Here is a 56,274-nt window from a genome sequence, read left to right on the forward strand (position 1 = left end):
GGTCCGTCGTCGAGAGGGAAACAGCCCAGACCGCCAGCTAAGGTCCCTAAGTCATGGCTAAGTGGGAAAGGATGTGGGAATTCCATAACAACCAGGAGGTTGGCTTAGAAGCAGCCATCCTTTAAAGAAAGCGTAATAGCTCACTGGTCTAATTAAGAAATCCTGCGCCGAAGATGTACCGGGGCTCAAGCCATGCACCGAAGCTGCGGACTCGAAAGAGTGGTAGCGGAGCGTTCCGTAAGCCTGCGAAGGGAGACCCGTGAGGGCTCCTGGAGGTATCGGAAGTGAGAATGCTGACATAAGTAGCGATAAAAAGCGTGAGAGACGCTTTCGCCGTAAGTCCAAGGGTTCCTGCGCAAGGTCAATCCGCGCAGGGTTAGCCGGCCCCTAAGTCGAGGGCGACAGCCGTAGACGATGGGAACCACGTCAATATTCGTGGGCCTGCTGGTGGTGACGGATCCGAAAAGTGGCCCGAGCTCGTTGGCGAATGCTCGGGCGGCCCAAGGGTTCCAGGAAATAGCCCCAGCGTATAGACCGTACCCTAAACCGACACAGGTGGACTGGTAGAGTATACCAAGGCGCTTGAGGGAACCATGTTGAAGGAACTAGGCAATTTACCCCCGTAACTTCGGGATAAGGGGGCCTCTGACGGTCTCGTCAGAGGGGCACAGACTAGGGGGTGGCGACTGTTTACCAAAAACACAGGGCTCTGCTAAGCCGTGAGGCGAAGTATAGGGTCTGACGCCTGCCCGGTGCCGGAAGGTTAAGAGGAGAGGTGCAAGCCTTGAATTGAAGCCCCGGTAAACGGCGGCCGTAACTATAACGGTCCTAAGGTAGCGAAATTCCTTGTCGGGTAAGTTCCGACCTGCACGAATGGCGTAACGACTTCCCCGCTGTCTCCAACATGGGCTCGGCGAAATTGAATTCCCCGTGAAGATGCGGGGTACCCGCAGTTAGACGGAAAGACCCCGTGCACCTTTACTACAACTTTGCAGTGGCATTAGAGAATGGATGTGTAGGATAGGCGGGAGCCTTTGAAACCGGGGCGCTAGCTCTGGTGGAGGCAACCTTGAAATACCGCCCTTTTGTTCTTTGATGTCTAACCGCGGTCTGTCATCCAGATCCGGGACCCTGCATGGTGGGTAGTTTGACTGGGGCGGTCGCCTCCCAAAGAGTAACGGAGGCGCGCGATGGTGGGCTCAGGCCGGTCGGAAATCGGCTGCTGAGTGCAATGGCACAAGCCCGCCTGACTGCGAGACTGACAAGTCGAGCAGGGACGAAAGTCGGCCATAGTGATCCGGTGGTTCCGCGTGAGTGGGCCATCGCTCAACGGATAAAAGGTACGCCGGGGATAACAGGCTGATACCACCCAAGCGTCCACAGCGACGGTGGTGTTTGGCACCTCGATGTCGACTCATCACATCCTGGGGCTGGAGCAGGTCCCAAGGGTTCGGCTGTTCGCCGATTAAAGTGGTACGTGAGTTGGGTTCAAAACGTCGTGAGACAGTTTGGTCCCTATCTGCTGTGGGTGTTCGAGACTTGAGAGGAGCCGTCCTTAGTACGAGAGGACCGGGATGGACTTACCTCTGGTGTACCGGTTATGGCGCCAGCCGTAGCGCCGGGTAGCTATGTAGTGAAGGGATAAACGCTGAAAGCATCTAAGCGTGAAACCCGCCTCAAAACTAGGTCTCGCTGAGAGTCGTGGTAGACCACCACGTTGATAGGCCGCATGTGCAAGTGCAGTGATGCATTCAGCTTAGCGGTACTAATAGCTCGATCGGCTTGACTTCATTCGTTCCGTGCAGCGGTCGACATCCGCCGCATGGCCTTGTGCACGACTTTAAGACCTCAATCCTTTGCGTTCGGACGATCCGGTGGCTCTAGCGAGAGGTGTACACCCGATCCCATTCCGAACTCGGACGTGAAAACTCTCAGCGCCAATGGTACTGTGTCTCAAGGCACGGGAGAGTAGGTCGCTGCCGGATCTTCCGAACGCTAAGGAAATACATTCCGGATAAACACGCGCTCAGCGCGATCGATTTGACGCGGGGTGGAGCAGCCCGGTAGCTCGTCAGGCTCATAACCTGAAGGTCGTAGGTTCAAATCCTGCCCCCGCAACCATAGAAACCGACATTCCAACGGCTCCGGCCGAAGGGATGTCGGTTTTTCTGTTTCTGCGCGAAGCGTCAGGTGTCGAGCGCGCGGCTGACGCCGTCGAAGACCTGGTGGAACATCTCGGTCGTGAGGCGGCCGGTGTTCGTGTTGTAGCGCGAGCAGTGATAGCTGTCGGCGAGCATCAGGCCGGTGGGAAGCTCGTGCAGGCGGCCATGGATGAACGGGTAGGCGCCGGCCGGCCGCACGGTCAGGGCGCGCAGGATCTGGTCGTGGGCTCCCTTGCCCAGGGCCACGAGGATCCGCAGCTTCGGCATGACGGCGAGTTCGGACTGCAGGAACGGCCGGCAGGCGGTGAACTCGAGGGGCAGGGGCTTGTTCTCCGGCGGCAGGCAGCGCACGGCGTTGGCGATGCGGCAGTCGACGAGCCGCAGCCCGTCGGTCGGATCGGCCCGGTAGGTGCCCTGGGCGAAACCGAACTTCAGCAAGGTCGAGTAGAGGAGGTCACCGGCATAGTCGCCGGTGAAGGGGCGGCCGGTGCGGTTGGCGCCCTTCATGCCGGGCGCCAGGCCGACGATCAGCAGGCGGGCGTCGAGCTTGCCAAACGACCGGACCGGCGCATTCTTCCAATCCGGAAACTTGCCCTGCAGCTCGTGACGGAACGCCACGAGCCTCGGACAGAGTGGGCAGTCGAGCGGCGGCTCTTCGAAGGCTTGCGCAGGCACGGGGTGAGGCGGCCTTAGGCCGATCGCATCATCGACTCAGGCGGCGCCTCGTCGAATTCCCCTTCGGCCTCGCGCGGTGTACCCGGCGCGGCGGCCGGACGCGGCGCGCGCTCCGACGGATTGCGGGCGATCAGCGGCGCCAGCTCGGACAGCTCGATGAAGTCGTCGGCCTGACGGCGCAGCTCATCCGCCACCATCGGCGGGGCGGACTTGATGGTGCTGACGACCGAGACCCGGATGCCGCGGCGCTGAACCGCTTCCACCAGCCGGCGGAAGTCGCCGTCGCCCGAGAACAGGATCACATGGTCGAGATGGTCGGCCATTTCGAGCACGTCGATGGCCAGCTCGATGTCCATGTTGCCCTTGATCTTGCGGCGACCCATGGCATCGGTGAACTCCTTGGCCGGCTTGGTGACCATGGTGTAGCCGTTGTAGTCGAGCCAATCGATCAGCGGCCGGATCGGCGAATATTCCTGATCCTCGACCAGCGCGGTGTAATAATAGGCGCGGACCAGCCGGCCCTTTTCGCGGAACACCTTCAACAGCCGGCGATAGTCGATGTCGAAGCCGAGGGAGCGGGCGGCCGAGTAGAGATTCGCACCGTCGATGAACAGCGCAACGCGCTCGTTCTCGTAAAAATTGCCTTTCATGGCGATCAAGCCCTTATGAATAATATGCGCAGGTCGAGCGTAAAATATGCGTGGCCACCGAAGGCTGGTAACTCCCAGCGCTCGGAAAGTATATTAAGAGTAGGTATTTCATCCATAGATCACAAGGGGTTGGGGGCGCTTGCTGGTGGACAATAGAGACCGCCGACCGATTTTCATTGGCGCCGGAGCCAATCTGCCCCACCCGTCCTATGCCTCGCCCCAGGAGACGCTCCAGGCCGCGCTGCTGGAACTGGACCGGCGGCAGGTGCGCGTACTGCGCTATTCCCGCTGGTACAGGACGGCGCCGGTGCCGGCGTCCGATCAGCCCTGGTACGTCAATCTGGTGGCCGAAATCGCCACGTCCCTGTCGCCCGACGAGCTGCTGGCCACCCTGCACGAGATCGAGGACCTGTTCGGCCGTGTCCGGAGCGTGCCGAATGCGGCCCGCCTGATCGACCTGGATTTGCTCGATTATCGGGGGCACATCGCGGCTCCCGGCCCTTCGAAGGCGACCCTGCCGCATCCCCGGATGACGGGGCGGGCCTTCGTATTGCGCCCGCTGGCCGATCTGGCCCCCGCCTGGCGCCACCCGGTCTCGGGAGCTTCGATTCGCGAATTCCTGGACGCCTTGCCAGCGGACCAGATCGCCCAGCCCTTCGAACCTCCCGGCTTGCCTTTTGGGCAGGGGCTTGTATAACCCGCGACTTCCAAGAAATTTGAGGTCCCCGCCATGGCGCGTGTCACCGTCGAAGACTGCATCGTGCAGGTTCCCAACCGTTTCGAACTGGTCATGTTTGCATCGCAGCGCGCTCGCGATATCTCCGCCGGCGCCCAGATCACGCTCGACCGCGACCGCGACAAGAACCCCGTGGTGGCGCTGCGCGAGATCGCCGAGATGAAGCTCGACCAGGTGGTCCTGAAGGACTCCCTGATCTCCGGCATGCAGAAGCACGCCGACGTCGACAAGCCCGAGGAAGTCAACGAGATGGCCGAGCTCGAGCAGGAGCTGGCCGCGGCGCTGGCGCAGGGCGGTGCGGAAGCCGCCCAGCCCAAGGCGCTGCCGATGGCCGAGGAAGACGACGTCGCCGAATAGCCGGACGGCGGGCTGAGCCCTAACAGGGTTCAGCCTGCTATTCGCGCAATCGTCGTGGAGTGATCGCAATCGTCCCCATATAGTGGGCGACTGCCATGATTCGCCAATTTGAACTCGTCGAACGCGTACAGTCCTACGATCCGGATGCGGACGAGGACGTTCTGAACCGTGCCTACGTCTATGGGCTGAAGAAGCACGGCAACCAGCTTCGCGCCTCGGGCGACCCCTATTTCTCCCATCCCGTCGAGGTCGCCGGCCTCCTGGCCGAGATGCGGCTCGACACCGACTCGATCGTCACCGGCCTGCTGCACGACACGCTGGAGGATACCGACGCCACGCGCGACGAGATCGCCAGCCTGTTCGGCGAGGACATCGCGCGCCTGGTCGACGGCGTCACCAAGCTCTCGCGCCTGGAGATCCAGTCGGAGAGCACCAAGGAAGCCGAGAACCTGCGGAAGCTGGTGCTGGCGATGTCGTCGGACATCCGCGTGCTGCTGGTGAAGCTCGCCGACCGCCTGCACAACATGCGCACGCTCCATCACATCAAGGAGCCGGCGCGCCGCCGCCGCATCGCACGCGAAACCATGGACCTCTATGCGCCGCTCGCCTCGCGCATCGGCATGGAGAAGGTGAAGCGCGAGTTGGAAGAGCTGGCGTTCGCCGAACTCAATCCCGATGGCCGCGCGTCGGTGCTGGCGCGCCAGGGTTACCTGCGCGAGCGCGGCGACAAGCTGGTGCCCCAGATCGAGGTCGAGCTGGTCCGCACGCTGAAGGAGGGCGGGCTCGAGGCCCAGGTTTCGGGCCGCGAGAAGACGCCCTATTCGATCTGGCGGAAGATGCAGAAGAAGAACGTATCCTTCGAGCAGCTCTCCGACATCATGGCGTTCCGCATCATCGTCGCGGACGTGGCGCAGTGTTATCAGGCACTCGGCCTGTTGCACGGCCGCTACCAGGTGCTGCCGCAGCGCTTCAAGGACTACATTTCGGTTCCCAAGCCGAACGGCTACCGCTCGCTCCATACCGGCGTCATCGGCCCGCTCGGCCAGCGCATCGAGATACAGATCCGCACCGGCGAGATGCAGGACCAGGCGGAGCGCGGCGTGGCCGCCCACTGGATCTACAAGCAGGGGGAGCCATCGACCGACGCGCCGCAATATGCCTGGCTGCGCAGTCTCATGGACATCCTCGACAAGGCGCCCAACGCCGAGGAGTTCCTCGAGCACACCAAGCTCGAGATGTTTCAGGACCAGGTCTTCTGCTTTACGCCCAAGGGCAAGCTGATCGCGCTGCCGCGCGGCGCAACCCCGATCGACTTCGCCTATGCCGTGCACAGCCAGGTGGGCGACACCTGCGTCGGCGCCAAGATCAACGGCCGCATGTTGCCCCTGCGTACGCAGCTCACCAACGGCGACCAGGTCGATATCATCACATCGAAGGCCCAGACCCCGTCGCCGACCTGGGAGCGCTTCGTCGTCACCGGCAAGGCCAAGGCCGCGATCCGCCGCTTCATTCGCACGCGCCAGCGCGAGCAGTACATCCAGCTCGGCAAGTCGCTGCTCGACAAGGCCTTTCACGAGGAGGGCTACGAGGTCACCGAGAAGGGCCTCGAGGGCGTGCGCCTCAACTTCAAGCAGGCCTCGACGGACGATCTCGTCGCCACGGTCGGCGCCGGGCTTTTGGGCGCCCGCGAGGTCCTGACGGCGGTCTATCCGGGGCTGAAGCAGCCGCGGAAGGGGGGCGCCGACGTGGTGCCGATCACGCGCGCGCGTACCGGCAAGTCGGGCAAGGCGGGCGAGGGCGCGCGAGGGGGCAAGCTGGACGGCGAGCAGATCGCCATTCGCGGGCTGATCCCGGGCATGGCGGTGCACTTTGCGCGCTGCTGCCACCCGCTGCCCGGCGATCGAATCGTGGGCATCATCACCACCGGCAAGGGCGTCACCATCCACACGATCGACTGCGCCACGCTGGAGAGCTTCTCGGAGTCGCCGGAGCGCTGGATCGACGTCGGCTGGGATTCGGTGAGCGAGGGGGGAGGTGGCGTCTACACCGGCCGCCTCAAGATCACCGTCGCGAACCAGCCTGGCAGCCTGTCGAGCCTGTCCACGGTGATCGCCCGCCACGAGGGAAACATCTCCAACCTGCGCATCGTCAACCGGTCGATGGATTTCTTCGACATGGTGATCGACGTCGAGGTGTCCGATGTGAAGCATCTGGCCGACATCACCGCGGCGCTGCGCGCCACCCCCGCCATCAACGCCGTCGAACGCGCCCGCAATTGACGGCTTCCTCGACCTCTCTCCGCGAAAGTTGCGTATGACTGCGCCCCATCCCCTGCGTCTCGGCATCAACATCGATCACGTCGCCACGGTACGGAACGCCCGTGGCGGGCATCTGCCCGATCCGCTGCGCGCCGCGCGCCTGGCCGAGGCGGCCGGTGCCGACGGCATCACGGCGCATCTGCGCGAAGACCGGCGCCACATCGTCGACGCCGACATCGACGGGCTGATGCGGGAGCTCAAGGTGCCGCTCAATTTCGAGATGGCGGCGACCGAGGAGATGATCGACATCGCCTTGCGCCATCGCCCGCACGCCGCCTGTATCGTGCCGGAGAAGCGCGAGGAGCGCACGACCGAAGGCGGGCTCGACGCCGCCGGTCAGCACAATCACCTCAAGCCGATGATTGCCCGCCTGCGCGATGCCGGCATCCGCGTCTCGCTGTTCATCGAGGCCGATCCCCGGCAACTCGAGGCGGCCGTCACGCTGGGGGCGCCGGTCGTGGAATTGCACACCGGGCGCTATTGCGAGATCGAGGGCCCGCCTAAGCAGGCGGAATTGCAGCGCATCGCCTCGGCGGCGGCGCTGTGCGCCAGACTCGGCCTGGAGTGCCATGCCGGCCATGGGCTGAGCTACGCCGACGTCGGGCCGATTGCCGCCATTCCCGAAGTGCGCGAACTCAACATCGGCCATTTCCTGATCGGCGAGGCGATCTTCGTCGGTCTGGAACCGGCGATCCGCGAAATGCGGCGTATCATGGACGCCGCGCGCGCCGCGGGAGCCGCGGCGTGATCATCGGCCTGGGCAACGATCTCTGCGACATCCGGCGCATCGAGAAATCGCTGGAGCGCTTTGGTCAGCGGTTCATTCAGCGCGTCTTCACGGAAACCGAGCAGAAGCGCTCGGAAGGCCGGGCGACCCGGGCCGCCAGCTACGCCAAGCGCTTCGCCGCCAAGGAGGCCTGCGCCAAGGCGCTGGGGACGGGGCTGCGGGCGGGCGTCTTCTGGCGTGACATGGGTGTGATCAATCAGAAGAGCGGCAAGCCCACCCTGGCCCTGACGGGCGGGGCGTTGGCCCGGCTTCAAAAGATCACGCCGGCCGGCATGACGGCACAAATCGACTTGAGCATCACCGACGAATACCCGCTGGCTCAGGCGGTCGTGATCATCTCCGCGGTGCCCGGCCCATGATCCGACGGGTGCTTTCGGCAGTCGGCACGGCTCCCATGCCGCGGTTGGGGCGGGAGACAGGGGCGCCGGGCCCTGCTATAGCCCCGGCTTGTTCAAACTGGTACGGCGATGACGGACGTGGCTGAGCGTCGCAAGAGAGCACAAGAGAAGACCGGCGGGTGGGGCGAAACCGTCCGGACGGTGGTCTATGCCGTCCTGATCGCACTGGTCGTGCGGACCTTTGCCATCGAGCCTTTCAACATCCCCAGCGGCTCGATGATCCCGACCTTGCTGGTCGGCGACTACCTGTTCGTGTCCAAGTATTCGTACGGATACAGCAAGCATTCCTTCCCGTTTTCGCTCGGTGTCTTTTCCGGACGGATCTTCGGCTCGCCCCCGGAGCGCGGTGACGTCGCCGTGTTCAAGTATCCCGGCGACCAGGGCCAGGGCGTCAATCGCACCGATTACATCAAGCGCATCGTCGGCATGCCGGGCGACCGTATCCAGGTGACGAACGGCCTGCTGCACATAAACGGCGTGGCGGTCGACCGGCTGAAGATCGGCGATCATGTGAAGGGCAATAACGGGCACTATCAGAAGGGCACGCTCTACAGCGAAACCCTGCCGAACGGCCGCCGCTACACGGTTCTCGAATATCGCGACGATGGCATGGCCGACAACACCCCGGAATTCCTGGTGCCGGCCGGCAGTTACTTCGTCATGGGCGACAATCGCGACGATTCGCTCGACAGTCGAACGCGGCTGATGCTGCGCGACTTCACGGGCTCGACACGCGATCGCGACCAGCTCGGCTGGTATGTGCCGGCCGAGAACCTGGTGGGCCGGGCGGAATTCATATTCTTCTCGCACGATCCATCAGCCGCAGGGTGGCTGGAGCCGTGGAAATGGCCCGAGGCGATACGCTGGAACCGCTTCTTCATGGCAATCCACTGAATTCGACAGACGTCGATCTCGCGGCGCTGTCGAAGGGTGTGGGTCATGTTTTCGCGCATCCAGAATTGGCTTCGGAAGCGCTGACCCATCGCAGCGCGCTCGACCGCCGGCCCGAGCTCAAGGCGGCCTTCCCGAACGGCAACGAGCGGCTGGAATTCCTGGGCGACCGCGTCCTGTCGCTCGCCATGGCCGATCTTCTGTTGCGCCACTTCCCGCACGAGCGCGAAGGCGAGCTGGCGCGCCGCCACGCCGCTCTGGTGCGCGCCGAAACGCTGGTCGAGATCGCGACGGAAATCGGCCTCGGCGTCCATTTGCGGCTCGGCGATTCGGAGCGGACGCAGGGCAGTAGCGTGCGGCCCAACATCCTGGCCGATGCGCTGGAAGCGCTCCTCGGTGCCATCTTCCTGGATGCCGGCCTCGAAGCCGCGGCGGCCAGCGTGGCCGTGCTGTGGGGCGACCGCCTGAGCAGTCGGGTGGCGGTGCCCCGCGATCCCAAGACGGCCCTGCAGGAATGGGCCCAGGCGCGCCGCCTGCCCCTTCCGGTCTATCTCGAGGTTGATCGCGAGGGGCCGCCGCACGCGCCGGTCTTCGTGGTCGATGCGATTCTCAAGGGACACGAACCCGCCCGTGGCCGCGGCGGCAGCAAGCGCGAGGCCGAGCGGCTGGCTGCCATGACATTGCTGGAAAGGTTGAACGAGGCATGAGCACACCTGCAACGCGGGCCGGCTTCGTCGCCGTCGTCGGCGCGCCGAACGCCGGCAAATCGACCCTGGTGAACGGGCTGGTCGGGTCCAAGGTGAGCATCGTGTCACCCAAGGTGCAGACCACGCGCATGCGCGTGATCGGCATCGCGATGGCGGACATTCCCGACACGGGCGACGGTTCCTCGCGGGCGCAGGTCGTGCTGGTCGATACGCCCGGCATTTTCCGCGTCGCCAAGCGACGCCTGGAGCGCGCCATGGTCGCCGCCGCCTGGCAGGGCGCCAACGATGCCGACCTGGTGGCGCTGGTGGTCGATGCCGAGCGCGGTATTGGCCAGGAGACCAAGGCGATCGCCGAGCGGCTCAAGGATTCGAAGACGCCGCGCATCCTTGTCCTGAACAAGATCGACCTGGTGGCGCGCGAGACGTTGCTCGCGCTCACCGCCGAACTCAACGCGATCGTGCCGTTCGAGCGCACCTTCATGGTGAGCGCGCTCAAGGCTGACGGCATCGGCGACCTGCTCGCCGCTTTCGCGCTCGCCGTCCCGCCGGGGCCGTTCCTCTACCCGGAGGATCAGGCCGCCGACCTGCCGCTGCGCTTGCTGGCGGCGGAGGTGACGCGCGAGCAGGTGTTCATGCAGCTTCACCAGGAACTGCCCTACGAGGCGGCGGTCGAGACCGAGAAGTGGGAGGATCGTCCCGACGGCAGCGTCAGGGTCGAGCAGATCATCTATGTCCAGCGCGAGGGCCAGCGCGCGATCTTCCTCGGCAAGGGCGGGGCCCGCATCAAGCAGATCGGCGCGCGCGCGCGTCACGAGCTTTCGCAGATGCTCGAGCGTCCGGTGCATCTCTTCCTGCACGTCAAGGTGAGCGAGCGCTGGGCCGAAGATCCCTCGCATTACCGAACGATCGGGCTGGATTATCAGTCCTGAAGTGACGGCCTCAGGCCGCGTTCACAACTGTCGTCCTGAGCGAAGCGAAGGACCTGGCGGAGCGACCAGCGGACTCCTTATCAGCCGTTAGATCTTTCGCTGCGCTCAGGATGACAGAGTTGTTGTTTCTAGGACGGCGCCAGTTCCAGCGAATGGATGACCTTGCCGCTCGCGTCGCGATGGCTGACCGTCATTGCGCCTGAGCGGCCATCGATCTTCACGTGGCCGAAGTGGCACGATCCTTCGAGCGGCGAGAGATCGAAGCGGCCGGGCGGCGGCACCTTCTGGAAGATCACCTGAGGTCCAAACGTGCCGTCGAGTGCGTTCGGTCCGAAGCCGCCGGCGCAGAGCGGCCCCGACACGAATTCGTAGAACGGCGTGAAGTCCTGGAAGGCGGCCCGGGCGGGATCGTAGCGATGGGTGGCGGGATAGTGCACGTCGGCGGTGATCCAGTGCACGTTGCGGATGTCCTCGCGCCTGATGAAGGACAGCAAGCCGGCGATCTCCAACTCGCGCCCGAGCGGCGGCCCGTCGTCGCTATTGGCCACCGCCTCGAAGCCGGATTTGCGGCGCCAGTCGTCAAAAACGACGAGCCCGAGCGGCATGTCGGCCGCGATGATCTTCCAGGTCGCCGTTGAGGATTTGAGCGCCTGTTTCAGCCATCCGACCTGTTCGAGGCCGAGAAAGGCCGTGTCCTTGTCCGCCCCCTCCTGCCGGTTGGGACCGTTGGCGGCGCGGAAGCTCCGCATGTCGAGGCGGAAGAGATCGAGACGCGGACCGAACGAGAACTTGCGATAGAGGCGCATCGGTCCGTCCAGTCCGCCGGCCAGCGGCATGAACTCGCGAAAGGCGCGTTCGGCGCGCTGCGCCAGCACGCCCACGCTCTTCTCGCGATAACGCGGGTCCTCGTCGAGGCGCTTTTCCCGGTACCAGTTGTCGACGACGTCGTGATCGTCCCACAGGGCGATCATCGGGACCTCGGCGTTGAAGTGGCGCAGGTTGGCGTCGAGGAAATTGTAGAGATGATTGCCGCGGAACTCGTCGAGCGTCTCGGCGACCTTCGACTTCGCGTCCGTAACGAGGTTCTTCCAGAGGCGCCCGTCCGGCAGCTTCTTCTCCGACGCGAGCGGATCGTCGGCATAGATCGTGTCGCCGCAATGAACGAAGAAGTCCGGCGCCAGCGACCTCATCGTCTCGTAGATCGTCATGCCGCCGATGTCGGGATTGATGCCCCAGCCCTGGCCGACCGTGTCGGCAGACCACACGAAGCTCACATCTGCCGCGGCAGCCAGGGGCGTGCGGAAGCGGCCCTGCACCCAATCGCTCGTCGCGCCTGCGATGGCCGGATCGGCATAGGCGACGCGATAGAAGATCGTCTGCCCCGGCGGCAGCTCGCCCAGACGCAGGCGTGACGTGAAACCGGCCGCTTCGAGCGCGAGCGGCCCTTCGATCCGCCGAGCGTCCGTAAAACGCTCTGTCGTTGCATATTCGACGATCATGCGGGCCGCCCGGTCCGAACGGCTCCACAGGGTCACGCCGTCGATGCTGATGTCGCCTGACTGGACGCCCTGCATCAGACGTGGCCGCGCGGCGGCGGACGTCTGGGCGAAGACACGAGAGGGCAGGGCGGCGAGCGCGCCTGCGCCCTTCAAGGCTCGCCGTCTCGATATCGGCCCCGGTCGTTTCGCCATGGCGCAACCTAGCGCGATTTGCCCCGGCGGGGCATACACGAGCATGGAATGGACGGACGAAGGCATCGTGCTGACAGCACGGTCTCACGGCGAGACCGGCCTCGTCGTGTCGCTGCTGACGCGCGATCATGGGCGACATTCGGGTTTCGTCCCGGGCGGCGTCTCGCGGCGCGCCCGTCCGGTCTGGCAATCCGGGAACGTGGTTGAGGTGGCCTGGCGGGGCCGGCTTCCCGAGCAGCTGGGCAATTACTCGGGCGAACTGCGCGAGGCGAATGCCGCCCGCGCCATGGACGATGCCTCGGAGCTGGCGGGGCTTGCCTCGGCGTGCGCCGTCATCGACGCCGCCCTGCCCGAGCGGGAGCCGCATCCGGCGATGTTCGACGGGTTCCGGGCGTTCCTGGGCTCGATCGGTCATCCCGGTTGGCCCACGATCTATGTCCGCCTCGAACTGGGCCTGCTGCAGGAGCTGGGCTTCGGCCTCGATCTCGAGAAATGCGCCGCCACGGGGTCGACCGAGGAACTGGCCTATGTCTCGCCGAAGACGGGCCGTGCCGTCTCCCGCGCGGCCGCCGGGCCCTACAAGGAGAAGCTGCTGCCGCTGCCGGGCTTTCTATCCACCGGTGGGTTGTCCTCGGATGACGTGGAGCTGAGCCAGGGCCTCGATCTGACGGGCTTTTTCCTCGAACGGCACGTTTTTTGGCCGCACAACAAGCCCTTGCCTCCCGCACGGTCGAGATTTATGGAATCGCTCCAACGCTAGAATAATCACGGCCGCGGCTGGAACTGCGGCTCTTCCCCCTCGTCACGCTGGTCCATGGCAAAGCGCAATAACGTCGTCCAACTGGCCGAAGTGAAGCCGGTGCAATTCGGAGACGCGCTCCGCGAGCGCTATCTGTCGTATGCGCTGTCGACCATCATGTCGCGGTCGCTGCCGGACGTGCGCGACGGGCTGAAGCCCGTGCATCGCCGGTTGATGTACGCGATGCGCCAGCTGCGGCTCGATCCGACCAGCGCCTTCAAGAAGAGCGCCCGCGTGGTCGGCGACGTGATCGGCCAGTATCACCCGCACGGTGACCAGTCGATCTACGACGCTCTGGTGCGCCTCGCGCAGGAATTCGCCGCGCGCTATCCGCTGATCGAGGGCCAGGGCAATTTCGGCAACATCGACGGCGATAACCCCGCCGCGATGCGTTACACCGAGGCGCGCCTCACCGAGGTGGCCGAGGCGCTGCTGGGCGGCATCGACGAAAACGCCGTCGACTTCCGGCCCAACTACGACGGCTCGACCGAGGAGCCGATCGTCCTGCCGGGCGGCTTTCCCAACCTGCTGGCCAATGGGGCTGCGGGCATCGCCGTCGGCATGGCGACCTCGATCCCGCCGCACAATGTCGGCGAGCTCTGCGACGCGCTGCTGCATGTCATCAAGACGCCCAACTCGCGCATCGAGACCCTGGTCGACTTGGTGAAGGGGCCGGATTTCCCGACCGGCGGCATCCTGGTCGAGCCGCGCGAGGCCATCGTCGAGGCCTACAGGACCGGCCGTGGTGCCTTCCGCCTGCGCGCCAAATGGGAAGTCGAGCAGCTCCCGCGCGGCCAGTACCGCATCGTCGTCACGCAGATCCCCTATCAGGTGCAGAAGGGAAAGCTGATCGAGCGGATCGCTGAGATCATCAACGCCAAGAAGCTGCCGATCCTCGAGGACGTGCGCGACGAGTCGGCCGACGATGTGCGCATCGTGCTGGAGCCGAAGACCGGCAACGTGCCGGCCGAGCTGCTGATGGAGCAGCTCTTCAAGCTCAGCGACCTCGAGACGCGTTTCCCGCTGAACCTCAATGTCCTCGACAAGGACAACACGCCGCGCGTCATGGACCTGCGCGAGGCGCTGCAGGCCTTCCTCGACCACCGCCGCGAGGTGCTGGTCCGCCGTTCGACCTTCCGGCTGGCTGCGATCGAGCGGCGCCTGGAGATCCTCGAAGGCTACCTGATCGCCTATCTGAACCTCGACAAGCTGATCAAGATCATCCGCGAGGAAGACGAGCCCAAGCCCAAGATGATCGCGGCATTCGGGCTCACCGACATGCAGGCCGAAGCGATCCTGAACATGCGCCTGCGCGCCCTGCGCCGGCTCGAGGAATTCGAGATCCGCGGCGAGCACAAGAAGCTCAGCGCCGAGCGCAAGGATCTCAAGGCCCTGCTCAAGGACGAAGGTCTCCAGTGGGAGGCCATCGCCGACGAGGTGCGCGAAACCAAGAAGAAGTTCGGCGGCAAGACCGAGCTGGGGCGGCGCCGTACCGAACTTGCCGACGCGCCGGCCGAGATCGAGCATACGATCGAGGATTTCGTCGAGCGCGAGCCGGTCACGGTCATCCTGTCCGAAAAGGGATGGATCCGCGCTGCCAAGGGCCATCTCGACGACAAGGCTGCCGGCGAACTGAAGTACAAGGAAGGCGATACGGCACGCTTCGCCATTCACGCCCAGTCCACGGACAAGATCCTGCTCTTCGGCAGCAATGGCCGTTTCTACACGGTAGGGTGCGATCGCCTCCCGAGTGCGCGCGGCCATGGCGAGCCGATCCGGCTGATGATCGAGCTGGGCAACGACCAGGACATCGTCCAGCTCGACGTGTTCAGAGGCGGCCGCAAGTTCCTGGTCGCGTCGGACGCCGCCCGCGGCTTCATCGTGCCGGAAGACGAGGTCGTGGCGCAGACCAAGAACGGCAAGCAGGTCCTGAATCTTGCCGACAAGGAAAAGGCCCAGGTCCTCGGCATCGTCCCCGACGGTGCGAACTCGATTGCCGTGTTGAGCGAAGGCCGCAAGCTGCTGATCTTCCCGCTCGACCAGGTTCCCGAGATGGGGCGGGGCAGGGGCGTGCTGCTGCAGAAGTCGAAGGGCGACCAGCTCTCGGATGCGCAGGCCTTCGTGCTTTCGGCAGGGTTGCCATGGGGCAATCGGACCATCCCGGCAGCCGAGTTGAAGTTCTGGCGGGGCGAGCGTGCGCAGGCGGGGCGCATGCCGGAGAAGGGCTGGCCGCGGGCCAAACGCTTCAAGGATTGAGAATGGACCTGACGCTGATCTGGAAGGCGCTGCTGATCGGCGTTATCGAAGGTCTCACCGAGTTCCTCCCTGTCTCGTCGACGGGCCACATCATCCTCGCCGAGGAACTGCTCCATTTCGAGGGGCCGCCGGGCAAGGTGTTCGAGATCGTGATCCAGCTCGGCGCGATCCTCGCCGTCTGCCTTCTTTATCGCGCGAAGATCTGGACGACCGCGATGGGCGTGCTGGAGCGCGACAAGCAGGCGACCCGGTTCACGGTGGCCATCCTGGTGGCTTTCCTGCCGGCGGTGATCATCGGCGTGGCGGCTCATAAATACATCAAGTCGGTGTTGTTCAGCCCGTGGGTTGTCGCCATCGCCCTGATCGTGGGCGGCATCGCGATCCTGCTGATCGAGCGCTTTGCGCAGAGGCCGCGCATCAAGAGCCTCGATGAAGTCGACCTGAAGACTGCCCTCTACATCGGTCTCTGCCAGTGTGTGGCGATGATCCCCGGCGTCTCGCGCTCGGGCGCCACGATCATGGGCGCTCGCATATTCCGCGTGGACCGTGCAACGGCTGCCGAGTTCTCTTTTTTCCTCGCCATGCCCACAATGTTGGGGGCGACAGTCTACGATCTCTACAAGAACTGGTCGTCGTTGAGCTGGGACCATGGCGGCGTGATCGCCCTTGGGTTCGCCGCCGCCTTCGTGTCGGCGATGATCGTGGTCCGCGCCTTCGTGCGTTTCATCAGCCGCCACGGGTTTACCGTTTTTGCCTGGTACCGCATTGCAGTGGGCGCATTGGCGCTCACGCTATTGCTCATGCGTTGAGCCTTTCTTCCGATGCAGCGCGCGTGTCATAAGCCGCGCAAATCAGGCGGCATCCGGTGTCGTCCTGCAACACGAGCTGGGAGTCCTAGTTTCATGCAACGTCGCAAGTTCATCCGTACGGCCGGTGTCGGCACCGCCGCCGTCGCCGCCACCGGCGCGCTGGCCGCGCCGGCCATTGCCCAGTCGTCGCCCGAGCTGAAGTGGCGCATGGCGTCGAGCTTCCCGAAGTCGCTCGACACGATCTTCGGCTCCGGCGAGCTCTTCACGAAGTACGTGTCCGATGCCACCGACGGAAAGTTCCAGATCCGTCTGTTCGCCGCGGGTGAGATCGTCCCCGGCCTCCAGGTCGCCGACGCCGTCCAGAACGGCACTGTCGAGATGGGCCATACCGCGTCTTACTATTACGTCGGGAAGGACCTGACCTTCGCGCTCGATTGCGCGGTGCCGTTCGGCCTGAACGCGCGCCAGCAGGACGCCTGGTGGAACTGGGGCAACGGCCGCCAGCTGATGAACGAGTTCTTCAAGGACTACAACATCCACTCGATCCCGTGCGGCAACACCGGCGCCCAGATGGGCGGCTGGTTCCGCAAGGAGATCAAGACCGTCGATGACCTCAAGGGCCTGAAGTTCCGCGTCAGCGGCTTTGCCGGCGAAGTCCTGACGAAGCTCGGCGTGGTGCCGCAGCAGATCGCCGGCGGCGACATCTACCCGGCACTGGAGAAGGGCACGATCGATGCCGCCGAGTGGGTCGGCCCGTACGATGACCAGAAGCTCGGCTTCAACAAGGTCGCGCCGAACTACTACTATCCCGGCTGGTGGGAAGCCGGTCCGCAGCTCTCGGCCTACGTGAATCTGGCCAAGTGGGCGGAGCTGCCGAAGTCGTACCAGGCGATCGTCGAGGCTGCCGCCGCCAAGGCGCACACTTCGATGCTGTCGAAGTACGATGCGCAGAACCCGAAGGCTGTGCGCGAGCTCGTTGCCTCCGGCACCAAGCTGCTGCCGTTCTCGGCACCCGTACTCGAGGCCTGCTACAACGCGACCAACGAGGTGTTCGCCTCGCTCAACGAGAAGAACCCGAAGTGGAAGAAGATCTTCGAATCGTGGAAGCCCTTCCGCGCCGAAGAGGTGCTGTGGTTCCGCGTTGCCGAAAACACGATGGACAACTTCATGGCGCGACAGTCGGCCGCCAACAAGCTCTAGGGTTTACTCCCCGGAGACACGTGAAAACCCCGCTTCGGCGGGGTTTTCTTTTGTCTGCCGCCCGCCTGCACATGCTTTTCATCGCCGTTGCGCTATGCGATAAACCGCCACCAACAAGGTAGTTCGCCCTGCAGAAGAGGCGATCATAAGCAAGAGACTTTAGGGGGATATTCCATATGCAACGTCGCAAATTCATTCGCACGGCCGGCGTCGGCGGTGCGACGGTCGCCGCAGCCGGCGTCCTGGCCGCTCCGGCGGTTGCCCAGTCGATGCCGGAGGTGAAGTGGCGCATGGCGTCGAGCTTCCCCAAGTCACTCGACACGATCTACGGCGCCGGCGAGTACTTCGCCAAGCGGGTCGCGGCCCTGACCGACAATAAGTTCCAGATTCGTGTCTTCGCGGCCGGCGAAATCGTCCCGGGCCTGCAGGTCGTCGACGCCGTCCAGAACGAGACCGTCGAGTGCGGCCACACGGCGGCCTACTACTATGTCGGCAAGGATCCGACCTTCGCCTTCGATACGGCACTGCCGTTCGGCCTCAACACCCGCCAGCACAATGCGTGGGTCTACTTCGGCGGCGGCCTCGAGCTGATGCGGGAGTTCTACAAGGAATACAAGATGACCTCGTTCCTGATGAGCCATACCGGCGCTCAGATGGGCGGATGGTGGCGCAAGGAGATCAAGACGCCCGAGGACATGAAGGGCGTGAAGATGCGCATCGGCGGCTTTGCCGGCCAGGTGATGGCGAAGCTCGGCGTGGTGCCGCAGCAGATCGCCGGCGGCGACATCTACCCGGCGCTGGAGAAGGGCACGATCGATGCCGCCGAATGGGTCGGCCCGTACGACGACCAGAAGCTCGGCTTCAACAAGGTCGCGCCGTATTACTACTACCCTGGCTGGTGGGAAGGTTGCGCCGCCCTGTCGCTCTACTGCGGCGATAAGGCGTTCGATGCGCTGCCGCCGATGTACAAGGAGGCGATCGCGGTGGCTTCGGGCGACACGGTGAGCTGGTCGGTCGCCAAGTACGACGCCCAGAACCCGCGCGCGCTGCGCGAGCTCGTGGCCGCAGGAACGAAGTTCCTGCCGTTCCCGCAATCGGTCATGGAAGCGTGCTTCGGCGCCGCCAACGAACTCTACGCCGAGACCATTTCCAAGAATCCGAAATTCAAGAAGGTCTACGATTCCTGGAAGCCCTTCCGGAACGAAGAAGTTCTCTGGTTCCGTGTGGCCGAAAACACGTTCGACAACTTCATGGCGCGCCAGTCGGCCGCTAACAAGCTTTAGGACCAGCCGGTCTGCCGCTCGAAAGCCCCGCTTCGGCGGGGCTTTTTATTGCCCGGACAGACTCAATTCACGGCTGAAGATTGCATATTTTTAAGGAATTTCCGGCATCCGGACGCTTTTCAAATCCAATTTCGCATGCCAGTGTTGCAATCACTGAAGGGGGCCATGAAGGCAACCGCGGGAGGAAACAGAAAAATGCAGCGCAGGAAATTCATCAGGACGGCGGGCGTTGGTGCCGCGGGAGTTGCAGCGGCGACGACGATTGCCGCACCGGCGATTGCCCAGAGCATGCCGGAAGTGAAGTGGCGTCTGACGTCGAGCTTCCCCAAGTCGCTCGACACGCTGTACGGCGGCTCCGAGCTGTTCGCCAAGGTCATCGGCGAGATGTCCGACGGCAAGTTCCAGGTCCGCGCCTTCGCCGCCGGCGAAATCGTCCCCGGCCTGCAGGTGGCGGATGCGGTGCAGAACGGCACCGTCGAGGCCGGACAGACCGCGGCCTACTACTATTTCGGCAAGCACCCGAACTTCGTGTTCGAGACCGGCCTGCCGTTCTCGGTCAACCAGCGCCAGCTCTATGCTTGGTTGTACTTCGGTGGCGGCCATCAGCTGATCAACGAATTCTACAAGGAGTATAATTTCCGCTCCTTCGTCTTCGGCGGCACGGGCTGCCAGATGGGCGGCTGGTTCCGCAAGGAAATCAAGTCGATGGACGACATGAAGGGCCTGAAGTTCCGCGTCGGCGGCTTCGCGGGCCTGATCCTGGAGCGTCTCGGCGTCGTGCCGCAGCAGATCGCCGGCGGCGACATCTATCCCGCGCTGGAGAAGGGCACGATCGACGCCTGCGAATGGGTCGGTCCGTACGACGACGAGAAACTCGGCTTCAACAAGGTCGCCAAGTACTACTATTACCCCGGCTGGTGGGAAGGCTGCTCCGGCGGCTCGCTCTACATCAACAACCAGGCCTGGGAGAAGCTGCCCAAGAACTACCAGAGCATGGTCGAGGTCGCGTCCGGCCTGGTGACGTCCTGGATGGTGCCCAAGTACGATGCCAGCAATCCGGCGGCGCTGCGCCGGCTGGTGGCGGGTGGTGCGGAGCTGCGGCCGTTCCCGCGCTCGGTCCTCGAGCCCTGCTTCAACGAAGCCTACAAGTTCTACGACGAGCTGGCGGCAAAGGATCCGAAGTTCAAGAAGATCTACGAGAGCCTGAAGGCGTTCCGCTCCGACGAGAACCTGTGGTTCCGCGTGGCCGAGAACACGTTCGACAATTTCAACTTCGCGATGTCGGCACAAGGCCGCTGAGCGAAGCGAAGCGCCACAAGAGAAAAGCCCCGCCGGTTGGCGGGGCTTTTTTTGTGTCTTCGATCTACTTGAAGACGGGTGGAGCGGAGTCTTCCGACGGCGGTGCCTGGATCTCGATCGTCACCTTGCTGGGATCGATGCCGTGCGGCTTGTCGAGGAAGTAGGTCACCGATTGCGGGATCGCGATCACGATCGCCACCATGATGAGCTGCAGCAGCACCCACGGGATCGAGCCCCAGTAGATGTCCGAACTCTTCACTTCCTTGGGGGCCACGCTGCGCAGGTAGAACAGCGCGAAACCGAAGGGCGGGTGCATGAACGACGTCTGCATGTTCACGCAGAGCATGACGCCGAACCAGATGAGGGCGGCATCGGCTCCCACGACCGGTGCGAGCAGCTTCTGCGCGACCGGCGCCAGCATCGGGATGATGATGAAGGCGATCTCGAAGAAGTCGAGGAAGAAGGCCAGGAAGAAGACGAACAGGTTGACGACGATCAGGAAGCCCCAGACGCCGCCCGGCAGGTTCGACATCAGATGTTCGACCCACTGGTTGCCGTCGACACCCTGGAAGGTGATCGAGAAGCAGGTCGCGCCGACCAGGATGAAGGCCACCATCGCGGTGATGCGCATCGTCGCCTGGAACGCCTGAACGATCAGGTCCCGCAGCTCCTTGTGCTGCCAGGCCCGCCAGCACAGCCAGATGATCGCCGCGAACATGACCGTGAAGGCGACCTTGAAGGCGAAGGACTTGAAGGCGACCGTGCCGATCAGGGCGCCGATGATGGCGGCGGCGCAGCCGCCGAAGAACATGAGCCGGTCGAACTTGGTGAGCGGTGCGTTGCGCACCACCGCCAGGACGATGGCGCCGATCGTGCCCATCGCACCCGCCTCGGTGGGCGTCGCCAAGCCCATCATGATGGTGCCCAGCACGAGGAAGATGAGCACGGCGGCGGGGATGATGCCCCAGGCGCACTTGACCAGGAGGTCCTTGCCGAACAGCGTCCGCGGCACCGGCGGCAGGGCCTCCGGCTTCACGATCGTCAGATAGAAGGTGTAGCCGGCGAACAGGGCGATCTGCAGCAGCGAGGGGCCCCAGGCGCCGAGATACATGTCGCCCACCGACTTGCCGAGCTGGTCGGCCAGCACGATCAGCACCAGCGACGGCGGCACGAGCTGCGTGATCGTGCCCGACGCGGCCAGCACGCCGGTCGCGTAGCGCATGTCGTACTTGTAACGCATCATCACCGGCAGGGTGATCAGTGCCATGGCGATGACCTGCGCGGCCACGGTCCCGGTGATGGCGCCGAGGACGAAGCCCACGATGATCGTCGAATAGCCCAGTCCGCCCTTGATGGGGCCGAACAGCTGGCCCATCGATTCGAGCATGTCCTCTGCCAGCCCGCATTTTTCCAGGATGGCGCCCATGAAGGTGAAGAACGGGATGGCGAGCAGCAGCTCGTTCGACAGGATGCTGCCGAACACGCGACCCGGGATGGCCTGCATGAAGGCCATCGTGAAGTAGCCCATCTCGATCGACAGGAACCCGAAGAAGAAGCCGACGGCGCAGAGCGAGAAGGCGACCGGGTAGCCGATGATCATGAAGACGACGAGGCCGCCAAACATCAGCGGCGGCATATAATCGAGAGGGATCATTGGGTGGGCCTCTCGTAGTGAGCTTCGAGGCTATCCACGGCATATCCGTTGAGGAAGGCCACCCGCTTGATGAGTTCGGAAATGCCCTGCAGGGCGACCAGGCCGAAGCCCAGGGGAAGCACCAGCTTGATCGGCCAGCGCAGCAGCCCGCCGGCATTCGAGGAATGCTCGTTGACGTTGAACGACTGCATGAAGAACGGCCAGCTCAGCCAGGCCAGGATGCTGCAGGTCGGCAGGAGGAAGATCAGCGTGCCGAGAATGTCGACCCAGAGCTGCCCGCGGCGGCTCAAGGTCATGTAGAAGAGGTCGACCCGGACATGCTCGTTCCGCTTCATCGTGTAGGATGCCCCGAACATCACGATGACGGCGAACATGTACCACTGGATTTCGAGCCAGCCGTTCGAACTCGTGTCATAGGCGTAGCGCACCATGGCGTTGCCGGCACTGACGACGCAGGCCAGCAACACGAGCCAGTTGCAGATATTGCCTATCTTTTCGTTTAACGCGTCGATCAGCGCGCTGAATCCCAGCAATGAGCGCATCCCGTCTCCCCTGATTGCGAGTTATTATTTGCCGCCCATCCGTTCTCGCCGACGGATAGGCTTTCTTAACTTGGTCCGCTGCGCGATGCCAGAGCTTGCATTGATCCGCAATGCGGACGAGGTGCGTCAAGACGCTCCACCGTCACGACATTGCCTACGCCGTAGGCAGCTCCGTCCATCCATCGGGACCGAAGGATTCCAAAGGGCGGAACAAGCGCTTGTAGGACATCTTGCTCGAATCGGCGATCCAGTAGCCGAGATAGACATAGGGCAGGCCGCGTTTGGCGGCGGCTGCCGCAAGCCACAGAATCATGTGCGTGCCGAGCCCGCGCCGCGGGTCCTGCGGATCGAAGAAGCTGTAGACCGCCGACACGCCGCTCGACAGCCAGTCGACGAGGCAGGCGCCGACCAGCCGACCATCGGCCGAATCGTCCCGGAACTCGATGATCGCCGTTTCGACCGGGCTCTCCTCGACCATGGCGCGATAGTCGTCGAAATCCATGTCGGCCATGTCGCCGTCGCGATGGCGCGTCAGGACATAGCGCGAGAACAACGAGAACTGCTCGCCGGTCGCTAGGGCCTGCGTCTCGACGGCATGGACATGCTCGTTCCGGCGCTGGATGCGGCGCTGCGCCCGGCTGGGCTCGAAGTCCCGCACGCGAATGCGCACCGGAACACAGGCTCTGCAACCGTCGCACAGCGGTTTGTAGACGAAGTGGTGCGAGCGGCGGAAGCCGGCGTCGGTCAGCGTGTCGTGCTGGGAGATGGCGTCCGGCCCGCTCAGTTCGGTGACGAGTTTGGTCTCCAGACGATGCGGCAGATACGGACAGCGCATCGCCGGCGTCGTGCGGAAGAACCGAAGGGACTGGATGTTCTGGCGGATGAACATGTGCTTGCGATTGTGAGTGTACGCTTCGGGCGGGCGAAGGAAAGCGTCAGTTGTTCCGCCAAAGGTCGATGGAGGGGCCTGCGGTCAGGGCCCCTGTTGCAGGCCCCGGGTTAGCCGGCGAAACGGTATCAGGGCCAATCGTATGAGCTTGGGCAGGAGCCATATCAGGAGCACCACGAACACGGCCAGGAGGCACAAAAAAGTGATCGGATGGGCGATCGCCAACGTGAGCCCGCCGAGGACGGTGACGTCCTCGCCCAGCGAAGCGAACACGTTGGAGAACGGCTCCGGCGAGGTGTTGATCAGGGCGCGCGATCCGGTCTTGGCGAGGTGGGTCCCGGCCGCGAGCGTCCCGCCGAGCAGGCCGGCGATGATCGAAAACTCCGGACTGAGGCCGGCGGCGGCGCCATAAGCCAGGAGCATGCCCGCGGGGATGCGCACAAAGGTCTGAAGCACGTCGTTGATGCTGTCGACGTAGGGGATCTTGTCGGCCAGGAAATTGAGCGCGAACAGGATCGCCGCCACACCGAGCACCCAGGGCGATTCCAGGACCTGCAGATCCTGCGGCAGGGCGACCACGCCGAGACGTTGCGCGATCCCGAGGACCAGCACGGCGGCGTAGGCGTTCAGGCCGCTGGCCCAACCGGCGCCCAGGGCGATGGCGATGGCGGTAAGGGTTTCGGCGCTCATGCGGGCAAAACTACAGCGCGCGCCGCGCCTTGAAGGCGGTGGCGAGCGTCCCGTCGTCGAGCCAGTCGAGTTCGCCGCCGACCGGCACGCCGTGCGCCAGCCGCGTCAGCGGCACATCGTGGTCGGACAGCCGCTCGGCGAGGTAGTGCGCCGTGGTCTGGCCGTCGACGGTGGCATTGGTCGCCATGATCACTTCGCGGACGCCGCCGGCGGAGACGCGCTCGACCAGGGTGCCGATGTTGAGCTCCTCGGGGCCGATCCCGTCGAGCGCCGACAGCGAGCCGCCCAGCACGTGATAGCGGCCCGAAAAGATGCGCCCACGCTCCATGGCCCACAGGTCGCCGACATCCTCGACCACGCAGATCAGTCCGGTATCCCGGCGGGGATCGGCGCAGATCGAGCAGGGATCGATCGTATCGAGGTTGCCGCAGACGCTGCAGGACCGGATCGCCCGCGCCGCATCGGCCAGCGCCGCGCCGAGCGGCTGCATCAGCGTCTCGCGCTTCTTCAGGAGATGCAGCGCCGCGCGTCGGGCCGAGCGCGGCCCCAGGCCCGGCAGGCGGCCGAGGAGCTGGATCAGCCGCTCGATCTCCGGGCCGTTCATCTTTGCAGCTAGAGCTTGAAGCCCGGCGGCAACGGCAGGCCGCCGGTGATGCCGCGCATATGCTCCTGCACGGTCTGCTCGACCTTGGCTCGGGCGTCGTTGGCGGCGGCCACGATCAGATCCTCGACGACGCCCTTGTCCTCGGGCTTGAACAGCGAGGCGTCGATGTCGATCTTGCGGGTCTCGTTCTTGCCGTTGACCGTGACCTTCACCAGGCCGGCGCCGGACGAGCCGACGATCTCCAGGCGCTCGAGCGCCACCTGCAGCTCCTGCATCTTCTGCTGCATCTGCTGGGCCTGCTGCATCAGGCCGCCAAGGTCCTTGAGCTTGTCGAACATTCAGAACTCGCTTTCCGGGATATCGTCGTCGGCCGGGTATTCCTCGGCGGGAGGTGGTTCTTCGGTGATGAACTCGCCCAGCATGGATGTCTGCTCGCCCTTGCGTTTGACGGCCTCGAGCTTGGCGCCGGGGAATGTCTTCAGTATGGCCATCACCAGCTCGTTGTTCTCGGCGGAGCTGCGCAGGTCGTCGGCTTTGGCCGCCTTCTGCTGGATGAGCGTCGGCTTGCCCTCGGCGCTCGAGACCGAGGCGATCCAGCGACGCCCGGTCCACAGGCTCAGCAGTTCGCTGAGGCGCGGGGCGAGGTCGGCCGGGGCCTTGGGCTCGGGCCGGAACTCGATCAGGCCCGGCTCGCAGCGCACCTCGTGCACATGGTGCATCAGGCTATGGACCATACGCGGCTCGCGGCGGGTCTCGAACAGCGCCACGACCTCGGTGAAATTGCGCGGGGCCGGCATCGCCGGTGCGGGCTGGGCGGCGACCGCCGTGGCCGGCTGGACCGCGAGACGCGCCGCCGCCCCGCCGCCACCGCCATTGCCTCTCGGCATCGCCGGGGCGGAGGCACCCGCCGTAACACCGCCGCCATTCTGCAGCATCTTGATCGCGTCGCCGGGCGCGGGGAGGTCGGCCACATAGCAGAGCCGGATCAGCGCCATCTCGGCGGCGCGCAACGGCGAGGGCGCGGCGAGGGTTTCCTGCAGGCCCTTGAGCAGCAGCGTCCAGGCCCGCGTGAGCGAGGCCATGGAAAGCTTGCCGGCCATGGCGAGCCCCTGCGCGCGATCGCTGTCGGCCGTGGAGGCGGCGGCTTCCGGCGCCACCTTGAGGCGCGTCACCCAGTGCGTGAGTTCAAGCAGGTCCTGCAGCACGACCACGGGATCGGCGCCGGAATCGTGCATCTCTCCGAGCGAGGCGATCATCGCCGGCGCATCGCCGCGCATCGTCTTCTCGAAGAGTTCGAGCACGCGGCTGCGGTCGGCCAGGCCCAGCATGTCGCGGACCTGCGCGGCATCGACCACGCCGCCGCCATGGGCGATCGCCTGGTCGAGCATGGAGAGACCGTCGCGCACCGACCCGTCGGCGGCGCGCGCCAGCAGGGTCAGGGCCTCGGGCGAAATCTCGACCTTCTCGGCCTGCGCGATCTTGCCGAAATGCTCGGTCAGCGTCTCGTGCGGCACCCGCTTCAGGTCGAACCGCTGGCAGCGCGACAGCACCGTCACCGGCACCTTGCGGATCTCGGTGGTGGCGAACAGGAACTTCACGTGCGGCGGCGGCTCTTCCAGCGTCTTCAGCAACGCGTTGAAGGCCTTCTCCGACAGCATGTGCACTTCGTCGATGATGTAGACCTTGTAGCGGGCGGAGACCGGGCGATAGCGCACGCCCTCGATCAGCTCGCGGACGTCGTCGATGCCGGTCCGCGAGGCCGCGTCCATCTCGATCACGTCGACATGGCGGTCCTCGGTGATGGCCTTGCAGTTGTCGCAGACGCCGCAGGGATCGACCGTGGGCCCGCCGGTGCCGTCGGGCCCGACACAGTTCAGGGCACGGGCGATGATGCGGGCCGTCGTCGTCTTGCCGACGCCACGCACCCCGGTGAGCATGAAGGCATGGGCGATGCGGCCGGTGGCGATGGCGTTGCGCAGGGTGCGCACCATTGCCTCCTGGCCAACCAGGGTCGTGAAATCGACGGGGCGGTATTTGCGGGCGAGAACGCGATAGGGGACTGCCGGGTCTTCCGAGCCCGTGGTGGCCTGAGCCATGGCGATCACCCGCTATCCTGCGCCGTGGCCACATTGGGCCCGGCGGTCATCGCGCCTGGGCCACCCGCCCTCCGCGTCGGCGCGCGCAGGGGAACAGGGTGAGAGACCGGCATGACCCGAAGCGAATTCGTTACGGCTGCTTCCTTCCGGATCTGACCGGGTTGGCGACTGCTCCGCCCACACCGGCCCCTCGAGGCGGTTATATCAGGAGTCCGGGCGTCTGGCGCAAGGGCCGAATGAAGTCGATGTGATCTACTTTCGGAAGATGCTTCAAGTTGTTGATATTAAAAGACTATCGGCGGTGGCGACAATCGGAGGGCCGCTCCAGCCCGAGATGATCGCGCAAAGTCGTGCCGGTGTAATCGGCGCGGAACAGGCCACGCTCCTGCAGGATCGGCACGACACCTTGCGCGAAGGCGTCGAACTGGCCCGGGAAGAAGGGCGGCATGACGTTGAAGCCGTCTGCCGCGCCCTGTCGGAACCAGGTCTCCAGCGTGTCGGCGACCTGCAGCGGCGTGCCGATGGGTAGCAGGTGCCCGCGCGCCGCCGCCACGCGATGGAAGAGCTCGCGCAGCGTGAGGTTTTCGCGACGCGCCATCTGGATCAGCAACGCCGCCCTGCTCTTGAGATGCTCGGTCTCGGGCACCTCGGGGACCGGCCCGTCGAGCGGATGGACCGACATGTCGGCGCCCAGCCGCTCCGACAGTACCGTGAAGGCCTGCGCCGCGTCGATGTTGCGATTGAGTTCGGCGAAGATCTCCTGGGCCTCGCGCTCGGTCCGGCCCACCACCGGCATCACGCCCGGCATGACCAGGGCGGCGCTCGCGGGCCGGCCGTACGTCGCAAGCTGCGCCTTCACGCTCCTGTAGAAGGCCTGCGCTTCGCCAAGGTCGTTTTGCGCGGTGAACACCACATCGGCGATACGGGCGGCCAGCGCCTGGCCGGGGCCCGAGGAGCCGGCCTGGATCAGCACCGGATGGCCCTGAGGCGAGCGCGGCACGTTGAGCGCGCCCTGCACCGAGAAATACTTCCCCTCGAAGGCGGGGACGTGGAGGCTGCCCGGCCGTACGAAGACTCCGGCCTTCTTGTCGGCGATGAAGGCGTCGTCGTCCCAGCTATCCCAGAGCAGGCGGCAGGCCTCGACGAATTCCTCCGCCATGGCATAGCGCTCGGCATGCGGCGGATGCGGACGGCCGAACACGGCGCTCGACTTGGCGTAGGCCGTCGTGACCACGTTCCAGCCGGCGCGCCCGACGGAGAGATGGTCGAGCGAGGCAAAGCCGCGGGCCACGTGATAGGGCTCGGCATAGGTTGTCGATGCCGTCGCCGCCAGCCCCAGTCGCGTGGTGCCCATGGCGAGGGCGGAGAGCAGGCTGAGCGGCTCGAACTTGCCGATCGTCGAGGGATGCTCGCCGTAGCCGGTAGCGAAGCCGTCGCCCAGAAAGAACATGTCGAACTTGGCCGCCTCGGCGGTGGCCGCGATGTGGCGCATCAGCGCCAGATTGGGCGTGCGCGCGTCGGCTTCGGGATGGCGCCATCCGCCCACATGATGGCCGGGCGTCTGAACGAAGACGCCGAGACGCATCTGGCGGGCCGGTGGGCCCATTACGCGGAGCTGAGAGACGCGGGTCCTACGGCACCGGGCGATTCAACGGCAAAGTCCACGGTGACGCTGCCGGCCTTCTCGAAGACGAGCGTGACCGGCAGTTTGCTGCCGGCCACCAGCGGCGCGGCGAGGCCGCTCATCAGCAGGTGATAGCCGCGCGGCTTGAGGACCTGCTGATTGGCCGGCGGAATGACGAGACCGCCGTCCATCTTCCGCATCTCGAGGCCAGGTCCCTTGACCCGGATGGCGTGAATGTCGACCGTCGGGGCTGCCGTGCAGGAAGCGGAGACAAGCCGGTCCGCTTCGCCCTCGTTGATCACCGTCATGTAGCCGCCGGCGATGGCGGGATCGGACGATGAGGAGCGAGCCCAGGGCTTGACGATCTGCAACTGGCCGAGGGTCGCGGCCGGAACTTCCTTGGGCTCAGAACGACGAAGCCACTTCAGCAAGATCCATCCTCCGCCCGGCGCTGTCAGTGCGCGAAATAGTGCATGCCGCCATCCACCGGAATGACCGCGCCCGTAATGTAGCGCGCCGCCGAGGAGGCAAGAAAGGCGACGAGGTTTGCCACATCCTCCGGCTCCCCGAAATACCCGATGGGGATGTTTTGCTCGATGAAGCTGCGGCGGGCCGCCTCGGTCGGGTGGAGTTTCTGCAGGATCTGCTCGCTGTTGATGCGGCCTGGCTGAATCGTGTTCACCGTGACGCCGTCGGCCGCCACGTCGCACGACAGGCCCTTTGCCCAGAGATGCAATGCGGCTTTGGCCGCGATGGCGGCGTTCAGGCCGCGCGGCTCCATGGAGCCGCTGATGTTGACGACCCGGCCCCATTTGCGCGCCCGCATGGCCGGCAGCAGCGCCTTGGTCAGCAGGCGCGCCGCCGTGAAATTGAGCGCAAAGGCTTCCTCCCAGACGTCCTCGCCGGCATCCGGTCCGGTCGGCCGCGAGCCGCCGGCGCAGTTCACCAGAATGTCGATCGGGCCCAGCACCTCGTGGGCCTTGGCCGCGATGCGCGCGAGATCGGCCGTGTCGGTGACGTCGCCCGCAATGGCGGTCACACCGGCGAGGCGCTCGATCTTCTGGGCGCGCCGCGCCGTGGCGACGACCCGCGCGCCTTGCTGCGCGAGGAGCCTGACGACGCCGGCACCGATGCCCGAACTGGCGCCGGACACCAGGCAGGTCCGGTCCTTGAGCTGATAGTCCATCGCGCCTTGATGGCGGAGAAAGCGGGACCTGCCAAGAGACGGCGGGGCGTGGCGAGAGGTCAGCCGCCTCGCACCTTCCGTGTCGCCTCGGCGTCGACGACGCCCTTGCCCGAGATCACGACGCCATAGTCGCGGAGCGCCGTTTCGACCGAGATCACTTCGTCGAGCACGTCGTCGGCCACATTGGCCGGATCGCGCTCCATCGGGTTGCCATAGCCACCACCGGCCGGTCCGTAGCAGACGAAGCGGCCGTCCTTGGCGATGTTCATGTGCGGCACCTTCGAGGGCAGCGCGCGGTCGGCGTGGCCGGGCACCATCAGGTCGAGCTTGGCCGGCATTCCCTCGCTGCCGCCCAAGAAGCCCCACGGCCGATAGCGATGGCCTTCGCCCTCGACCGAGGCGCCGCCGTCGCTCAGGAATGCGAACTCGCGCACCGAGCCCAGGCCGCCGCGCCATTTGCCGGCGCCGGCCACGTCCTCGCGCAGTTCGTAGCGCAGCACCCTCAGCGGCAGATGGGTTTCGATGTCCTCGATCGGGTTGTTGCGGGTGTTGGCGTAGAGCGTGTCGACGGCGTCCATGCCGTCCTTGCCCAGCCGCCCGCCATAGGAGCCTTCGAAGATCTCCATGTGCACCCAATGTGTCTCGTCCTTGAGGCCGGAGAAGGCGATGACCTTGAGATTGCCGATGCCGGCCGAGACATTGCCGGGCATCGCCTGCGACAGCGCCTTCATCACAGTGTCGGCAAGCTGGTTGCCAGGACAGAAGCGCGCGATGGTCGGAGCGGGGAAGGTCGGGTTGGCGAGGCAGCCCTTGGGCGCCACGATGGTGATGGGCCGGATGAGTCCCGCGTTGACCGGGATGTGGCCGTGCACCTCGGTGTCGAGCAGGACCGAGCGGATGGTGAGCCAGATCGCGATGTCGGCGGTGCCTTCGAGCGGCATGTTAATGGGCCGGTCGGGCACCTGCGGCGCTGTTCCCGTTAGGTCGACCACCAGGGAATCGTCCTTCTTGGTGATGGTAACGACGATGGGCAATTCCTTCTTGGTGGGATCGTCGCTGTCGAGATAGCCGTCGATCGCCGTCTCGGCGCGATAGACGCCGTCGGGCAGCTTGGCGATCGCCTGCCGCATCAAGCGTTCGGCGTGATCCATCAGCGCGCCGCACGCCTGCTCGAAGGTCTCCAGCCCGTAGCGTTCGACCAGCTCGACCATGCGCTCCGCGCCGATTCGCGCCGCCGCCACCTGGGCATCCATGTCGCCGACCACGAGGTCCGAGGCGCGGATATTGTCGCGCACGATCTGCCATACGGCGTCGTTCCGGACGCCGCGGTCGTAGACCTTGATCGCCTTGAACTGCAGGCCCTCGGCATAGGCGTCGATCGCTTCGACGATGCCGCAGGAGCCGGGCGACAGCGCGCCGATGTCGAGATGATGCGCGGTGGTGGCGGCAAACGCGATCAGGCGGCCCTGGACGAAGACCGGCACGATGAAGGCCACGTCGGGGCCATGGCTTGCGCCGGAATAGGCGTCGTTGTGCATGATGACGTCGCCCGGCCGGATCGTGTCGCCGCGCTGCTTCAGGATGCGCTGGATGCCGCGCACGTAACCAGGGATCGGGCCCGACTGCAGCGGCGTCGACTGGGCCGATTCAGCCAGGCCACGGCCTTCCGCATCGACGAGGGCCGCTCCGAAATCCTCCGACTCGCGGATGATCGAGGAGTAGCTCATGCGCATCAGCTTGTAGCCCATCTCGATGGCGATGTTCTCCAGCGCGCCCTGGATCACGCTGCTGGTGATAGGGTCGATGCGGTCAGGCTTGGTCGCGGGCTGCCGGGCGGTGGCGGGGCTCATTGCTTGGCCTCCTTGCGAATCACTAGATTGCCGGCCGCGTCGGCCTCGAAGCTGAAGTGCGGCGGCACGACGGTGGTGGTGTCCATCTGCAGGACGATGGCAGGACCGTAGATACGCTCGCCGATCGGCAGCAGGTCGCGGCGGTAGAAGGTCGTCGGGTAGTCGCCGAGCTTGCCCTCGACCCGGAAGGTCCCGTTGCCGGAGCGCACCGTCGCACTGCTTAGAGAGCGGGCGCCGTCCGGTGCGGGCTTCGCGATGGTCGCGGCGCTGGCCGCTCCCACGAGGCGCAGGTTCACGATCTCAATGGCCGAGTCGGCGAAATGATGACCGTACTCGCGCTTGTGGACCTCATGGAAGGCCTCGAAGGCCTTGGCGAGGGCCGCCTCGTCGAGAACTCCGTCAGGGAAGATGACCCGGAGTTCGTAGCCCTGGCCGACGTACCGAAGATCGCCGCGGCGCTCAAACGTCACCTTCGAGAGATCGATGCCGTCGGCGGTGAAACGTCCGGCGAGTTCCTTGGCCATGGCGTCGAAATCGGCGTTGATGCGCAAGAGGTCGGCGGCGCCCGACACCTGGAACGAGGTGCGGATCGCGTCGTAGCGCAGGTCGCTGATCAGCAGGCCGACCGCCGAGGTGATGCCGGGATGCGGCGGCACGATCACCTCCGTGACGCCCAGCATGTCGGCCACTTCTGCGCCATGAAGCGGGCCGGCCCCGCCGAACGCCACCAGCGCATAGTTGCGCGGATCGATGCCCTTCTGGACGGTGCGGGAGCGGATGGCGTTGGCCATGTTGGCGTTGATCAGGGTGATCACGCCCTCGGCGGCTTCAAGATCCGAGAGTTCGAGCTCGCGCGCCAGCTCGCCGATCACGCGCCGCGCCGCGACCTCGTCGAGCGACATGCCGCCGCCCAGGAAGTTGCCGCCATCGAGCCGCCCCAGCACGACGTTGGCGTCGGTCACCGTGGCCCGCGTGCCGCCGCGTCCATAGGCGGCGGGACCGGGCACGGCGCCCGCCGAGCGCGGGCCCACCTTGAAGGCGCCGGCCTGATCGACGAAGGCGATGGAGCCGCCGCCGGCACCGATCGTGTGCACGTCGATCATCGGCACCAGCACGGGAAAGCCCGCGATCCAGGTGTCGCGCGCCGTGGCCTCGCCGAAGCCGCCCTCGGTGACGATGCCGATATCGGCCGAGGTGCCGCCGACATCGAAGGTGATGAGGTTGCGCTTGTCCGAGAGCGCGCCCGCCCAGTCGCCGCCGATCACGCCGGCGGCCGGTCCCGAGAGGAGGGTCAGCACCGGCCGCTCGGCCACCATGCCGGGCGTCGCGACGCCGCCGTTGGAAGCCATGATGCGCAGGTCGGCCTTGAAGCCCGAGGCCTCGATCTCCGATTCGAGGCGGGTCACGTAGTTGCGCACCTTCGGGCCGACGAACGCATTCATCGCCGTGGTCGTGAAGCGCTCGAACTCGCGGAACTGCGGCGACACCGACGAGGAGGTGGTGGCGAAGCACTCCGGATATTCCTCGCGCACGATCGCGAGGGCGCGCGCCTCGTGGCTCGCGTCGAGATAGGAAAAGAGGAAGCAGATCGCGATGGCCTGGACGCCGGCCTCCTTCAGCTCACGAACGGCCTGGCGCACGCCCTCCTCGTCGAGCGGCTCCAGCACCTCGCCGCGCGGCGGCACCAGCCGCTCCGTCACCGTCTTGCGATGGCGCCGCTTCACCAGCGGCCGGTCCTGCCAGGGAATGTCCTGCATGATGGAGTAGTGCTGCGGCCGCTGGTGGCGGCCGATGTGCAGGATATCGCGATAGCCGCCGGTGGTGATCATGCCGGTGACGGCACCGTCGTGCTCGAGGATCGCATTGGTTGCGATGGTCGTGCCGTGGAACACCGTGTCGATGGTCTCGCGCGGGATCGAATACTTGTCGCAGAGCGCCATCAGCCCCTGCACGACGCCGCGGGACGGATCGTCCGGCGTGGTCGAGACCTTGTGCACGGCGGTGCGGCCGGCCTCGGTATCGGCATAGACCAGGTCAGTGAAAGTGCCGCCCACGTCCACGCCGATCAACCGCATCGCCGCCTCCCTCTGCCTCGCATTGGTCCGGATCGAGCAAGGACCGCGCCAACGCCGTGCCGGTTGAACTTCCGTCCCCAGGGAATTTTACAGCGCTGGCATACAGCTTGCTTGCCACGGTTGCATGGCCAAGCAGCCGGACATTGAACTCGTTTCCCTGACCAAGCGCTACGGCGACACGGTGGCGGTCGATTCGATCGGCCTGCGTATCCCGGCCGGGTCCTATTGCTGCCTCCTGGGTCCCAGTGGCTGCGGCAAGACAACGACGCTCCGCATGGTCGCCGGGCACGAGGAGGCGTCCGAGGGCGACATCATCCTGGGCAACGAGAACATAACGGATCTGCCGCCGGCGGCGCGCGGTACGGCGATGATGTTCCAGTCCTATGCGCTCTTTCCGCACCTCGATTGCACCGACAATGTCGCTTTCAGCCTCAAGATGCGCGGAATCGACAAGGACACGCGCCGGGCGCGTGCCCTGGAGATGTTGAAGCGGGTCCACATGGAGGCCTATGCCGGCCGCCTGCCGGCGCAGCTTTCCGGCGGCCAGCAACAGAGGGTCGCTCTCGCGCGCGCGCTGATCACCGACCCGCAGGTCCTGTTGCTCGACGAGCCGCTGTCGGCGCTCGATCCCTTCCTGCGCATCAAGATGCGGGAGGAGCTGAAGAGCCTGCAGACGCGTCTCGGCATCAGCTTCATTCACGTGACGCACAGCCAGGACGAGGCGATGGCGCTGGCCGATCTCGTCGTGGTGATGAACGGCGGTAGGATCGAGCAGGCGGCGCCGCCACGCGAGGTCTTCAACCGCCCGGCGTCGGCTTTCGTCGCCAAGTTCATCGGCGGCCACAACGTGCTGCCGGCGGCCGTTGCTCGCGCCGGGGCGGGCGAGGGGCCATTCGTCGCCATTCGCGCCGACCGCATGTCGGTGCAGGCCGGCACGTCCGGGGAAGCCGGCGTGACCTCCCTGCAGGGCGTCACCCGCTCCGTCGAGTATCTCGGCTCGACCGTCCAGGTCGGGATCGACGTGGTCGGCCTCGAGACTTTGTCGGCGACCCTGTCGGAGGCGCGCTTCGATGCCTCGCCGGTGCGGCCCGGCGAGCCCGTCATTCTGTCGTGGAAGGCCGAGGACGTTCACGTGCTCGGCCGTTGAGTAAGGGAGACGGCCCCGCGCCGTCGTGGCTGTAGGAGGGAAGACGAGATGGCTCGGAAATCGAATGGCGGCATCGGCCGCCGCAGGATGCTCAAGGGCGCAGCCGGCATTGCGGGCGCGGCCGTCGGCAGCGGCGCGATCACCGGCTTCCCGGTGATCTGGGCGCAGAACAACAAGAACATCGTGCTGCGCCAGTGCGGCACCGGCGTGTCGGCAATCAACGAGATCGCCGAGAAGTGCAAGGCCGACCTCGGCATCACGCTGCAGATGACGGCGCTCGATTCGGATGCGGTGGTGCAGCGCGTCGTGACGCAGCCCAACTCCTTCGACATCGGCGACATCGAATACTGGATGATCAAGAAGGTCTTTGGCGCCAACACGCTGCAGGCGATGGACGTCAAGAAGATCAAGCTTTTCGACAAGATCGTGCCGATCTTCACTACCGGCAAGCTCAAGGCCGACAGCGTCATCGCCCAGGGCACGGCGCCCAGCACCGTGAGCTTCGTCGAGGGCGCGGGCTCGACCAAGTTCGCCAAGGGCCAGACCCAGTGGTTCACGATCGTGCCCACGATCTACAACGCCGACACGCTCGGCATCCGGCCCGATCTGGTCGGCCGCAAGATCGATTCGTGGAAGGACATCCTCGATCCGAAGTTCAAGGGCAAGACGTCGATCCTGAACATTCCGTCGATCGGCATCATGGACGCCGCGATGATCTGCGAGGCCGCCGGCATCGTGAAGTACGGCGACAAGGGCAACATGACCAAGGCGGAGATCGACAAGACCATCGATTTCCTGATCAAGACGAAGAAAGACGGCCAGTTCCGCGCCTTCTGGAAGACCTTCGACGAGTCGGTGAACCTCATGACCTCGGGCGAGGTGGTGATCCAGTCGATGTGGTCGCCGGCGGTCTCGGCGGTGCGCGGCAAGGGCGTGCCCTGTACCTACCAGCCCCTCAAGGAAGGCTATCGCGCCTGGGGCGGCGGCCTGGCGCTTGCCAAGCACCTACAGGGCGCGCAGCTCGATGCGGCCTACGATTACATCAACTGGTACCTGTCCGGCTGGGTCGGCGCCTTCCTCAACCGCCAGGGCTACTACTCGGCGGTGCTGGAAACGGCCAAGGCCAACATGTCGGCCGACGAGTGGGGCTTCTGGATGGAAGGCAAGCCGGCCCAGGGCGACATCAAGAACCCGCAGGGCCAGATCGTCGAGAAGGCCGGCGCCGTACGCGACGGCGGCTCGTTCTACGACCGCATGGGCGCCGTCGCCTGCTGGAACGCGGTGATGGATGAGGACCGCTACATGGTCCAGAAGTGGAACCAGTTCATCGCCGCCTGACCGTTTCGAGTATTTCGAATATTGAGTTTAACTTCCTCAAACTGCCTCTCCCCCACAGGCGCTTAGACAGTGCCGAAGCGGGGGAGAGGGTATGAATTGATGAACCGCGTAAAGTCCTGGGTCACCTATCTGCAGGTCGCGCCGCTCGCGCTGGTGTTCCTGCTGTTCCTGATTGTCCCGATCGCCACGATCGTGGTGGTGAGTTTCTTCGACTACAACACGACCCAGATCATCCCGGCCTTCCTGCTGCAGAACTACGAGGAGCTGTTGCTCTCGCCGGTGACGTGGCGGACCTACCAGCAGACGATCCAGTTCGCGCTGATCACCTGGGCGCTGACCCTCCTGATCGGCTTCACCGTCGCCTACTTCGTGGCCTTCCACGTGCGCTCGCCCACGATGCAGACGGTGCTGTTCCTGCTCTGCACCATCCCGTTCTGGACCTCCAACGTCATCCGCATGATCTCGTGGATCCCGTTCCTCGGGCGACACGGTCTCGCCAACACGACGCTGATGAACCTCGGCCTGATCAAGGAGCCGCTGGAGTTCCTGCTCTATTCCGACTTCTCGGTCGTGCTGGCCTATGTGCACCTCTACACGCTGTTCATGGTAGTGCCGATCTTCAACTCGATGATGCGCATCGACCGCAGCCTGCTCGAAGCGGCACGCGACGCCGGTGCGACCGGCTGGCAGACGCTGGTCAACGTCATCCTGCCGCTGTGCAAGCCCGGCATCGCCATCGGCTCGATCTTCGTCGTCACCATCGTGATGGGCGACTTCGTCACGGTGCGGATGATGAGCGGGGGCCTCAGCGCCTCTGTGGGCCTGATGATGGCGAACGCCATGTCGCTGCTGCAGTATCCCGCCGCCGCAGCCAATGCGGTCGTGCTGCTCCTGCTGGTCCTGTTCATCGTCGCGGCCATGATGCGCCTCGTCGACATCCGCAAGGAGCTGTGACGTGCAGCACGGCAAGCGCGGCCCCGCCTTCTGGCTCCTCGGTGCCTTCTTCTGCCTGTTCGTGCTGTTTCTCTACGGCCCGACCCTGACCATCCTCATCCTGTCGTTCCAGGGGCCGGGGGGCGGACTGACCTTCCCGATGAACGGCGTTTCGCTGCATTGGTTCAAAAACCTGTTCGAGAAGCAGATGGTGGGCGACTTCGCGGGCTCGCTGCAGCGCTCATTGATCCTCGGTGCCGCTGTCATGCTGGTGACGGTCGCGGCCTCCTTCTCGGCGGGGCTTGCCTTCCGCTCGCGTTTCCGCGGCTCGGGCATCCTCTTCTATCTCGCCATCGCCAGCCTGATCGTGCCCTCGATCCTGATCAGCCTGGGCATTGGCCTCCTGTACCGTGTGCTGGGATGGGATCCTGCCTGGTACAGTTCGGCCTTCGGCGCGCACCTCACCTGGACCCTGCCGTTCGGCCTGCTCATCATGTTCGCCGTCTTCAACCGCTTCGACCGGCGCTACGAGGAGGCCGCGCGCGACCTCGGCGCTACCTCGTGGCAGACGATCCGGCATGTCGTGGTGCCGATCCTGTTGCCGAGCCTGATCGGCGTCGGCCTGTTCGGCTTCACGCTGTCCTACGACGAGTTCGCCCGGAGCCTCTACACCGCCGGCACCTTCAACACGCTACCCCTCGAGATTTACGGAATGACCACCAACGTGACGACGCCGGTGCTCTATGCACTTGGTACGGTGACTACGGGCGTCTCGTTCCTTGTCATCGCGCTGTCGCTGCTGTCGGTCACCTGGCTGCGTCGCCGTCGGGCGCGGCATGGCAGCGATGCCGGAAAGGCCGCCTGAGATGAGTCGCCAGACAAAGGTGCTGCGCCTGCCGACCGCGGGCCCGCAGGATACGTCTCCGCTCGTCGCCGCCATCGAGGCGGGCGAGCTCGACCCCGCAACCATCGTGGCCATCGTCGGCAAGACCGAGGGCAATGGCTGCGTCAACGATTTCACCCGCGGCTATGCCACCCTGGCCTTGAAGCTGGTGCTGGCAAGCGCGCTCGGCTGCCCGCTGGCGGAGATCGAGAAGCGGGTCGCCATCGTGATGTCTGGGGGCACGGAAGGCGGGCTGTCGCCGCATCTGCTCGTCTTCTGTCGCGAGACCGCGCCGCCACCGGCCTCTTCGGGGCCGCGGCTGGCCATCGGTGTCGGTTTGACGCGGTCCTTCAAGCCCGAGGAGATCGGCCGCACGGTGCAGATCCAAGAGACGGCGGCGGCCGTGACTTCGGCCATGAAGGATGCCGGCATCACCACGCCGCATGATGTGCATTTCGTGCAGATCAAATGCCCGCTGCTGACAAAGGAGCGCATCGAGGAGGCGGCAAAGCGCGGCGCCGCAACCGCCACCGACGACACCTACCATTCGATGGCCCTGTCACGCGGCGCTTCGGCACTGGGTGTGGCGCTGGCACTGGGCGAGGTCAGGGACGCACCGGAGGAGGCGGTCTGTCGCGACTGGTCGCTCTACTCGCGCGTGGCCAGCACCTCGGCGGGCGTCGAGCTGCTCCGCAACGAGATTGTGGTGCTGGGCAATGCGCACGGCTGGTCCGGCGACCTGCTGATCGATCACGACGTGATGCGCGACGCGATCGATGCCGGGGCGGCGCATCGCATCCTGGGGCGGCTTGGCGTGACCGGCGAGGACGTTGCGGCGGTGCTCGCCAAGGCGGAGGCCGCGCCGTCGGGCGCGATTCGTGGACGACGCCACACGATGCTGGACGACAGCGATATCCATTCGACCCGCCATGCCCGGGCGCTGGTGGGCGGCGTGCTGGCCGGCGTGATCGGTGACACGATGCTCTATGTTTCCGGTGGCGCCGAGCACCAGGGGCCGGCCGGTGGCGGCCCGATCGCGATCATTGGGCGGGTCTAAGCGGCTGGGCTAAGCTCGCCGCATGAATCAGGCAGACCCTTACGACCGTCTCGGCGTACGTCGCCGCATCAATGCAGCCGGCGCGCTCACTCGCCTTGGAGGCGCGGTGATGGCGCCCGAGGTCGTGGCCGCGATGGCGGCGGCCTCACGCGGGTCGGTCGACATCGGCGAACTCCAGGACGCCGCCAGCGGCCGCATCGCCGCGGCGACGGGCGCGGAGGCGGGGCTGGTCACGACGGGCGCGGCCGCGGCCCTCACGCTCGCGGCCGCGGCTGCCATCGCGCGCTGGGACATTGCGAAGATGGCGGCCCTTCCGCATGCAGGCGCCTTTCCGCACGACATCCTGATCCCGCGCACCCAGCGCACCGGCTACGCCCATGCACTGGCCGCCTCGGGCGCACGGCTGGTCGACATCGGCCACAACGACCGGGGCACCGGCGCCGGCGTGCGCGGGCTCGAAGCCTGGGAGATCGAGACGGCGCTGTCCCCGTCAGTGGTGGCGATGGCCTTCTCGGTCAATGCGACCAGCATCGTCGATCTGCCGACCGCGATCGCTGCCTGTCGCGCCAACGGCATTCCGCTGATCGTCGATGCGGCGGCGCAGTTGCCGCCCAAGGAGAACCTGCGGCGGTTCATCGACATGGGCGTCGACCTCGTGGCCTTTTCCGGCGGCAAGGCGCTGGGCGGCCCGCAGGCGTCGGGCATCCTCGCCGGCCGGCGCGATCTCGTGGCCTCGGCGCTGCTGCAGCAACTCGACATGGATGTGGCCCCCGACACCTGGACGCCGCCGCGCCTCGTCGATCGCGCAAATCTGCGCGGCGTCCCGCATCACGGGATCGGACGCGGCTTCAAGGCGGGCAAGGAGGAGATCGTGGGTCTGCTCGTGGCGCTGGAGCGCTTCATCGAGGCCGACGATTCAGCCGCCAATGCCGCGCTGCAGACGCGGCTGGAGGCCATCGCCGCGTCGCTGGACGGTCTCGACGTCAAACTGATGCCGGCGGCGCAGACCGGGCGCGTCCCCGTTCTGGAGATCACCGTGTCGGACGCGCTCGCCGCCAGTGCGAGGCTGCAGAAAGCGGATCCGCCGGTTCATCTGTCGGAGCGGCACGCCGCGCGCGGCGTGCTCACGCTCGATCCGCAGGTCCTCTTGCCCGAGCACGATGCGCCGCTCGCGGCGGCGCTTCGTGCCGTGCTTCAGTCCACGGTCGCCTGACCCTCGTCGCGATAGGCCCAGCAGGTGTCGGGCGGCATGGTGATCGCGACCTCGCCGTCGGTGTGCCGGGCCGCGGTGCCGAGTTCCAGCACCTCGAGCTTGTGGCCGCCGAACTCGACGTCGTAGACGGTCTGCATGCCCTGGTAGCGCCGTTCGATGACGCGGCCGGTGAAGCTGTTGGCGGGGCCGCGTTCGCCCAGGCGGATGTTCTCCGCCCGCAGCGCCACGCGGGCCTTGTCTCCGACCGCGAGCGGTTGCGGCGTCCAGGCCTCGATGCGGCCGGCAGCGCCGAGATCGATGACGGCCTGCTCGCCCTTGCGCTCCAGGACCTTGCCCAGCAGCACGTTCGACGCGCCGGTGAAGTTGGCGACGAAGGAATCGGCCGGCCTGTTGTAGATCTCGCCCGGCGGCGCCATCTGCAGCAGCTTGCCGTTGCGCATGACGCCGATGCGGTCACCCAGCACCACGGCCTCGGACTGGTCGTGGGTCACGTAGAGGCCGGTCATGCCGGTCATCTTCAGGATGCGGCGCAGCTCGTCCCGGAGGCGGATTCGCAGCTTGGAATCGAGATTGGACAGCGGCTCGTCGAGCAGAAGGAGCTGTGGCCGGTAGACCAGGCTGCGCGCCAGTGCGACGCGCTGCATCTGTCCGCCCGAGAGGGATGTGACCGGCCGTTCCGCGTATTCGCCGAGACCGACCAGTTCGAGCGTCTCGCGGACCTTGGCGTTGATGTCGCCTCCGCTGCCCTTGCTGTTGCGGCGATACTTCAGCGGATAGGCGACGTTCTGGTGCACCGTCATGTGCGGCCACACCGCATAGGACTGGAACACCATGCCGATGTCGCGCTCGCGCGGGCTGACCAGCGTGCCGCGCTCGGGTTCCGAGACGATTCGGCCGCCGATCGAGATGCGGCCGCCGGTCGGATGTTCGAGGCCGGCCACGCAGCGCAGCGTCGTGGTCTTGCCGCAGCCCGAAGGCCCCAGCAGCACCACGATCTCGCCTGCCGGCACGTCGAAGTTCACGCCATCGACGGCCGCCTTGCCGGTCCCGAACTTCTTGACCAGATCCTCGACGAGAAGCGCAGCGCTCACTGGCGATACCCGTAGGTCTTGTTCCACTCCTCGATCCAGGTCGCGCGGAGCTTGTCGAACTCCTCGAACTTGGGCACCCAGACCTTGATGACCTTGGGATCCCAGCCCTTCGGATAAGCCGGCGGCTCCTTGAGGGAGGTGATGTTGCCCAGCTTGTTGATCATGAAGGTCTGGCCTTCCTTGGACAGGCGCCAGTTCATGAACAGGCGGGCGGCGTTGGGATTCTTCGACGCCTTGGTGATGCCGTCGGCATAGGGGACGATCGGCACGCCCTCGGGCGCGAAGATCGCCTCGGCCGGGGCGCCTTCGACGATCTTGGTGTAGATGATGTTGTAGAGCAGCGGCGCGATCGAGACCTCGCCGCGCACCACGGCGTCGGAGCAGGGTGCGCCCGACGGGTAGAGGGCGATGCCGAGCTCGGCCTGCTTCTTCCAGTAGTCCTCGCCCAGCACCTGGCGCTCGAACATGATGCGCGTCCAGGTCGTGCCGCCCGACGGTCCGATCACCTGGCCGATCTGCTTGTTCTTGTACTCGGGCTTGGTGAGATCCATCCAGGTCTTGGGCGGGTTCTTCACGAGCTGCGTGTTGTAGGCGATCGCCCAGCCCAGGGTGACGCCCGGCCACAGCTTCGGCGAGACCAGCACGTCGGTGCGATAATCGGCGGCGTTCGGCGGCGCGTAATCCTGGAAGAGGTCGGCGATCTCCAGCATCAGGCCGCGGTCGGAATGATTGACCACGTCGGCGCCCAGCTTGTCGGCCGCGGCTTCGGTCTTGATGCGGGTGATCAGCTGGCCACCCGGGGCGCGCACCATCGCGACCTTGATCTTGGGGAAGCGCTTGTTGAATTCCTTGATCACTTCCTGCTGCGTCTCGGCGAAGTCGGCCGTGTACAGGGTGAGCCCGCCTTCCTTCTCGGCGGCGGCGATCAGCTCCTTGGAGCCGAACTGATCCTGCTGGGCGCGGGCGGGAAGGGCGGCCGTTGCCGCGGCGCCGGCGATGCCGGCCAGTATCGTTCTGCGCTTCATCTTATTTCCTCCAATTGGTTGGTTTGTTAGCCGGCGCGTCCGGCGCTCTCGGCCGAGCCGCGGGAAAGCCAGGTGGTGATGCCGAGGAGAACTCCGAGGATCACGGTCTGCACCAGGCTGAAGGCGGCGGTCTTTCCGACGTTTCCGCCTTCGTAATAGTCGAGCAGCAGCACGGCCATCACGGTCGTGTCGCTGGTGTAGAGGAACAACGACGAGCCCAGCTCGCGCACCGCCAGGACGAACAGCAGCGTCATCGACGCCACGATGCCGGGCCGCGCCAGCGGCACCATGATGGTGGCGATGGTGCTGAGCAGGCCGCGGCCGCAGATCCAGGCGGCTTCCTCGAGCTCCTTGTGAATCTGCATGAAGGACGTCGACAGCGACTTCACCGTGTCGGGGATGAAGCGCGCCACGAAGGCCAACGCCAGGATCCAGATCGTGCCGTAGAGCCCGCCGGGCAGGCCGATCCAGGCCCAGAGATAGGCGACGCCGACGACCAGTCCGGGAATGGCGACCGGGATGGTCGACAGCAGGTCGATCGACTTGCGGCCAGAGACCTGCGTGCGGTTGATCGTGTAGCCGATGGCAAAGGCCAGGACGCCGCCGATGACGGCGGTGATCACGCCGACCTTCATCGTGTTCCAGATCGAGATCATGGTCAGCGGATTGTCGAAGATCGAATTGAAGTGAACCCAGCTATAGGCCTTCATGTCGAACACGGCCTCGAAGTCCTTGAAGAACAGGAAGCGGCGGAAGGCGGCGATCACCAGGGCGATCGTGGGCAGCACGACGACGACGAAGAGATAGGCGAGGGCGAGGCTGAAGGTGAGCCAGCGCCACGGCCCGAGGTTCAGGCTGCGCGGGCGGAACGCCTTGCCGGCGACGGTGGCGAAGCTGCGGCCCGACAGCACGCGCTGCTGCGCCCAGACGAGGATGGCGGTCACCATCATCAGCAGGATCGCGACGGCGGCGGCCGTGTTGTAGAGCGGCGGACTCCAGGCGGTCAGCTTGAAGATGTAGGTCGTGAGCACGTTGATGTTGGCCGGCGCACCCAGCGCGGCCGGCACGCCGTAGATGCCGAGCATCACCACGAAGGACAGCAGCGAGCCCGCCAGGATCGCCGGCGCGATCAGCGGAAAGGTGACGGTGAAGAGGGTCGTGAAGGCCGAGGCACCGGCGACCTCCGAGGCTTCCTCGAGGCTCGGGTCCATGTTCCGCAGCGCCGACGCGGTGAACATGTAGACGTAGGGTGCGTAGTAGAAGCCGAAGACCAGGATCAGGCCCGACATCGAATAGAAGTCGAAGCGGAAGTCGACGCCCATCCACTTGAGGGCGGTGTTGAGCAGGCCGGTCTTGGGCGATCCGAGGATGCTCCAGGCGACGCCCGCGACCAGCGGCGGCACGAACAGCGGGATCATGCTGGCGGCCGCAATGAACCCCTTGAAGGGCGTGTTGGTGCGAACGACGATCCACGAGAAGGCGAGGCCGATCACGACGGCGAGAACCGCACCGCCGCCGCACGCCACCAGCGCATTGAAGAAGGCCAGGCGCACGTTCTCGTTGCCCAGCACGGCGATGAAATGGGTCAGCGACGGATTGAACTTCGCGAAACCGTCGATCACCGGGTTGGAATCGCTGATCGCGCCGAAGAACAGCATCAGCAGCGGATAGATCACCAGGAAGGTGAGGATGAGAAGCAGGGCGCCGACCCAGAGCGGCGCAGCCCACCGCCGCGCGGCGGGCGCGGCGTTCGTGGTCGCAGGCAAAGCGGCAGCACTCGTCGCCGTCAACGCGTTCTTCCTCCCGGTTCGTCCACTGCCTCAGCAGGCAGCGGCTTCTTCATTAAGTCTGCGACCGTAGCCCATCCGGGTTTCCCGCGCTACGCCCGGGTGATGCGCGGAGTCGTCGCCCGGCGGTGTGCAGTCCCGCTACTGGTCGCCGTTAACGCCGGTCAGGAATCTCTCCGAGTAGGAGTTCATGATCTGCTGCCAGCTCGTCCGGGTGCCGCGCGCCGACCACTCGAAGATCGGCTTCAGGGTCTTCGTTGTGAAGTCGGTCATCGAGCCGAACGAGCCGGTGATGCCATTGGTGATGATATTGGCGTTCCTCATGCCTTCCGGATCGGCAGGCGAGGCCTTGGCCGCGAAATAGGAGAGATTGTAGTAGCTGTAGCTGGAGCAGCCGAAGAACGCGTAGATCTGATACTGATCCTTGTTCATCTTGATGGGCGCGCCGATCTGTTCGCCCATGTAGGTGAGGTCCAGCAGGCCGACGCGGGAATGTCCGGCATAGAGGAAAACGGAACCGCGTTCCGCGGCCTCCTTCGCCATGCAGAAGAAGGCGATGCTGTCCTCCCCGATGTTGGTGACGCCCCAGAAGAGACGGACCACGAGTTTGCGGGTGCCGTCGGTCCGGACATATTCCTCGACATGGCCCGGCGAGGCGGCCAGCGACTTCGTGTTGCCGCAGTCACGCTCGCGCTCGGCCGCCGGGACGGTGCGGCCTGCGAATCCCTGGTTCACGAGGAACTTGCGAATGTCGCGGTAATTGCCGGCGTTGTAGTCGGTGTTCTTGTCAGGCGAAATATTGCCGTTTTTGTCCTCGTCCGCGCCGAAGGTCAGGACGACGCGGATCTCGCCGTTCCCATTGGCCAGTCGCTCGTAAGCCGGGGTGGAATTGGCGGTATTCGCGCGCTTGGCGAGGATCGTGGCGTCCGACGTGGTGTAGTCGATGCCATCGACCAGCGGGCACCCCTTGTTAAGCGGCGCCCAGAAATAGGCCATGCGGTACTTCTCGCCCCAGCTGAAGCACTTGTCGGTCGAGCGATCCCACACCTCGTCGAGGTTGAGAGGCAGTCGGACCTTCACGACGTCCTGCAGTCCGTTGTCGAGAACGAACGTGCCGGTGTAGCGGTACCGCACATAGTGCTTGCCGGTCTTGCTGTCGCGTTGCCGGCCCAGAATGTCGACCTTCGCGTCGTTCTTGGCGGCGGCCTTCTTCGGGGCGGCCTGCAGCGGACCCGCGAGATAGAGGAGCTGCCGGTTGATGTAGGAGGGCAGCAGGACGTAGTCGGGCGTATCCTCGGCAATCTCGACCCTGCTCTCGAAGCTGACTTCCGCTTCGTACGAGTCCTTCGAATAGTAGGCGAAGGCCGGTGAGCCGGCGAAGATGAGCAGGCAGCTGGTCAGGGCAGCCGACATCAGACGTTTGAGCATGGCGAAACCGTAGCCCTTCGTGGCTTGCGACGTTAGTTTGTCGGGATGGAACTGAGAACACACGACCGGTACGACTATGTCCCGCTGCGGGGCCGAGCCGACTACAGCTGGCCGGCTGGCCGGCGACTCGCCGTCTATTTCGCGCTCAATCTCGAGCATTTTTCCTACGGCGAGGGTCTTGGGGCGGAGCTGGCGCCAGGTGGTCCACATCCCGACATTCTCAACTATGCATGGCGCGATTATGGCAATCGCGTCGGTGCCTGGTACATGCTCGACGCCTTCGACGCTCTTCGGCTGCCGATGGCGGCGCTGGTCAACAGTTCCATGTACGACTATGCGCCGGAGCTGGTGGCGGCCTGCCGGGCGCGCGGCGACGAGATCGTGGGGCATGGCCGCACCAATGCGGAACGCCAGGGCGTGCTCGCCGAGGCGGACGAACGGACCCTGATCGCCGAGGCGACGTCGCGCCTCGCGAGAGCAGAGGGCCGTCCTCCCGAAGGCTGGCTGGGGCCGTGGATTTCACACAGTTACGTTACGCCCGACCTTCTGGCCGAAGGCGGGTATCGCTACCTGCTGGACTGGTGCATGGACGACCAGCCCGTCTGGTTCCGGTGCCGCGGCGACAAGCGCATTCTCGCCGTGCCCTATCCCCAGGAAGTGAACGACATTCCGCAGATCGCCGGCCGCAAGATCGGCGGCGACGCCTTCGCCGACATCATCGTCGACCAGTTCGACGAGATGCTGGAACTGTCGCAGGAGCGGCCGCTGGTGATGGGCGTGGCGTTGCATGCCTACCTCGTCGGCCAACCGCATCGTCTGCGGCATCTCAAGCGCGCGCTGCGTCACATCGCGAAACATCGCGACCGCATCTGGCTCACCACGCCGGGCGCCATCGCCCGGCATTGCCTGTCCCTTCCCGCCGGTATCGTCCCCTAGGAGTTCCATGCGTCTGTTTGCTGCCACGCTTGCCACCGAGACCAACACCTTCTCCCCCTTGCCGACCAGCCTGGAGAATTTTCGCGAGACGGTGTTTTTCCGTCCCGGCGAGCATCCGACCGATGCGCCCCGCATGTGCACCGCGCCGCTGTTCGTCGCGCGCGCCCGCGCCAAGGAAGAGGGCTTTGAGCTGATCGAGGGAAGCTGCTTTGCCGCCAGCCCGGCCGGCATAACCAACCGCGCCGCCTACGAGACCATGCGCGACGAGATCCTGGGCCAGCTCGAGGCGGCGCTGCCGGTCGACGGTCTGCTGCTCGGTATGCACGGCGCGATGGTGGCGCACGGCTACGACGACGTCGAAGGCGACATGATCGAGCGCTGCCGCGCGATCGTGGGACCCAAATGCGTGATCGGAGTCGAATTCGACCCGCATTGCCACCTCACGATGAAGCGGGTCTCCAACGCCGACATCATGGTGTTCTACAAGGAATTCCCCCACACCGACGTCGTCGATCGCGCAGAGGACGTGCTCGACCTCGTGCTGGCCACGTTACGCGGCAAGGTGAAGCCGGTCATGTCGGTCTACGATTGCCGGCAGATCCAGAGCTATCCGACGACGATCCAGCCGATGCGCGGCCTCGTCGACCGCATCATGGCCATGGAAGGCAAGGACGGCATCCTGTCCGTCTCGATCGCACACTGCTTCCCCTATGGCGACGTGCCCGAGATCGGCACGCGCGTGCTGGTGATCGCCGACGGCGACAAGAAGAAGGCCGATGCGCTGGCCACACAGTTAGGTGAGGAGCTGGTGGGGCTGCGCGGCAAGACGCAGCCGAAATCGTTCGGCGTCGCCGCGGGAGTCGACGAGGGGGTGGCCTTCAACGACCTGCCGGTGGTCATCGCCGATCCGACCGACAATGCCGGCGGCGGCGCGCCATCGGACAATACCGACATCCTGAAGTACCTGATCGAGAAGAACGTCGAGAGCGCCTGCCTCGGCCCGATCTGGGACCCGATCGCGGTCCGCATCTGCTTCGACGCGGGCCTCGGCGCCCGCATCGGCCTGCGATTCGGCGGCAAGATCGCGCCGAGTTCGGGCCAGCCAATCGATGCCGAGGTCGAGATCGTCGGCCTGAAGCGCGATTCCTGGCAGAGCTTCGGACCGACGCAGGTGCCGGTGGGCGATTGCGTGGCGGTGCGGATCGGCGGCGTCGAGGTCGTCCTGATCAGCAAGCGGACGCAGGCGACCGGGCTGGAGTTGTTCACCAATGTCGGCATCGATCCGACGCAGCGGAAGATCGTGGTCGTGAAGTCGACGAACCATTTCATGGCGGCCTACGGGCCGATCGCCAAGAAAGTGGTCTATGTCGAATCGAGCGGCCCGCTGCGCCGCGATCATCGCAAGGTACCGTACACGAAGGTCGAGCGCCCGATCTGGCCGCTCGACGAAGACGCCAAGCCGCGGGGCTTGATCTACTAGCGTCGCGCTGGACAAATCGGAACACTGCTTTGCATACTCTCTGCGGGGAGTAAGGGAGTGTTCAGAATGTTCAACCGAGTCTTCGCGGGCGCGCTCGCGCTGGCGCTTCCATTTGCTGCGGTCCAGGCGCCGGCACAGGCACAGGAGAAGGTCCTCAAGGCGGTGATGCACGCCGACGTGCGTGTCATCGATCCGGTCTGGACGACCCAGACGATCGCCAACATCCACGGGGCGTTGGTCTACGACACGCTGTTCGGCAACGACGCCGACCAGAAGCCGCATCCCCAGATGGTGGGCAAGTACGAAGTCAGTCCCGACAAGCTCACCTACAGTTTCACCCTGCGCGACGGGCTCAAGTTTCATGATGGCTCCCCCGTCACGACCAAGGATGTCATCGCCTCGCTGAAGCGGTGGGGCGCCAAGGACGGCGTCGGCCAGCGCCTGATGGGCTTCGTGACGAAGATGGAGCCGGTCGACGACAAGACCTTCACCATGGTGTTGAAGGAACCCTATGGCATGGTGCTCGAGTCGCTGGGCAAGAGCGGCAGTTCGATCGCCGCGATCATGCGCGAGAAGGATGCGCTCACCGACCCGCAGCAGCAGGTCAAGGAATCGGTCGGCTCCGGTCCCTATGTCTTCGCCAAGGACCAGTGGGTGCCCGGCAGCAAGGCGGTCTATCTCAAGAACAAGGACTATCAGCCGCGCACCGAGGCGCCGTCGTCCTTCGCCGGCGCCAAGATCCCGGGTGTCGACCGCATCGAACTGGTCTGGATCTCCGATCCGCAGACGGCGATGTCGGCGCTGATCAACGGCGAGATCGATTTCTACGAGGCCCCGCCCAACGACTTCCTGCCGCTGCTCGAGAAGGCCCGCGGCGTGAAGCTGCTGAAGACCGGCAAGATCGACAGCACCCAGGGTTTCATCCGCCTCAACCATCTCCAGCCGCCGTTCGACAACGTGAAGGCGCGGCAGGCGATGTACTACCTGATCAACCAGGAAGATTTCCTGCGCGCCATCGTCGGCAATCCGAAATACTACAAGGTCTGCCCGGCGCTGCTGACCTGCGGCGGCCCCTACGAGAATGCCGGCGGCCGCGAGTGGATGAAGGAATACAACCCGAAGAAGGCGCTGCAGCTCCTGAAGGAGGCGGGCTACAAGGGCGAGCCGATCACCGTTCTGTCGGCGAGCGACCATGCGACGATCACGCCGGCCACCCAGGTCCTGATCCAGGCGATGCGTGAGGCCGGCATCAACGTCGATGCGCAGTCGATGGACTGGGGTTCCGTCGTCACCCGTCGCGCCAAGAAGGATCCGCCGGCGCAGGGCGGCTGGAACATCTTCGTCACGACTTCGGGCGGCGTCGGTTCGGCCAATCCGATCCTGCACACCTGGATCGGCGCGGCATGCGACAAGGGCCTGTTCGGCTGGCCGTGCGACGCCAAGATCGAGGAGCTGCGCAACGCCTTCGGCATGGCGCAGACCGAGGAGGAGCGGAAGAAGATCGCCACCGAGCTGCAGGCCCGGGCGATGGAGCAGGTCGTGTACATTCCGTTCGGCCAGTGGGACACGCCGCTCGCCTATCGCGCCGACAAGATCGATGGCATCGTGCCGAACACGGGCCTGGCCGTGCTCTGGGGAATTACGAAGAAGTAATGTCGTCTCGAGTACGCGTAGCCGTCGCGCGCAAGGAGGCCTTGCCTGAGTGGGGCAAGGCCTCGTCATGACCGCGTATATCGTCCGCCGTCTCTTCGCCACGCTGCCCGTCATGGCGGTGGTGGCGCTGTTCGTGTTCTTTCTGCTCAGGTTCGCGCCGGGCGATCCGGCGGCGATCATCGCCGGCGAGGACGCCACGTCCGAAGCGATCGCGGCCGTCCGCGCCAAGCTCGGCCTCGACCGTCCGATGGTCGAGCAGTTCTTCGTCTGGACGACGCAGCTCCTGCAGGGCGACATGGGCGTCTCGATCTTCTCCAACCTGCCGGTGACGCGCCTCATCTCCCAGCGTCTCGAACCGACCGTGGCGCTGACGCTCTCGACGCTGTTCGTGGCGGTGGCGCTGGCCGTTCCCATCGGCGTGCTGGCGGCGTGGAAGGCGCGCAAGCTGGTCGACCGTCTGGTCATGGGCTTTGCCGTGCTGGGCTTCGCCATGCCGGGCTTCGTGCTGGCCTATATCCTGATCTACTTCTTCGCCGTGCAATGGCAGCTTCTGCCGGTGCAGGGCTACCAGCCGATCCGGGAAGGGTTCTGGCCGTTCGCCGAGAGCCTGATCCTGCCGTCGGTGGCGCTGGGCATCACCTACATGGCGCTGATCGCCCGCATCACGCGCGCCTCGATGCTCGAGGTGCTGGCGCAGGACTATATCCGGACCGCCAATTCCAAGGGCCTCGCGACCGACAGGGTACTGCTGCTGCACGCGCTGAAGAACGCGGCCGTGCCGATCATCACGGTGATCGGCATCGGCATCGCGCTCCTGATCTCGGGCGTCGTCATCACGGAGACGGTGTTCAACATCCCGGGCCTCGGCCGCCTCACCGTCGATGCCGTGCTGAAGCGCGACTATCCGGTGGTGCAGGGGCTGATCCTGGTGTTCGCCGGCGCCAAGGTGCTGGTGAACCTGCTGATCGACATTTCCTACGCCTTCCTCGACCCGCGGATCCGGTACTGACATGGCCGTTCTCGCCGACGACCTCGCCCTGCCGACCACCCGCCGCTTCTCGCTGTGGAGCGCGATCCGGCGCAATCCGACGATTGCGATTGGGTCGGTGCTGCTGGCGGTGCTGATCGTGATGGCCGTCTTCGCGCCGCTCATCGCCACCAACGATCCTTTCAAGATCGCGCCGGTTAACCGGTTGCGTCCGCCGTCGGAACGCTGGTGGTTCGGCACCGACCAGTTCGGCCGCGACGTCTTCTCGCGCACCGTCTATGGCGCCCGCGTGTCGCTGATCGTCGGCCTGTCGGTGGCGGCCTTCTCGAGCATCCTGGGCCTGGCCCTCGGCCTTGCCTGCGGCTATTTCCGCAAGGTCGATTCGATCGTCATGCGCATCATGGATGGGCTGATGGCGATCCCGTCGATCCTGCTGGCCATCGCGCTGATCACCCTGTCGCGGCCGGGCCTCGGCATCGTCATCGTGGCCATCGTGATCCCCGAGGTGCCCCGCATCGTGCGGGTGGTGCGCGCCGTCGTCCTGTCGATCCGCTCCCAGCCCTACATCGAAAGTGCCATCGCCGGCGGCACGAAGAACTGGAAGCTGCTCACGCGCCATATCCTGCCCAACACGCTGGCGCCGCTGATCGTGCAATCGACCTATGTCTGCGCATCGGCGATGCTGATCGAGGCGAGCCTCAGCTTCCTGGGCGCCGGCGTGCCGCCCGAGGTGCCGAGCTGGGGCAACATCATCGCCCAGGGCCGCACCTTCTTCCAGATCGCGCCGTGGACGATCATGATCCCGGGCGCTTTTCTTGCCGTCACCGTGCTGGCGGTGAACCTGCTGGGCGACGGCCTGCGCGACCGGCTCGACCCGCGTCTGGCGAGGCGCCTGTGAGCGCTACCCCGGGGCCGATCCTCGAAGTCCGCGACCTGCACACGCAGTTCAGCACCCTCGATGGCGTGGTTCGCGCCGTCGACGGCGTGTCGTTCGATGTCGCCCGCGGCGAGACGCTGGGCATCGTGGGGGAATCGGGCTGCGGCAAGTCGGTGACGGCGATGTCGATCCTGCGCCTCATCCCGCCGGAAACCGGTCGCATCGCCTCGGGCTCGATCAAGTTCGAGGGCGAGGAGCTGACGACGCTCTCCGAAGCGGAGATGAAGCGGCTGCGCGGTCATCGCATCTCGATGATCTTCCAGGAGCCGATGACCAGCCTCAACCCGGTGCTGACGGTCGGCACGCAGATCGCCGAGAACGTGGTGCGCCATCTTGGCGTGTCGTGGAAGCAGGGCCGGGAGCGGGCCTTCGAGATGCTCGACCTGGTGCGCATCGCCGACGCGCGGCGCCGGCTCGACGAATATCCCCACCAGCTTTCGGGCGGCATGCGCCAAAGGGTCATGATCGCCATGGCGCTGTCCTGCGATCCGCAGGTGCTGATTGCCGACGAGCCGACGACGGCGCTCGACGTCACCATCCAGGCGCAGATCCTCGACCTGATGATCGAGCTCAAGGAGAAGACGGGGACGGCGATCGTGCTGATCACCCATGATCTCGGCGTCGTGGCCGAGACGACCGAGCGGGTGGTGGTCATGTATGCCGGCCGCAAGGTCGAGCAGGCGACGGTCGAGGCCCTGTTCGACGAGCCGCTGCATCCCTACACGCGCGGCCTGATGCGGGCGATCCCGCGGCTCGACGTCGAAGCCGATGCCGCCGGCACGCGGCCGCGCCTGCAGGAGATTCCCGGTCTCGTGCCGATCCTGACCCAACCCATTATTGGCTGCGCCTTCGCGCCGCGCTGCGGTTTCGCGACCGACCGTTGCCGCAGCGAGAGGCCGCCTCTGATCGATGCCGGTGGGAGCCATCTCGTGGCCTGCTGGGAAGTCGAGCGCGTGCGGAGATCGGCATGAGCGACGCACCCGTCCTGCAGGTCGAAGGCCTGGTAAAGCACTTCCCGATCCATGGCGGCCTGCTGCAGCGCCAGGTCGGCGCGGTGAAGGCCGTCGACGGCGTCACCTTCTCGATCCGCCGCGGCGAGACGCTCGGCCTGGTGGGCGAATCGGGCTGCGGCAAGTCGACGATCGGCAAGGTCGTGCTGAAGCTGATCGAGCCCACCGCCGGCAGGATCGTGCTGGCGGGCGAGGACGTGACCGCGCTCAAGCCCGGCGCGATGTGGACCCATCGCCGGCGCATCCAGACGATCTTCCAGGACCCGTACTCCTCGATGAACCCGCGCCTGCCCTCGGGCACGATCGTGGGCGAGCCGCTGGAGAATTTCGGAATCACCAGGGGCAGGGCGCGTGACGAGCAGGTGGCGCAGCTGTTCCGCCGCGTCGGCCTGCGGCCCGAGGCGATGCGCAAGTACGCCCATGAGTTCTCAGGTGGTCAGCGCCAGCGGCTGGGCATTGCCAAGGCGCTGTCGGTCAATCCCGACGTGATCGTCGCCGACGAGCCGGTCTCGGCGCTCGACGTGTCGGTGCAGGCGCAGGTGCTGAATTTGCTGATCGACCTGCAGGAAGAATACGGGCTCGCCTATCTGTTCATCAGCCACGACCTCGCGGTCATGCGGCACATCAGCCACCGCATCGCCGTGATGTATCTCGGCCGCATCGTCGAGCTGACCGACAAGCGCACGCTCTTCACGCAGCCGCTGCACCCTTACACCGAGGCCCTGCTGTCGGCCGCGACCGCGCCCGACCCCAAGCGCCGCGGATTGCGGAAGAAGATCGTTCAGGGCGACGTGCCCAGCCCGGCCAATCCGCCGCCGGGCTGCCACTTCCACACACGCTGCCTCTATGCGACGGCGGAGTGCCGCGTGACCGCGCCGCCCCTGCTGGAGGTGGCCCCCGGCCACCATGTCGCCTGCCTGCGCCGGCCCGTTGGCGGCGATCCGGGGCAGCTCACCGTTCCGTAGGAGCAGAACGCGTCAGGACGATTCGAACAGCAGGACGACCTGACCCTCGGCGACCGCATCGCCATCGCTCACGCGAAACTCGGCGATCCGCCCCTTTTTCGGCGCGAGCACCGGGATCTCCATCTTCATCGATTCGAGGATGAGCAGGATGTCATCTGTCTCGACCTCGACGCCGACGGTCCCCTCGATCTTCCAGACGGTTCCCGAGATCTCCGATTTGAGCGGAACGGCTTTCATGTGCACCTCACTGCGGCTCGATGTTGAGTTCGCGGACCGCCTGCGTGAGCAACGGGCCCATTTCCCTGATGAAGGTCGCGAAGCTCGCACGACCCTGCGCGCCCTCGTCGAGGCCGAACTTGTCGACGAACTCGCGCATGCGCGGCTGCGTGTTCATTTCGACCATTCCAGCCGACAGCGCCTCGACGACCGGTGCCGGCGTGCCGGTCGGTGCGACACAGCACACCATGCTCTCTAGCAGCAGGTAGGGATGCGTGACGCCCTGCTCGTAATATGTCGCGACGTCGGGCAGCCGTCGCGAGCGCGTCATGGTCGGGACGGCGACGGGCGGGCGTTGCCGGCCTGGATCGCCGCTGAGGCGCCTTGCAGGGTGGAGCAGGCGACCTGCGTGACACCGGCCGAGAGGTCGGCCCACATCGGCGCCTCGCCCCGGTAATGCACCGGCTCCATCTCGATGCCGAATGTGTCGTTGAGCTTCATGCAAAAGATGTGGGCTAAAGATCCGATGCCCGTGGTGCCGAAGCTCGTCTTGTTCTTCCTCGCGTAGGCGACGAGGGCGGCGAGGTCGTTGTTGCCGGGCACGGAGGTGTGGACGCAGAGCGGGACCTTGCCGGCCGAGAGCATCGCGACGGGCGTGAAGTCCTTCGCCGTGTCGTAGGGGACGCTCTTGAAGACCACCTGGTTCTGGAACATCGCCGTCGAGTTCGTGAACAGCAGCGTGTAGCCGTCGGGGGCTGACTTGGCGACGATGTCGCCGGCGATGATGGAGCCGGCACCCGTGCGGTTCTCGACGATGAAGGGTTTGCCGTATCTGGTCGTGAAATGCTCGGCGGCCAGGCGCGCAAACAGATCGGTCAAGCCGCCGGCGGCGTAACCACAGACAAACCGCACAGGCTTGCCCGGCCAGTCTGGCGTCTGGCCGAAGGCACCCATAGGCACCAGCGCACCCGCCGCCGCGCCGGCGGCCATGAAGCGGCGGCGCCTGATCCTCCCGTGGATCGTCATGTTCTTTCTACTGGTTCTTGTTCGGGCATCGTATGATACTTGTTGACTGACAAGCAAGTGATGAGCGGATGGAATGATCCCGTCGATACAGGAGACCTCGGTTGCGAGGCCGCGCCGGACCCAGGCGACGCGGCGCCAGGAATCGGACAGGCGCATGTTGCGGGCTGCGGCCCGGTTGTTCGCCGAGGGCGGCGTATCCGGCACGAGCCTCGCGGATGTCGGCGTGGCGGCCGGTTACAGTCGCGGCCTGCCGGTCGAGCGGTTCGGCAACAAGGTGGGGCTGATCACGGCGCTGCTCGATGCGATGGATGCGTGGTTCCAGGCGCATATCGCGCGGCTGCTCGACGGCACGACGGGCATGAAGGCGGTGAAGGTGCGCATGGAGGCGCATCTGGCCAGTGTCGCGCGGGACGCCACCTCCACGGCGGCGCTCTATTCGATCTACACCGAGTCGCTGTTCGTGATGCCCGAGCTGCAGCAGCACGTCGCCGCCGTCACCGGCCGATGGTGCGACGGGCTCGCCGCCAATCTTCGCGAGGCGCGGCGTAACGGCGAGATCGGCAAGAAGGTCGATTGCGACGGCGAGGCGCGCTTTCTGCTGGCGGCCATGCGCGGTCTGGTCATCCAGTATCTGCTCGATCGCTCCGATGCCGACTTCGCGCGGTCCAAGAAGATCCTCCTCGCGCACCTGGAGCGCCTGCAATGAACCCCTGGTACGACCGCCGGATCCCGGCCCCCGAGGAGTGCGTGCTGCAGCCGTTGCTCGACCGCCGCGCCCGCGCGACTGCGGACAAGGTGTTCGTCCAGTTCGCCGATAGCGGCGCCAGCTGGACGTACCGCGACCTGCGGGAACATGTTCTCGAAACCGCGGCGGCGCTGCAGGCGCTGGGCGTACAGCAGGACGAGCCGGTCCTGACATGGTTGCCCAACGGGCCCGAGGCGCTGCGCACCTGGTTTGCCATCAACTATCTCGGTGCGATCTACATCCCGCTGAACCTGGCCTATCGCGGCCAGATCCTCGAACATGCAGTCCGCAGCTCCGGGGCGCGCCTGATCGTCGGTCATCCCGACCTGCTGCCGCGCCTGGATGCGATCGACGCCGCAAACATCCAGCATCGTGTTCCGATCGAAAGCGCGCGGTCGTTGCGCCAGCCGGGTGGTGTGCCGGAGCCGCCCGCGCGGCCGATCATGCCGTGGGATACTCAGTCGGTGATCTACACGTCCGGGACGACCGGCCCCTCGAAGGGAGTGCTGTGCTCCTATCTGCACGCGGCATCTGCCGCCAACGCCTTCTATGCGGCGACCTCCGACGATCGCAACATGGTGAACCTGCCCCTGTTCCACGCGGGAGGCACGGGCGCGATTTACCGGATGCTGGTGAAGGGCGGCTCGATCGCGCTCGTCGAGGCGTTCGACACGAACAGCTTCTGGGACACAGTGCGGGCGACCGGCACGACCTGCCTGACCCTCCTCGGCGCCATGGTGCCGTTCCTGCTGAAGCTGCCACCGGGTCCGCGCGATCGCGACCATACGCTGAAGAAGGTCGTGCTCGTCCCTCTCAGCGACGCTTCGGAAGCGTTCGCCGACCGGTTCGGGGTCGACGTCTACACGACCTTCAACATGACCGAGACGTCGTGGCCGCTGGTCTCGGAGCGCAACCCGTCGGTCCGGGGGACCTGCGGGCGTCCGCGCTCCGGCATCGAGGCGCGCATCGTCGACGAGCATGACTGCGAAGTGGCGCCGGGCGTGACCGGCGAACTGATCCTGCGCAGCGACACGCCCTGGACCATGAACCATGGCTATCACAACAACCCCGAGGCCACGGCCCGGGCCTGGCGCAACGGCTGGTTCCACACCGGTGACGTCTTCAAGCGCGACGCCGACGGCAACTACTTCTTCGTCGACCGTCTGAAGGACGCGATCCGGCGCCGGGGCGAGAACATCTCCTCCTTTGAGGTCGAGGCAGAACTGATGGCCCATCCCGCGGTGCGCGAGGCCGCCGCC

51 protein-coding genes, 1 tRNA gene, 2 rRNA genes and 1 other RNA gene (2 of these 55 cut by a window edge) are annotated in these 56,274 nt (G+C 65.5%); 32 read left to right on the plus strand and 23 right to left on the minus strand.

Annotation, left to right across the window (positions count from 1 at the left end; all coding sequences use genetic code 11):
• From ACQY78_RS25760 to ACQY78_RS25770, 3 genes are all read left to right on the plus strand, one after another.
• Positions 1–1,790 (plus strand): 23S ribosomal RNA (locus tag ACQY78_RS25760); it begins 940 nt to the left of the window's first position.
• Between the two features lie 80 nt (positions 1,791–1,870).
• Positions 1,871–1,985 (plus strand): 5S ribosomal RNA (gene rrf, locus ACQY78_RS25765).
• Positions 1,986–2,044: 59 nt separating this feature from the next.
• A tRNA-Met gene (locus tag ACQY78_RS25770) sits at positions 2,045–2,121 on the plus strand.
• A 65-nt stretch (positions 2,122–2,186) separates the two neighbouring features.
• Here ACQY78_RS25770 and ACQY78_RS25775 read toward each other — a convergent pair.
• Together ACQY78_RS25775 and ACQY78_RS25780 are read right to left on the minus strand one after the other, a co-directional pair.
• Entirely contained in the window at positions 2,187–2,861 is a 675-nt protein-coding gene (locus ACQY78_RS25775; protein ID WP_428686504.1) for a uracil-DNA glycosylase, read from the minus strand.
• Positions 2,852–3,487: an NYN domain-containing protein gene (locus ACQY78_RS25780; RefSeq protein WP_428680569.1), complete on the minus strand. Its 636-nt coding sequence runs from the start codon at positions 3,485–3,487 to the stop codon at positions 2,852–2,854. Before ACQY78_RS25780 ends, ACQY78_RS25775 begins: the two co-directional genes overlap by 10 nt.
• A 145-nt stretch (positions 3,488–3,632) precedes the next feature.
• Between ACQY78_RS25780 and folK the strand changes: the two genes are divergently transcribed.
• From folK to era, 8 genes are all read left to right on the plus strand, one after another.
• Complete coding sequence (gene folK, locus ACQY78_RS25785; RefSeq protein ID WP_428686506.1) at positions 3,633–4,184, plus strand: 2-amino-4-hydroxy-6-hydroxymethyldihydropteridine diphosphokinase; 552 nt, start codon at positions 3,633–3,635, stop codon at positions 4,182–4,184.
• 33 nt (positions 4,185–4,217) lie between these two features.
• Positions 4,218–4,580: a DNA-directed RNA polymerase subunit omega gene (gene rpoZ, locus ACQY78_RS25790; protein ID WP_428680572.1), complete on the plus strand. Its 363-nt coding sequence runs from the start codon at positions 4,218–4,220 to the stop codon at positions 4,578–4,580.
• Between the two features lie 95 nt (positions 4,581–4,675).
• Complete coding sequence (locus tag ACQY78_RS25795) at positions 4,676–6,859, plus strand: RelA/SpoT family protein (protein ID WP_428680575.1); 2,184 nt, start codon at positions 4,676–4,678, stop codon at positions 6,857–6,859.
• A 34-nt stretch (positions 6,860–6,893) separates the two neighbouring features.
• Positions 6,894–7,646: a pyridoxine 5'-phosphate synthase gene (locus ACQY78_RS25800; protein ID WP_428680578.1), complete on the plus strand. Its 753-nt coding sequence runs from the start codon at positions 6,894–6,896 to the stop codon at positions 7,644–7,646.
• Positions 7,643–8,044 (plus strand): holo-ACP synthase, encoded by a 402-nt coding sequence (gene acpS / locus ACQY78_RS25805; RefSeq protein WP_428680581.1) that lies wholly within the window; start codon positions 7,643–7,645, stop codon positions 8,042–8,044. Before ACQY78_RS25800 ends, acpS begins: the two co-directional genes overlap by 4 nt.
• Before the next feature lie 108 nt (positions 8,045–8,152).
• Positions 8,153–8,977 carry a signal peptidase I gene (lepB, locus tag ACQY78_RS25810; RefSeq protein WP_428680584.1) on the plus strand — a complete coding sequence of 275 codons (825 nt, stop codon included), beginning with the start codon at positions 8,153–8,155 and terminating at the stop codon, positions 8,975–8,977.
• Positions 8,929–9,681: a ribonuclease III gene (gene rnc / locus ACQY78_RS25815; protein ID WP_428680587.1), complete on the plus strand. Its 753-nt coding sequence runs from the start codon at positions 8,929–8,931 to the stop codon at positions 9,679–9,681. The genes lepB and rnc overlap by 49 nt, the downstream gene beginning before the upstream one ends.
• Positions 9,678–10,610: a GTPase Era gene (era, locus tag ACQY78_RS25820; RefSeq protein WP_428680590.1), complete on the plus strand. Its 933-nt coding sequence runs from the start codon at positions 9,678–9,680 to the stop codon at positions 10,608–10,610. The genes rnc and era overlap by 4 nt, the downstream gene beginning before the upstream one ends.
• A 128-nt stretch (positions 10,611–10,738) precedes the next feature.
• Here the strand turns inward: era and ACQY78_RS25825 are convergent, their stop codons facing one another.
• Positions 10,739–12,262, minus strand: coding sequence for an alkaline phosphatase D family protein (locus ACQY78_RS25825; RefSeq protein ID WP_428680593.1), 1,524 nt, complete (start codon positions 12,260–12,262; stop codon positions 10,739–10,741).
• Between the two features lie 82 nt (positions 12,263–12,344).
• Here ACQY78_RS25825 and recO point away from each other — a divergent pair, with 82 nt between their 5' ends.
• From recO to ACQY78_RS25855, 6 genes are all read left to right on the plus strand, one after another.
• The gene (recO, locus tag ACQY78_RS25830) at positions 12,345–13,061 is read left to right on the plus strand and encodes a DNA repair protein RecO (RefSeq protein ID WP_428680596.1); all 717 of its coding nucleotides are present in this window, start codon (positions 12,345–12,347) and stop codon (positions 13,059–13,061) included.
• A 54-nt stretch (positions 13,062–13,115) separates the two neighbouring features.
• Positions 13,116–15,356 (plus strand): DNA topoisomerase IV subunit A, encoded by a 2,241-nt coding sequence (gene parC, locus ACQY78_RS25835; RefSeq protein WP_428680599.1) that lies wholly within the window; start codon positions 13,116–13,118, stop codon positions 15,354–15,356.
• A 2-nt stretch (positions 15,357–15,358) separates the two neighbouring features.
• The gene (locus tag ACQY78_RS25840; RefSeq protein ID WP_428680602.1) at positions 15,359–16,165 is read left to right on the plus strand and encodes an undecaprenyl-diphosphate phosphatase; all 807 of its coding nucleotides are present in this window, start codon (positions 15,359–15,361) and stop codon (positions 16,163–16,165) included.
• A gap of 93 nt (positions 16,166–16,258) precedes the next feature.
• The gene (locus ACQY78_RS25845) at positions 16,259–17,365 is read left to right on the plus strand and encodes a TRAP transporter substrate-binding protein (protein ID WP_428680605.1); all 1,107 of its coding nucleotides are present in this window, start codon (positions 16,259–16,261) and stop codon (positions 17,363–17,365) included.
• A gap of 176 nt (positions 17,366–17,541) precedes the next feature.
• The gene (locus ACQY78_RS25850) at positions 17,542–18,648 is read left to right on the plus strand and encodes a TRAP transporter substrate-binding protein (protein ID WP_428680608.1); all 1,107 of its coding nucleotides are present in this window, start codon (positions 17,542–17,544) and stop codon (positions 18,646–18,648) included.
• A 195-nt stretch (positions 18,649–18,843) separates the two neighbouring features.
• Positions 18,844–19,947, plus strand: a complete 1,104-nt coding sequence (locus tag ACQY78_RS25855) for a TRAP transporter substrate-binding protein (RefSeq protein ID WP_428680611.1) — start codon at positions 18,844–18,846, stop codon at positions 19,945–19,947.
• 64 nt (positions 19,948–20,011) lie between these two features.
• Here ACQY78_RS25855 and ACQY78_RS25860 read toward each other — a convergent pair whose 3' ends face one another.
• From ACQY78_RS25860 to ACQY78_RS25920, 13 genes are all read right to left on the minus strand, one after another.
• Complete coding sequence (locus tag ACQY78_RS25860) at positions 20,012–21,601, minus strand: TRAP transporter large permease (RefSeq protein WP_428680614.1); 1,590 nt, start codon at positions 21,599–21,601, stop codon at positions 20,012–20,014.
• Positions 21,598–22,143 carry a TRAP transporter small permease subunit gene (locus ACQY78_RS25865; protein ID WP_428680617.1) on the minus strand — a complete coding sequence of 182 codons (546 nt, stop codon included), beginning with the start codon at positions 22,141–22,143 and terminating at the stop codon, positions 21,598–21,600. Before ACQY78_RS25865 ends, ACQY78_RS25860 begins: the two co-directional genes overlap by 4 nt.
• A gap of 154 nt (positions 22,144–22,297) precedes the next feature.
• On the minus strand, positions 22,298–23,032 hold the full coding sequence (locus ACQY78_RS25870) for an arginyltransferase (RefSeq protein WP_428680620.1): 735 nt from the start codon (positions 23,030–23,032) through the stop codon (positions 22,298–22,300).
• A gap of 84 nt (positions 23,033–23,116) precedes the next feature.
• Positions 23,117–23,722 (minus strand): DUF4126 domain-containing protein, encoded by a 606-nt coding sequence (locus ACQY78_RS25875; RefSeq protein ID WP_428680623.1) that lies wholly within the window; start codon positions 23,720–23,722, stop codon positions 23,117–23,119.
• Positions 23,723–23,732: 10 nt separating this feature from the next.
• Positions 23,733–24,326: a recombination mediator RecR gene (gene recR, locus ACQY78_RS25880; protein WP_428680626.1), complete on the minus strand. Its 594-nt coding sequence runs from the start codon at positions 24,324–24,326 to the stop codon at positions 23,733–23,735.
• Between the two features lie 8 nt (positions 24,327–24,334).
• Positions 24,335–24,664: a YbaB/EbfC family nucleoid-associated protein gene (locus ACQY78_RS25885; protein WP_428680629.1), complete on the minus strand. Its 330-nt coding sequence runs from the start codon at positions 24,662–24,664 to the stop codon at positions 24,335–24,337.
• Entirely contained in the window at positions 24,665–26,422 is a 1,758-nt protein-coding gene (locus ACQY78_RS25890; protein ID WP_428680632.1) for a DNA polymerase III subunit gamma/tau, read from the minus strand.
• 97 nt (positions 26,423–26,519) lie between these two features.
• Positions 26,520–26,614, minus strand: an RNA gene (gene ffs, locus ACQY78_RS25895) — signal recognition particle sRNA small type.
• Positions 26,615–26,714: 100 nt separating this feature from the next.
• The gene (locus ACQY78_RS25900; protein WP_428680635.1) at positions 26,715–28,028 is read right to left on the minus strand and encodes an LLM class flavin-dependent oxidoreductase; all 1,314 of its coding nucleotides are present in this window, start codon (positions 28,026–28,028) and stop codon (positions 26,715–26,717) included.
• Entirely contained in the window at positions 28,028–28,477 is a 450-nt protein-coding gene (locus ACQY78_RS25905) for a copper chaperone PCu(A)C (RefSeq protein WP_428680638.1), read from the minus strand. Before ACQY78_RS25905 ends, ACQY78_RS25900 begins: the two co-directional genes overlap by 1 nt.
• A gap of 23 nt (positions 28,478–28,500) precedes the next feature.
• Positions 28,501–29,232, minus strand: a complete 732-nt coding sequence (locus ACQY78_RS25910; RefSeq protein WP_428680641.1) for an SDR family NAD(P)-dependent oxidoreductase — start codon at positions 29,230–29,232, stop codon at positions 28,501–28,503.
• A gap of 59 nt (positions 29,233–29,291) precedes the next feature.
• Entirely contained in the window at positions 29,292–31,082 is a 1,791-nt protein-coding gene (locus ACQY78_RS25915) for a hydantoinase B/oxoprolinase family protein (RefSeq protein WP_428680644.1), read from the minus strand.
• Positions 31,079–33,157, minus strand: a complete 2,079-nt coding sequence (locus ACQY78_RS25920) for a hydantoinase/oxoprolinase family protein (protein WP_428680647.1) — start codon at positions 33,155–33,157, stop codon at positions 31,079–31,081. The genes ACQY78_RS25915 and ACQY78_RS25920 overlap by 4 nt, the downstream gene beginning before the upstream one ends.
• Before the next feature lie 124 nt (positions 33,158–33,281).
• Between ACQY78_RS25920 and ACQY78_RS25925 the strand changes: the two genes are divergently transcribed.
• The 6 genes from ACQY78_RS25925 to ACQY78_RS25950 all read left to right on the plus strand — a co-directional run bounded on the left by ACQY78_RS25925 (position 33,282) and on the right by ACQY78_RS25950 (position 39,728).
• Positions 33,282–34,304: an ABC transporter ATP-binding protein gene (locus tag ACQY78_RS25925; protein WP_428680650.1), complete on the plus strand. Its 1,023-nt coding sequence runs from the start codon at positions 33,282–33,284 to the stop codon at positions 34,302–34,304.
• Positions 34,305–34,352: 48 nt separating this feature from the next.
• On the plus strand, positions 34,353–35,642 hold the full coding sequence (locus ACQY78_RS25930) for an ABC transporter substrate-binding protein (RefSeq protein WP_428680653.1): 1,290 nt from the start codon (positions 34,353–34,355) through the stop codon (positions 35,640–35,642).
• Positions 35,643–35,741: 99 nt separating this feature from the next.
• Positions 35,742–36,596, plus strand: coding sequence for an ABC transporter permease (locus ACQY78_RS25935; protein WP_425066670.1), 855 nt, complete (start codon positions 35,742–35,744; stop codon positions 36,594–36,596).
• A gap of 1 nt (position 36,597) precedes the next feature.
• Positions 36,598–37,440 (plus strand): ABC transporter permease, encoded by an 843-nt coding sequence (locus ACQY78_RS25940; RefSeq protein ID WP_428680658.1) that lies wholly within the window; start codon positions 36,598–36,600, stop codon positions 37,438–37,440.
• A gap of 1 nt (position 37,441) precedes the next feature.
• Positions 37,442–38,515, plus strand: a complete 1,074-nt coding sequence (locus ACQY78_RS25945; protein WP_428680661.1) for a ring-opening amidohydrolase — start codon at positions 37,442–37,444, stop codon at positions 38,513–38,515.
• A gap of 22 nt (positions 38,516–38,537) precedes the next feature.
• Entirely contained in the window at positions 38,538–39,728 is a 1,191-nt protein-coding gene (locus ACQY78_RS25950; RefSeq protein ID WP_428680664.1) for an aminotransferase class V-fold PLP-dependent enzyme, read from the plus strand.
• On the opposite strand, the gene ACQY78_RS25955 is transcribed toward ACQY78_RS25950, so the two are convergent.
• The 4 genes from ACQY78_RS25955 to ACQY78_RS25970 all read right to left on the minus strand — a co-directional run bounded on the left by ACQY78_RS25955 (position 39,710) and on the right by ACQY78_RS25970 (position 45,059).
• Positions 39,710–40,819 carry an ABC transporter ATP-binding protein gene (locus ACQY78_RS25955; RefSeq protein ID WP_428680667.1) on the minus strand — a complete coding sequence of 370 codons (1,110 nt, stop codon included), beginning with the start codon at positions 40,817–40,819 and terminating at the stop codon, positions 39,710–39,712. The two genes, ACQY78_RS25950 and ACQY78_RS25955, sit on opposite strands and share 19 nt — an antisense overlap.
• Positions 40,816–41,844 (minus strand): extracellular solute-binding protein, encoded by a 1,029-nt coding sequence (locus tag ACQY78_RS25960; RefSeq protein ID WP_428680670.1) that lies wholly within the window; start codon positions 41,842–41,844, stop codon positions 40,816–40,818. The genes ACQY78_RS25955 and ACQY78_RS25960 overlap by 4 nt, the downstream gene beginning before the upstream one ends.
• 26 nt (positions 41,845–41,870) lie before the next feature.
• Entirely contained in the window at positions 41,871–43,634 is a 1,764-nt protein-coding gene (locus ACQY78_RS25965; protein WP_428680673.1) for an ABC transporter permease, read from the minus strand.
• 138 nt (positions 43,635–43,772) lie between these two features.
• Positions 43,773–45,059 carry a hypothetical protein gene (locus ACQY78_RS25970; protein WP_428680676.1) on the minus strand — a complete coding sequence of 429 codons (1,287 nt, stop codon included), beginning with the start codon at positions 45,057–45,059 and terminating at the stop codon, positions 43,773–43,775.
• A 45-nt stretch (positions 45,060–45,104) separates the two neighbouring features.
• On the opposite strand from ACQY78_RS25970, the gene ACQY78_RS25975 reads away from it, so the two are divergent.
• The 7 genes from ACQY78_RS25975 to ACQY78_RS26005 all read left to right on the plus strand — a co-directional run bounded on the left by ACQY78_RS25975 (position 45,105) and on the right by ACQY78_RS26005 (position 53,028).
• Positions 45,105–45,995 carry a polysaccharide deacetylase family protein gene (locus tag ACQY78_RS25975; protein WP_428680679.1) on the plus strand — a complete coding sequence of 297 codons (891 nt, stop codon included), beginning with the start codon at positions 45,105–45,107 and terminating at the stop codon, positions 45,993–45,995.
• Positions 45,996–46,002: 7 nt separating this feature from the next.
• On the plus strand, positions 46,003–47,475 hold the full coding sequence (locus ACQY78_RS25980; protein WP_428680682.1) for a M81 family metallopeptidase: 1,473 nt from the start codon (positions 46,003–46,005) through the stop codon (positions 47,473–47,475).
• 66 nt (positions 47,476–47,541) lie between these two features.
• Positions 47,542–49,128 (plus strand): ABC transporter substrate-binding protein, encoded by a 1,587-nt coding sequence (locus tag ACQY78_RS25985; protein WP_428680685.1) that lies wholly within the window; start codon positions 47,542–47,544, stop codon positions 49,126–49,128.
• Positions 49,129–49,195: 67 nt separating this feature from the next.
• Complete coding sequence (locus ACQY78_RS25990; RefSeq protein WP_425069898.1) at positions 49,196–50,137, plus strand: ABC transporter permease; 942 nt, start codon at positions 49,196–49,198, stop codon at positions 50,135–50,137.
• A gap of 1 nt (position 50,138) precedes the next feature.
• Complete coding sequence (locus ACQY78_RS25995; RefSeq protein ID WP_428680688.1) at positions 50,139–51,014, plus strand: ABC transporter permease; 876 nt, start codon at positions 50,139–50,141, stop codon at positions 51,012–51,014.
• Entirely contained in the window at positions 51,011–52,024 is a 1,014-nt protein-coding gene (locus ACQY78_RS26000; protein WP_428680691.1) for an ABC transporter ATP-binding protein, read from the plus strand. The genes ACQY78_RS25995 and ACQY78_RS26000 overlap by 4 nt, the downstream gene beginning before the upstream one ends.
• Positions 52,021–53,028, plus strand: coding sequence for an ABC transporter ATP-binding protein (locus ACQY78_RS26005; protein ID WP_428680694.1), 1,008 nt, complete (start codon positions 52,021–52,023; stop codon positions 53,026–53,028). The genes ACQY78_RS26000 and ACQY78_RS26005 overlap by 4 nt, the downstream gene beginning before the upstream one ends.
• Positions 53,029–53,040: 12 nt before the next feature.
• Here the strand turns inward: ACQY78_RS26005 and ACQY78_RS26010 are convergent, their stop codons facing one another.
• The 3 genes from ACQY78_RS26010 to ACQY78_RS26020 are packed head-to-tail and all read right to left on the minus strand — an operon-like array spanning position 53,041 to position 54,270.
• Positions 53,041–53,265: an acetyl-CoA carboxylase biotin carboxyl carrier protein subunit gene (locus ACQY78_RS26010; protein ID WP_428680697.1), complete on the minus strand. Its 225-nt coding sequence runs from the start codon at positions 53,263–53,265 to the stop codon at positions 53,041–53,043.
• A 7-nt stretch (positions 53,266–53,272) separates the two neighbouring features.
• Positions 53,273–53,575, minus strand: a complete 303-nt coding sequence (locus tag ACQY78_RS26015) for a tripartite tricarboxylate transporter substrate-binding protein (protein WP_428680700.1) — start codon at positions 53,573–53,575, stop codon at positions 53,273–53,275.
• A complete protein-coding gene (locus ACQY78_RS26020) occupies positions 53,572–54,270 on the minus strand; it encodes a Bug family tripartite tricarboxylate transporter substrate binding protein (RefSeq protein ID WP_428680703.1) in 699 nt (232 codons plus the stop codon). The genes ACQY78_RS26015 and ACQY78_RS26020 overlap by 4 nt, the downstream gene beginning before the upstream one ends.
• A 154-nt stretch (positions 54,271–54,424) precedes the next feature.
• Between ACQY78_RS26020 and ACQY78_RS26025 the strand changes: the two genes are divergently transcribed.
• Both ACQY78_RS26025 and ACQY78_RS26030 read left to right on the plus strand, forming a co-directional pair.
• Positions 54,425–54,976, plus strand: coding sequence for a TetR/AcrR family transcriptional regulator (locus ACQY78_RS26025; RefSeq protein ID WP_428680706.1), 552 nt, complete (start codon positions 54,425–54,427; stop codon positions 54,974–54,976).
• Positions 54,973–56,274: the 5' portion of an AMP-binding protein gene (locus ACQY78_RS26030; protein WP_428680709.1), read on the plus strand. The gene runs 285 nt beyond the window's last position; only the first 1,302 of its 1,587 coding nucleotides appear in the window; it begins with the start codon at positions 54,973–54,975; its stop codon lies beyond the right edge, outside the window. The genes ACQY78_RS26025 and ACQY78_RS26030 overlap by 4 nt, the downstream gene beginning before the upstream one ends.

It is taken from the genome of Reyranella sp. (assembly GCF_965279625.1).
GTDB lineage: Bacteria > Pseudomonadota > Alphaproteobacteria > Reyranellales > Reyranellaceae > Reyranella.

What these genes read in the sequence shown, in the direction of transcription:
- rpoZ (WP_428680572.1), top strand. Translation starts at nt 4,218, where the DNA reads ATGGCGCGTGTCACCGTCGAAGACTGCATCGTGCAGGTTCCCAACCGT.
- ACQY78_RS25935 (WP_425066670.1), top strand. Translation starts at nt 35,742, where the DNA reads ATGAACCGCGTAAAGTCCTGGGTCACCTATCTGCAGGTCGCGCCGCTC.
- recO (WP_428680596.1), top strand. Translation starts at nt 12,345, where the DNA reads ATGGAATGGACGGACGAAGGCATCGTGCTGACAGCACGGTCTCACGGC.
- ACQY78_RS25840 (WP_428680602.1), top strand. Translation starts at nt 15,359, where the DNA reads ATGGACCTGACGCTGATCTGGAAGGCGCTGCTGATCGGCGTTATCGAA.
- parC (WP_428680599.1), top strand. Translation starts at nt 13,116, where the DNA reads ATGGCAAAGCGCAATAACGTCGTCCAACTGGCCGAAGTGAAGCCGGTG.
- ACQY78_RS25780 (WP_428680569.1), bottom strand. Translation starts at nt 3,487, where the DNA reads ATGAAAGGCAATTTTTACGAGAACGAGCGCGTTGCGCTGTTCATCGAC.
- ACQY78_RS25980 (WP_428680682.1), top strand. Translation starts at nt 46,003, where the DNA reads ATGCGTCTGTTTGCTGCCACGCTTGCCACCGAGACCAACACCTTCTCC.
- ACQY78_RS25960 (WP_428680670.1), bottom strand. Translation starts at nt 41,844, where the DNA reads ATGAAGCGCAGAACGATACTGGCCGGCATCGCCGGCGCCGCGGCAACG.
- ACQY78_RS25920 (WP_428680647.1), bottom strand. Translation starts at nt 33,157, where the DNA reads ATGCGGTTGATCGGCGTGGACGTGGGCGGCACTTTCACTGACCTGGTC.
- ACQY78_RS25860 (WP_428680614.1), bottom strand. Translation starts at nt 21,601, where the DNA reads ATGATCCCTCTCGATTATATGCCGCCGCTGATGTTTGGCGGCCTCGTC.
- ACQY78_RS25945 (WP_428680661.1), top strand. Translation starts at nt 37,442, where the DNA reads ATGAGTCGCCAGACAAAGGTGCTGCGCCTGCCGACCGCGGGCCCGCAG.
- ACQY78_RS25990 (WP_425069898.1), top strand. Translation starts at nt 49,196, where the DNA reads ATGACCGCGTATATCGTCCGCCGTCTCTTCGCCACGCTGCCCGTCATG.
- ACQY78_RS26020 (WP_428680703.1), bottom strand. Translation starts at nt 54,270, where the DNA reads ATGACGATCCACGGGAGGATCAGGCGCCGCCGCTTCATGGCCGCCGGC.
- ACQY78_RS25850 (WP_428680608.1), top strand. Translation starts at nt 17,542, where the DNA reads ATGCAACGTCGCAAATTCATTCGCACGGCCGGCGTCGGCGGTGCGACG.
- ACQY78_RS25950 (WP_428680664.1), top strand. Translation starts at nt 38,538, where the DNA reads ATGAATCAGGCAGACCCTTACGACCGTCTCGGCGTACGTCGCCGCATC.
- ACQY78_RS25845 (WP_428680605.1), top strand. Translation starts at nt 16,259, where the DNA reads ATGCAACGTCGCAAGTTCATCCGTACGGCCGGTGTCGGCACCGCCGCC.
- ACQY78_RS25915 (WP_428680644.1), bottom strand. Translation starts at nt 31,082, where the DNA reads ATGAGCCCCGCCACCGCCCGGCAGCCCGCGACCAAGCCTGACCGCATC.
- ACQY78_RS26010 (WP_428680697.1), bottom strand. Translation starts at nt 53,265, where the DNA reads ATGAAAGCCGTTCCGCTCAAATCGGAGATCTCGGGAACCGTCTGGAAG.
- ACQY78_RS25855 (WP_428680611.1), top strand. Translation starts at nt 18,844, where the DNA reads ATGCAGCGCAGGAAATTCATCAGGACGGCGGGCGTTGGTGCCGCGGGA.
- ACQY78_RS25925 (WP_428680650.1), top strand. Translation starts at nt 33,282, where the DNA reads ATGGCCAAGCAGCCGGACATTGAACTCGTTTCCCTGACCAAGCGCTAC.
- ACQY78_RS26025 (WP_428680706.1), top strand. Translation starts at nt 54,425, where the DNA reads ATGTTGCGGGCTGCGGCCCGGTTGTTCGCCGAGGGCGGCGTATCCGGC.
- ACQY78_RS25795 (WP_428680575.1), top strand. Translation starts at nt 4,676, where the DNA reads ATGATTCGCCAATTTGAACTCGTCGAACGCGTACAGTCCTACGATCCG.
- ACQY78_RS25875 (WP_428680623.1), bottom strand. Translation starts at nt 23,722, where the DNA reads ATGAGCGCCGAAACCCTTACCGCCATCGCCATCGCCCTGGGCGCCGGT.
- ACQY78_RS25885 (WP_428680629.1), bottom strand. Translation starts at nt 24,664, where the DNA reads ATGTTCGACAAGCTCAAGGACCTTGGCGGCCTGATGCAGCAGGCCCAG.
- recR (WP_428680626.1), bottom strand. Translation starts at nt 24,326, where the DNA reads ATGAACGGCCCGGAGATCGAGCGGCTGATCCAGCTCCTCGGCCGCCTG.
- ACQY78_RS26005 (WP_428680694.1), top strand. Translation starts at nt 52,021, where the DNA reads ATGAGCGACGCACCCGTCCTGCAGGTCGAAGGCCTGGTAAAGCACTTC.
- ACQY78_RS25975 (WP_428680679.1), top strand. Translation starts at nt 45,105, where the DNA reads ATGGAACTGAGAACACACGACCGGTACGACTATGTCCCGCTGCGGGGC.
- lepB (WP_428680584.1), top strand. Translation starts at nt 8,153, where the DNA reads ATGACGGACGTGGCTGAGCGTCGCAAGAGAGCACAAGAGAAGACCGGC.
- ACQY78_RS25900 (WP_428680635.1), bottom strand. Translation starts at nt 28,028, where the DNA reads ATGGGCCCACCGGCCCGCCAGATGCGTCTCGGCGTCTTCGTTCAGACG.
- ACQY78_RS25910 (WP_428680641.1), bottom strand. Translation starts at nt 29,232, where the DNA reads ATGGACTATCAGCTCAAGGACCGGACCTGCCTGGTGTCCGGCGCCAGT.
- ACQY78_RS25870 (WP_428680620.1), bottom strand. Translation starts at nt 23,032, where the DNA reads ATGTTCATCCGCCAGAACATCCAGTCCCTTCGGTTCTTCCGCACGACG.
- ACQY78_RS25865 (WP_428680617.1), bottom strand. Translation starts at nt 22,143, where the DNA reads ATGCGCTCATTGCTGGGATTCAGCGCGCTGATCGACGCGTTAAACGAA.
- ACQY78_RS25890 (WP_428680632.1), bottom strand. Translation starts at nt 26,422, where the DNA reads ATGGCTCAGGCCACCACGGGCTCGGAAGACCCGGCAGTCCCCTATCGC.
- rnc (WP_428680587.1), top strand. Translation starts at nt 8,929, where the DNA reads ATGGCCCGAGGCGATACGCTGGAACCGCTTCTTCATGGCAATCCACTG.
- ACQY78_RS25970 (WP_428680676.1), bottom strand. Translation starts at nt 45,059, where the DNA reads ATGCTCAAACGTCTGATGTCGGCTGCCCTGACCAGCTGCCTGCTCATC.
- ACQY78_RS25985 (WP_428680685.1), top strand. Translation starts at nt 47,542, where the DNA reads ATGTTCAACCGAGTCTTCGCGGGCGCGCTCGCGCTGGCGCTTCCATTT.
- ACQY78_RS25930 (WP_428680653.1), top strand. Translation starts at nt 34,353, where the DNA reads ATGGCTCGGAAATCGAATGGCGGCATCGGCCGCCGCAGGATGCTCAAG.
- ACQY78_RS26015 (WP_428680700.1), bottom strand. Translation starts at nt 53,575, where the DNA reads ATGACGCGCTCGCGACGGCTGCCCGACGTCGCGACATATTACGAGCAG.
- era (WP_428680590.1), top strand. Translation starts at nt 9,678, where the DNA reads ATGAGCACACCTGCAACGCGGGCCGGCTTCGTCGCCGTCGTCGGCGCG.
- ACQY78_RS25800 (WP_428680578.1), top strand. Translation starts at nt 6,894, where the DNA reads ATGACTGCGCCCCATCCCCTGCGTCTCGGCATCAACATCGATCACGTC.
- ACQY78_RS25995 (WP_428680688.1), top strand. Translation starts at nt 50,139, where the DNA reads ATGGCCGTTCTCGCCGACGACCTCGCCCTGCCGACCACCCGCCGCTTC.